Genomic DNA, 57671 nt, shown 5'->3' on the forward strand with positions numbered 1-57671 from the left:
TCGACATAGCCTCAAGAAGATAGAAGTTGTTGTACTATGGGACAACCGACTAAAAATGGGGGAACTGAAGGTGATCCCCAAAAAGGAATGAGATGTAAAAAAAGTAAATAAGTGGCGAATTATGGTTGAACAAATTCCATAGCATGCCATGTATACCATCTTTGTGTGAACTCATCACCCAAGTTGTATTGATTGGCAACATTACGTACTGTCTCCAAATTCAAATTATCAGGTAAACGGAGAAGTGCGTTTGCAGCACAAAGTGTTTTATATTCTTCATCAAGAATAATCCTTTTACGGAGAGACAGGTTATCATCTCCGATATAAGTTCTGTGACTTACCATGCATTCTGACACCAGTCTGCCAATCATGACACCTTGCTCTGATATAAAATAGTATGAATTATCAGGTTGCCTGACATAAAGAGTATTATTATTTTTCATGTTAAAATACTCAAATGCATTATAATTACCAGTTTCCAGATTATAATACCTGAGGTAACGTTCTCTGTATCTCTGCATAAAATGTGGAGTATACTCAAGAACAAGAGGATGTCTATTGCTCGATAATGCAATATATCCGCAAGTTTCCTGACCGATTATCGGAGCGTAAATAAGAAGTGCAACACCTTCATTGAGAGCAAGAAATGCAATGGTCCAAGAATTATTCCGCTTTGTCGTGACTACCATTCTTTTAATAAATCTTCCGATAAAGTGTTCTTGCCTGTGGCGCTTTCCACAACGATCCATAAATAAATCGATTTTGGTCTGCAATATTGAAAAATCTTTCATTGCTTCAGCACATAACTCTTCGGACGACATTGACGATACAAACATGTTTTTATCTTGTTTATGGTTAATGCGAACCAGAAATTGCATAAATACCTTTCTATAACGGTTATGAGTTAAATGACAAAAGAATTATTTTTAGACATAAGAATTAGCTCATGTCTGTACTATTATAAGTCTATTTCAACTCCTTGTTCGCAACATTAATGAATATGGGTACAAAGGTACGAAAAAACAATCCAACATAGTTAGCAGAGGCCTTTTTTCATGTTATAATAATATTATCCTTGAGTAGTTACTGATTTTTTGTCAAGAGCAGATTTATGCATTCTTAACTCCGGTAAGTTGTTTATCACTACTGTCCTTAGTAGCATACCTCTGAAACAGATGGTCTGAATCTCTCAAACGCATCATGTGTTTCATGCAAACAGATGATGCGTTTGCCACAAGTAGATGATGTGTTTTCCACAGTTGAATAAGGCAAATTCCACACCCTAACTGGGTAAATGCCACATTAATTGCCTGTTAGAGTGTGGAATTTCAGTTATTAAGATGTGGCATTCGGGAAGATCAAATGTGGCATTTCAGATGGGATAAAAAAAGAGAGGAGAAGCAACGCCCCTCCTCTTATGCTAATTTAAACTTGAATCTGAGTTAAAATTACGGTTACAAATATACTATATTGAAACACCAAAGTCAAGCTTTCGGGTCTTTATTTCTTCCTGCTTAAAGAAATTCCGCTCCTTATAGCGACAATAGATAACTTTTAAAATCAGCAAATTCCTTTGTCATCGATAGGCTTTGCTTTTCACCTTGCATGAAAGCTTTCAGTTTCGCAGGAATTTCTACGGTTTCGCCGATAATACCTTCCACGGTTTCGAGGAATTTTGCCGGATGCGCCGTCTCCAGGAAAACGCCAGTTTCACCTGATTTCAATCCTTCTTTCAGAGCACGGAAACCACAGGCTCCATGTGGGTCAAGCAGGTAATGACATTCCTTCCACGCTTCACGCATCGTTTCAGCAATCTGTTCATTAGTATAAGTAGTACCACTGATTTCAGTAGAAATGGCTGCATGGCTGCCTCCATAAAGTTCGAGCACACGAGCAAAGTTACTCGGATCGCCCACATCCATAGCATTGGCAATGGTGGCGATAGAGGGACGCGGACTATAAACACCGGTCTGTAAGTATTGATAAAAGATATCATTGCGGTTATTGGCAGCAATGAAACGCCTCACAGGCAGCCCCATACGTTTACCGAACAATCCGGCAGTGATGTTTCCGAAGTTACCACTCGGAACACAGATAACGGCATCGTTCGCCTTGTCTATCTTCTTCAGTTGAGCATAAGCATAGAAGTAATAGAAAGCCTGCGGTAAGAATCGTGCTACATTAATAGAATTGGCACTGGTAAGTTGCAGATGCTCATTCAGTTCCTTATCCATAAAAGCAGACTTCACCAACGCCTGGCAATCATCGAATGTACCGTCTATCTCAAGGGCTGTGATATTCTGTCCGAGAGTCGTAAATTGTTTCTCCTGTATTTCGCTGACTTTCCCTTTGGGATAAAGCACATATACATGAATACCCTCCACACCGAGAAAACCATTAGCTACCGCACTTCCCGTATCACCGGAGGTAGCAACCAACACATTGACTTGTTTCTTACCTTCTTTTCTGATGAAGTATCCTAAAAGACGGGCCATGAAACGTCCGCCCACATCTTTGAAAGCAAGCGTCGGGCCATGGAAAAGCTCGAGTGAATAAATATCTTCCGTCACCTTCACTAAAGGAACATCAAAATTCAATGTATCGTAAACGATTTGTTTCAATGTATCGGCAGGTACATCTTCCCCAAAAAAAGCATCGGCTACGCGATAAGCAATCTCCTGAAAAGAAAGAGTATCGATACTATCATAAAAATCTTGCGGCAAAGGTTTAATGCTATACGGCATGAAAAGTCCTTTGTCAGCAGCAAGTCCCTTCACTACGGCTTCTTCCAGACTGGCGTCGGGAGCTTGTTTGTTGGTACTGTAATATTTCATAATCAGCTTTTCATAAATTCATTAATAAACTCATCTTCCTTCAACAATCCGCAACTTCCTTCACAAACAGACACTTCATCAAAGGTCTGTACACTATCCGGTTCGATACCCGGATACCAGATGAAGAAAGGAATCGGTTCATTGGTATGTGTGCGAAGCTCACATGGAGTAGGGTGATCGGGCAATACGGCAATAGCTACCGGTTCCTCCCAATCTTTCACGGCTTCATATATAGGACCTACAGCACGGCTGTCCAAATTTTCGATCGTCAGAAGTTTCAATTCCACATTTCCTTCATGTCCCGCCTCATCGCTGGCTTCGATATGCAGATAGACGAAATCGTCCGTTTTCAAGGCTTCCAATGCGGCAGCCACTTTGTTCTCATAATTGGTATCGTACAATCCGGTAGCACCTTCCACTGTCAAGCGACGCAAGTCCGCATAATATCCGATACCATTGATCAAGTCTACAGCAGAAATTACTGCCCCCCGTTTCACTTGTGGGAACTTATCAGACAAACGTTCCATTTTAGGACGATAGCCGGGACTCCAGGGCCAAATACTATTAGCCGGATCTTTCCCTTCCACCATTCGCTTCTGATTCAACGGATGATTTTTCAAAAGCTCCTGCGAACGCAGGATAAGGTCATTAATCAAATCAGCAGTTTGTTGCGGAGTCAGTTCTGCACCGCCTTCGGGAACTGTTATATTCTCCGTACCCGGCATCGGTTTCACCAGTAACGGTCGGAAAGGTTTCAACGGCACATCGTGCGGTGGCGTACAATCGATACGCTTATCTCCACCTTTGATCACCAATAAATGACGATATTGCACGCCTGTATAGAAACACACCCGCTCATTGCCCAGATGTTCCTGCAAGTACTTCACCAATACATCGGCTTCTTCCGTTGTGATGTGTCCGGCAGAATGGTTTTTAATATGATCACCTTCAATGCAAATGATGTTACAACGCATTGCCATCTCGCCCGGCTTCAAATCTACACCGATGCTGGCAGCTTCCAAAGGTCCTCGTCCTTCATAAACTTTCGGCAGGTCGTAGCCCAGAACGGACATATTCGCTACCTCACTACCGGGATGGAAACCATCGGCAACAGTCTTCAACCGTCCTGTACGCCCCATGCTCGCCAGTTTATCCATATAAGGCGTCTTGGCATATTGCATCAGCGTCTTACCGCCCAATGACTCCACAGGCCAATCCGCCATTCCATCGCCTAATATGATTATATGTTTCATTTTATTAAACATTTGCAATACTCATGATATCCGCAAATACACCTGCCGCCGTTACTCCGGCACCGGCTCCGTATCCTTGTATCATCATCGGATATTCTTTATAACGTTCCGTAGTCAGCAGAATGATATTGTTGCTACCTTCCAGACCATAGAACGGATGGTTCACACCCACTTCCTGCAAGCCGACGGATGCCTTGCCGTTTTCCAGTTTAGCAACGAAACGCCAATGCTTGTTCTCTGCTTCCAACACCTTACGGCGGGCCTCGAAATCTGCATCCAGGCTTGGCACTTTCTTCCAGAAGTCATCCAACGTACCTTCAAAGAAATCATCGGGCACAAACAGGTTCTTTTCCACATCCGACTGTTCCAGTCTGTAGCCCGCTTCACGCGCCAGAATCACCAGTTTGCGGATCACGTCTTTGCCGCTAAGGTCGATACGCGGGTCCGGCTCGGAATAGCGTTCTTCCTGTGCCATCTTGATGGTCTTGCTGAAAGGAATATCCGCACTAATCTTGTTGAAGATATAGTTCAGCGTACCGCTCAGCACGGCTTCAATCTTCAATATTTTGTCACCACTATGGATAAGGTCATTGATTGTATTGATAATAGGAAGTCCCGCACCTACGTTCGTCTCAAAGAGATACTTCACACCACGCTGGCGGGCAATCTGTTTCAGTTCACGATAATTCTCGTATTCAGAAGAAGCGGCAATCTTATTGGCAGCCACTACGGAAACGTTGTGCAACAACAGGTCTTTGTATAAAGAAGCCACTGCCGCGCTTGCCGTACAATCCACAAATACGGAGTTGAAGATATTCATACCGATAATCTCGTCGCGCAAAGTTTCCAGCGTACTCGGTTTTCCCTTCTCTGCCAGTTCCTTGCGGAAGTCAGTCAGTTCAAAACCTTCGCGGCTGAACATGGCACGGTCTGCATCAGCAATACCTACAATGTGCAACTTCAATCCGTTCTCCACCATCAGCTTCTGTTGCTGGCAACGAATTTGCTCTACCAGACTACCGCCCACCGTACCTACACCACAGATAAACAGATTCAGTACCTGATATTCCGACAGGAAGAACGAGTCGTGGATAACGTTCAGTGACTTGCGCAATGATTTAGAATCCACAACGAATGAGATATTGGTCTCTGAAGCACCCTGCGCACAGGCAATCACATTGATACCGTTACGTCCCAGCGTGCCGAACAACTTTCCGGCAATACCCGGCGTATGCTTCATATTCTCACCTACGATAGCCACCGTAGCCAGGTTCTTTTCCGCCTGTATCGGAGAAATCTCTCCCATCTCGATTTCCTTGGCAAACTCTTCATTCAGCACTTCACAAGCCAGGTCGGCATCCGCATTGCGCACACCGATAGACGTGGAGTTCTCCGAAGAAGCCTGAGACACAAGGAATACGCTGATACCATTCTTCGCCAACGCCTTGAAGATGCGGTAGTTCACACCAATCACACCTACCATACCAAGACCTTGCACGGTAATCAGGCTCGTATCGTTAATGGAAGAAATACCCTTAATCGCTTTGGTTTGCGGGTCGGAAACTTCTTGTTTGATAATCGTTCCCGTTCCTTCGGGATTAAATGTATTCTTTATTAATATAGGAATATTCTTGTGGCAAACCGGGTAAATAGTCGGCGGATATACCACCTTGGCACCAAAGTTACAAAGCTCCGTTGCCTCCACATAACTCAGTTCGTTGATGGTGTAAGCCGTAGAAATCACACGCGGGTCGGCAGTCATAAAGCCATCCACATCCGTCCAGATTTCCAGTTGGTCGGCATCCAGTGCAGCCGCAATCACCGCAGCCGTATAATCGGAACCACCACGCCCCAGATTCGTTACATCTCCCGTCACCTTATCAGTAGAGATGAAACCCGGCACTAATGAACGTTTCGGCAGTTCGCTGAACGTTTCGCGGATCAGGTCATTCGTCAAATCCGTATCCAGCACATACTTAGAGTGTTTCTTCTCTGTCTTGATGAACTTGCGGGAATCGAACCATTTCGCTCCCGTCAGTTCTGCCACAATGATGGACGACAGGCGCTCACCATAGCTGACAATCGTGTCTGATGTCTTTTGCGAAAGGTCTTTTATCAGATAAATACCCTGGAAAATATCTTTCAGTTCATTGAGTAATTCACCTATCTGGCGTTGCAGTTCCACTTGCGCCGCACCAGCAGGAATCACTTCCTTAATCATTTCTACATGGCGGTAAACGATTTCACGGAACTCATTTTCATAGGCAGCGTCGCCGGTGGCAGCCATTTTCGACGTGTTTATCAGCTTGTCTGTGATGCCGCCCAGCGCGGATACCACCACAATAACCGGTTCTTCTACTGCTTCTACAATTCTCTTGACGCTCAAAATACTGTTCGCGGAACCTACGGACGTTCCACCGAATTTAATTACTTTCATTTCCTTTATAATTATTGATAAGGTTGATACAATGTGTCGAGAACAGGACATCGGTGCCTGTATTGACTTGAATTAAAATAAGAAAAGCTGCTAAAAATAGTGTAACACGTAGAAACACAAATACTATCCATTAACCCCTAAGGGTCATGGTCATGCACATGGATGTGACTGTATGTTGATAGTACTTGTTCATACTCTCTGTTTCTTTATTGATAAGTGTCGCAAAAGTAATAATAAAAACATTCAATCTATCACATTTTGTGGTTTTTTTGTAATAAAAATATAGAAAGCCGCAAAAAGAGGCAGAAATATGCAAAAAGACAAAGTGACATTTTCACACATTTCAGCACGGAATTCCTATAACACGGCCGCACTTTTCTTACATTTTGTTATCCAATTCAAGATATATCATTATATTTGCACTAAATTACCGTAAGAGAATGCGTATGAGCCCAAATATAACTTCCATTTTGCTAATCTATACCGGTGGAACCATCGGAATGATAGAAAACCCCGAAACAGGTGCTTTAGAGAATTTCAATCTCGAGCAACTGAAAAAGCACGTACCGGAGCTGCAAAACTTCACATTCCATATCGATACTTACCAGTTCGATCCTCCGATGGACTCCTCGGATATGGACCCGGAAGCCTGGCGCAAACTGGTACACATCATCAGTGACCATTATGACAAATATACCGGCTTCGTGATTCTGCACGGCACTGATACGATGGCTTACACCGCATCCGCCCTCAGCTTTATGCTGGAAGGTTTGAGCAAACCTGTCATTCTCACCGGCTCACAATTGCCCATCGGCGTGCTCCGTACGGACGGAAAAGAAAACCTTCTTACCAGTCTTGAAATAGCCAGTGCACGTGATGCAAAAGGCAATCCGCTTGTACCCGAGGTCTGCATTTTCTTTGAGAATCACCTGATGCGCGGCAATCGTACTATCAAGATGAATGCAGAGAACTTCAATGCATTCCGTTCATTCAATTATCCTGTATTGGCAGAAGCAGGTATCCATATTAAATACAACAATGTGCAAATCCGCTTTAAGGAAGTTGAACGGGAACTGAAGCCACATTATTTATTAGATACCAATGTAGCTATATTGAAACTCTTTCCGGGTATTCAGGAAAATGTAGTGTCAAGTATATTGGGTATTGAGGGATTGAAAGCTGTTGTGCTCGAAACGTACGGTTCGGGAAATGCTCCTCGCAAAGAGTGGTTCATCCGCCGTTTGCGAAATGCTTGCGAGCAAGGGATAGTTATTGTCAACGTCACCCAGTGCAGTGCCGGAACCGTAGAGATGGAACGTTATGAAACGGGCTATCAGTTAATGCAGGCGGGAGTGCTTTGCGGATATGACAGCACGACGGAGTCAGCCGTTACAAAACTCATGTTTCTACTGGGGCATGGCTACACGCCTGATGAGGTACGAAAGAGAATGCGTACTCCGATGGCAGGAGAAATCACCATCTAAATACGTCTCATAATTAGTTTGTCTAAATAACACATAAGGGTCGTCTATCAGTATTCCCGATAAGCGGCCCTTATACTACCATGTATCAAATCAGGTACTATTACCCCTCCGTCAACTTATACTCTATAACTGTTATTGAATACTTTTTCAAAGTTATATCTTTATCTTTCACATCTCTTTGTTGCCACACAGGAGCCAGATCCTTATCATCCTTACCGAAATACTCCCAGCATTGAACTACTTTAGCATCAACTTTACCAGGAATAACAATATTCACATTCTCCTCCCTGTCACCTTTATTAATAAGGTACACAAACAATTGATCCTTTTGAGGAGAATAACTCGCATAAGATATAATATATCCTTTTGATTCGGACTTTATCATTTTATCGCCCATAAACTGATTCCAGATCAGCAACGAATACCCCGTAGGGTTGATATTCCCATTTGAATCAATAGCGTCGTGATCTGTCTGAGGCTGTTCTTCATTATTCAGCCAACGGGTATTCCAGAAACACGAAAACTCTATCTGCGGCTCTAACAGTAATTGACCGGTCATATCAAAATTCACAATTGCATGCCCCATATCATTAGTTCCATGCCAAAGTCCGGCCCAATCAATTGTTCCATATTCAGCAACTATCAATTTCCACTTACCGAGTTGTTCCGGTGTGGCATACTTATTCATAGCATTGAGTGCTGTTTGTGCAGGCCATATCAGACAACGAGTAGTATCTTTATAGCTTTCATATCCGGCATTGAAATTAAAAACACCATAGTTACTCACACATAAACGATCAATATAATCCCCAGCCTTGGTTATAATCGCTTTAAAGAACTCATCACTATCGCCATTAGGAATAACTAAGATGGAGGGATCTACTGCCTTCATGGTTTTTGAAAAGTCTATGACATCTTGAGCATAGATATCAACAGTGGAGTTCTCATTATTCTTATTCCAACTCTCATTACCTATCATCCAATAACGCACATTGTACTTTTTCTTAATGTTAGCATACCTCACCCATTCAGCAGCATGTTTAATTAATGCCTCCCGACTGGAGACCCTTTCTCCTTTTTCAGGTTTACGTAAATAATTATCAGCAGCAATTACCAATACAGGTTCAGCTCCAGCATCCCGGCAAACTTTCATGAATTCATCGAAATCCAAAGGGTCATAAACAAACTCTCCATCTTTAAAAACTCCGGGATAATCATCCAACCCAATTGTTCTCGCCAATGAAGTATGCGATTCTTCATAAGGCGGTATGCTGAAAAGATATAAATCCGATTTCTCACCACCCGGATATCGCAAATATTTTGTTCCTAGTTCTTTTACTGCTTCTGTTACGTTCTTCTTTGCCTCAGGAAAACGCCCGCCATCCATTATAAAATTCAGATTAATTCCTACCGGATGCTTTGACACATCACTGACAATACTATCCGTATATACTGTAATAGCTATTGCATCACTCACTCTATGGCCACAAGAGTTAAATAAAAACAGAACTAAAGTTGCCGTTATCAGCAGATTCTTTTTCATGGTTTTATAGCTTAATTAATAGAATTGATTATTCAAATTCCCGATATGCTCCAAAACGCGCCAAGCGGTCTTCACCTAAATTATCCGGAATTATATATGAAGATTCTCCTAAAGCCTTGCATATTTGACGCCACATATCCGTACGATTATAAGTTTGATGTACTTTCTGAAATTTAATAGACAACAACAAGTCTTTAGCAGCTTTATATTGTTTTTTATCAATAAGTAGTTGTACCCGCCTTTCGGCAATCCATTCATCTGCAGAAGCATCAACTTTACTCAGCCATTCCTCGCGTTTAGCAAGAGTCCTACTCCCCAACTGACGCAACAATTTATCACGAGCTACAACCACCTGCGGATGCAGTGCCACCCATTCTTCGCTTATGGCATCATAAGTAGCTTCCGCTTTGGTATATTCTTTATTTATCTCATACAATCTTGCCAATAAAGCCTGCGCTAATCCCAAATTCACACTACTTAGACAAACAATAGCTTCTTTACTTCTTTCGCGTCCGGCCAACCATGCACCGTAATAGTACTTCCAATAGTCTTGCTGATCTTTATTGCATTTTATAATAGCCCACTGAAAAGCATCATCTAGATTTTCCATTCCGGAAGGTGCCCAAAAAGTGGTTGTCGGATCTATTTGAGGAATATCCGTTCCATACTCAAAAGCATTGAGCAATGCAATCCAAGGAGCGATCTCATTCTCTCTTGCCCAGCCGAATAACGGCACTTCCGTTATCGGACGCAATGCAACTTCCGGCACAGAAAGTTTATAAATATCCATTCGCTTATCAGCAGGTATCCAGAACTCAGTATGCTCCCTGTATTCACCCGGCTGCAATTCCAGTTTTATAGACTGGTCGCTGATAGGTCCCCCTTGTAGTTCTGCATAAGTCTGCCTATTATTTGTACTGAGCAATGACCATTCTTTATCTTCCTTCACTCCATAACTCCATAACTTTATTCCCGGTGCACTTTGTTCGTCCGCAATATGATAAAGGCCATACCCCAATGAAGGAGTATAAGCGCCAAAAGCGTTTACATCTTTCGTCTTCCAGAAATACCCGGTCATTTCTGATATATCTTTTTCTTTTTTAGGTCCCTGTTTTTTCCAGTTTATTGTATCTAATGCAGAAGCATGTACCAATACTTCTCCTTGCGGAAAACTATATTCAGTATCAGGCATGCAAGGAATAGCAGCATTTGTCCACGACATCCAGGGATAGGCATTCGTACCCGGATTATGCATTCTGACACGTTGTGTCAGAAAGTGTTCTCCTGTCCCCAAAGAATATTCAACAGAAAATTGCATACCGTAATGCATTTCCCGCTCACCACAAGTAACATAAATCCGGTCAGTAGTCCGATCTATCTTATAACAAACCGACTCATTCTGAGTAGGGGTATGTGAAATAGGGAAGCTGACCTCTATACCGCCCGCCACAAAATAGAAACGTGGCAAAATACGTGTGTGGCGTACAAGATGTGGATTATACAAGACTTCTTTACCACTCCCTTTATGTATCATCGACATCACCTTACCACATAAGTCCGGACAAATTACAACTTTAATAAGTTCATTTTCAAGTGAAATCATTCGATAAGTTTTAGGAACCGGCCGATTGGAAGTCTCACTATAACTAACATACGGATAAACACCATCAGCATCCATAGCAGTCGGGACAGGTCCTACAGGAGTTAGCACATGAGTCAGAATTATTTCATTATATTCCTTGCATGTCACGGGAAATACCTCTTGAGCTAAGCAGACAATAGAAGAAGTGCTTATGCCCAATATTAGAATTACAAACTTCAGGTAAAAATCTATTTGTTTCATTTTCTATTCTTTTTTAATTTCCAATAGTAAAAGTTGCATAATATTCAGGAATAACCTGTATCTTATTCAGCCGACATAGCCCTCCTTTTGAGAAATCCAACCTGAGCCCTTCAGGTAAATCTTGCAGGTAAGTAGCATTAGCAAACAATTGTTGCAAGTAGAAATAGATGCCATCGCCCTGAACAGCTTCGGCATATCGCTTCAATCCTATCCGCCACGGGTTTCCATGATAGAAATTATCCGCCACCATCTCTCCATTAATAAATGCAGCACCTGTATCTCCGATATAATCAATAGAAAGAATAAGATCACTCACATCTCTGAAAGCACCTTCCGGCAAATGAACCAGAAAACGCCTCTCACTCGCCATGTGAACCTCGGGGAAAATGTGTACTCCTTTCTTGGTAAATGATATCTCACTGCAATACTTCTTTTTACTGATCTTCGCAGAAGTTTCAGTTATAAAACGAACCGCAGGAAAAGCAACAGCCTTCAATATGGTATCCGTAGATTGAATCCGTACTTTAGCATCTTCCTGCAGCACATCTGCGGAAGTTATCAGTAATTTCTCCTCCTTTTCCACCGTCACTTTACAGGCTGCTAAGGCTTGTTCCCGAGTTAAAGTTGTAATAAGAATCTCTTTCCCTGTTATAGATTTTAGTCTTACCGTGCTGTTAAATCCAGGTACTGGAATCAACTTTTTAGTCCCTCCTTTCACCGTATTCTCTGCGAATATATACTCCGGCTTCATTCCTTCGGGTGCAAAAAAGAAATAATGTTTCTTTCCTCCGGAAGTAATTCTTGCCAACGGTTGCAGGGTAGCCGACTTCAATAAGATACCATCTAAATCCATATTAAAAGGAAGAATTATATTGGCATTCTTGGCTACCGTTACGGTTCCCTCCTGTGGAAAACGAACCGTTTCACCGGCCAATTTCAAAGTAAGACTGACATCTCTCAGATCTTCACGTTTACAATGATCCTGAAAATTCGTAATAAAAACAAATCCAGCATTTTCTTTTTTACGCACTGCATATCTAAGGGTATGAGTATTTGAAGGAGTGATCGTATCACTGTTTTCCGGTAACACCACTCCCATAGGTGCCAGCAAATGACCGAAATCATTCACAAAATGATGAATAATGCGCAATGAATGATAAGAAGCGCGCGTATGTCCGAATTCTCCGATAGGAGCCTGAAAATCGTAAGACATCTTTGGCACCCCTGAAGGTTCATCACTAAAGAAGCCCTTCTTTCCCTGAGGAGTAATTCCGCCATGATACATATAATAGCCTATGCCATTGGCGCCACTTCCTAACGAACGTACCATCAGTCCTTCACCTGCTTCGGCCGGAATGCGCGGCCTTCTACCATAAGTCATCTGAATACCAACTCCCATTTCCGCACAGAAAGAAGGATAGCGGTATCCTTCATATCGTACCGGAGAGTAATCGGGAGTAGCGTGAATATCTCTGAATAAATAGAATGGAGACATACCTATATCCGCCCATGTCGGATAAGTATAAGCCGCCGTTACAGGAATAACTTCTTGGGGAATGATCGCAGCATTTCCCCACCCCGTAGCCGTATACAACGGAACTTCCATCCCATGAGACAGTGCTATCTCTTTCAATGTTTTCATGTGCTGATTACCGGCTTCAGGGCTCTGGATATCCTGTTCTTGTACCGATACACCAAATTTGGTATTTTGCACATCATAATCAGCAACAGTATAGTCAATAGGCTGATCAGGATAGCGAGTAGCCCAGGGAGCGGCAGAGTGTTGCAACTCATTTTCCAATTGAATACCAATGATGCAACCACCATCTTTATAGAAAAATCCCTTCAGTTGAGAAGCAATGGCAGCATAAAGCCGATCTACATATTTCAAATATTCCCGATCATTGGTGCGGATCAGGAACGGGCGCCCATAAAGCCAATCCGGTATGCCCCCATTTCTGATTTCTCCGTGACAGAAAGGCCCTATACGAACAAGCGTTTTCATATTATGTTTCTGACAAAGAGAGATAAATTTCCGGAGATCCTTATCACCGTTCCAATCAAAAACACCTTCTGTTTCCTCGTGAATATTCCAGAAAACATAAGTGCAAATAACATTCACTCCTCCCGACTTAACCTTCAATATCTGTTCTTCCCACTGTTCATTTGGAATACGGGCATAATGTATCTCTCCCATAATAGGAATGAAAGGAGACTTATTTAATTCCATATAATAACTATTTACAGATATAGAACCTCCATCAGGAGCCACCCCACCCAAATCCAGATGACCGGTTTCTATTATTTTATCCGGTATATCCAGATTTATATGATATGCAGACTGTGCATTTACCTGGCAGTAATAACCACTTATACAACCAAGCAATGTCCACCAGAAAAGACTTTTTTTATTCATAGCCCTCATTTTGTTAAGGGTATCATATCAGTTATAATTTCTTTCAGCCGAAATATATCTACACTTACGGGAAGATTATATCCAACTGCCTCATAGTTTGCTGTTGCATCCTGAGGTACCCGAGGCTGTCGTTCTCCTTTTTGTCCGGCAGTTTCAGACCAAAATCGATTACCTTTATAAATCGCCATTCCTTTCGTTTCATCCCCATGCAAATGTTCTATTCCTCCATTAGTCAGAATAAACGTATTATTCGCAAATTCCAATCCCGAAGAAAATCCGGTATTAAAAGAGATAGAATACCCCTGATTACTGATAATTAAATTATCGTGTACCTTAGTTTCACATAAAGGAACATCTTTATTATACGGATCACACCAAACATAAATACCCGCATGAGAATTCTTAATCCCGTCATTAATACTCACATTATAACGTACGATATTATTATTCCATTCTGTTGCGCCGCCAAACTGAAACAAGCCATACCCAGCCCCCTCATTATTCATAGCAAGATTATACTGCATTAACGAATTCGTTATTCCTCCGTCAAAATCAAATCCGCCTCCATCTAATCCTTCCGGAGAAGTCTTGTTGTCATGCGAAAAACAATATTGAATAGTTAAACGATCTGATTCGTATCCCCAAATTCCAACCGGTCCATTTCCGGACCTCGGCATATCCCAACCATTCCCCATAGCCTCACAATACTCTATTGTTGCATTGGTTGCATGGCCTACCAATATCCCGCTTCCGCTATGATTGTCCAGAATAGCAGGATTTCCGGCATTATTTTCGGCTACACAATGGCCTATATAAATATTATGCACAGATTTTGTTCCCCATTTACCAGTCACTTCAATACCGTTATAACCATTATCATGTACGTACGAATGAGTTATACGTACATCTCCTCCGCCAGTTACCCCAATGCCATTCATTTGATACCCGGAAGCTTCCACTCTATCAACCTCTATCAACCTCGAATTAACCACCTCTATGCCTGTCCCCGTATTGCCCTTTTTACGCCCCGAACCTTTCACCACTACATTCTTTACATGAATATTCTCACAGGCATCTATTACAATGGCAGAACTATGGACAGAATAAATATGTGAAACTCCCGTCCCGTATGAAGTGATAGTAAGCGGATTCTCAGATGTTGCCTTTACTCCCTTAACATGAATAGTTCCGGTTAATATCTGATTCCCTGCCAGATGAATACAATCACCCGGCAGGAATTTAACACCTTTCAAAGCATCCAAACTTTTAAATGGGGATTCCATACTACCATCAGCAACTTGACTATCGCTAAAAGAATCCACATAAAAATTTCGTATGCCGTTAGCCCAACCCGTTACACAGGTCAATAGCAATATAGAAAAAAATAACAATTTATTCATAACCACACTTCTTATTAGAAAACTTCTATTTCATCTAATGCAATCGAAGGCAAAGCATTCGGATAAGGGTAATCTTCGGGTAATTCAGTTTGCCCGTTTATCACAAGCTTCAAGTATCGTCCGTCTTTCTTGTCCGTCTTCACATAATTATGATAGATCTCTTTCTCTCCTTTGTATACAGGATATGAGAAGGTACTTTCTCCTATCTGCCGGAATTCCTTGCCATCTTTTGAAAGATAACATATCATAGACTTAGCCGGAAGTGTACTGTTTATAGGAGCAACCATAGTGCCGAAGCGAACTCCGGATACTGTTGTATTCTTCTTCAGATCAATCACAATTTCTACACCGGAAGCGATAGCCGCCCATTCGTAATTTGAGGGAGTAAAACCTTGCACACCATCCGTAAACAGAGTAGGCTTCACCGGATACCAATCCAGACTCCAGGCATCGGTGGAAAGTGTATAAGTACATCCCGTTGCTTTATTCACCAGAAAGTTCTTCACCGTCGGAGCTTCTAATATCTGATTATCTTTATCTGTCACCACAGCTTTCACACAAGTATTCTCTGTCAAATAAACCGGGCCTTCATAGATATCCGATTCCACCGTAGGTTCCGAACCATCCAATGTGTAGCGAATATCAGCATCAGGGCATATAGTCTCAAGTGTAACCGCATACATTCCTTTCTCACTATCCCAACCTCCCTGAATACGAGGTCTGAAATATTCACGGCATGTATTGACATTCCTTTTCCGGAAAAAAGAAAACTCTTTCTTCAGATGAGAAATAAAAAGTTCCCGGTTTTTATTTCCAGGCTGGCTCCAAGCCACTTCTGCAATGGCAAGCAGGCGGGGAAATGCCATATATTCAAATTTCTCAATAGTAGCAACATATTCTCCCCATATATTTCCCTGAATCCCCATAATATGTTTAGCTTCTTCCGCAGTAAGTGCCTCTGGAATAGGTTCGTAATCATATACCTGTTCCAATGATATAAATCCACCGATAGCTAAAGGAGCAAATTCCGGATTCTCCTGATAATAATCCAGATAACAATAAGTATTAGGAGTCATAATCACATTATTACCCAATTGAGCAGCCTTTATGCCTCCCGCTTCCCCTCTCCACGACATTACCGTAGCTTTCAGAGGAAGTCCTCCTTCCAGAACCTCATCCCAACCAATCAGCTTTCGTCCAAGACCTTCCGCAATCTTCTCAACCTGCTGAATAAAATAAGCATGAAGTTCAAACTCGTCTTTCAGACTTTCTTTCCTTATCAAAGCCTGGCAATCCTCACATTGCTCCCAGGATGTTTTAGGGCATTCATCACCGCCAATATGAATATATTCTCCGGGAAACAAGCTTGCAACTTCTGTAAGAATATCCTTTATAAACCGAAATGTCTGAGGTTTGGGACAATACACCTGATCGGAAATGCCGGCTCCTGCCATCAAATCAAGTGAAGAATGAAAACTGCATGCATATTCCGGATAAACGCTCAAAGCCGCCAAGGCGTGCCCCGGCATTTCAATCTCAGGAACAATTGTAATTTGCCTGTCAGCTGCATATCTCACAATATCACGAATTTCATCTTGCGTATAGTATCCTGAATGTTCTTTTCCATCATAATGACGAGGATAATATTGATCCCAGGTGCCAATAGTCGAATTAGAACGTACAGAGCCTTTTTCGGTAAGACGCGGATATTTTTTTATCTCCAACCGCCATCCCTGATCATCGGTCAGATGCCAGTGAAAACGATTCAACTTATAATTAGCAGCCAGGTCAATAGCTTTTTTCACATCTTTCAAAGGTAAATAATAGCGCCCCGCATCAATCAAGAATCCCCGGTAAGAAAAACGAGGTGCATCTTTCACAAGGATGCAAGGAAGTGAAGTATGATTTTCATCCGCCAGAATCAACTGATTAACAGTGCGGAGAGCATAAAAAAAACCGGCAGGTGCAGATGCCTTAATTACCACTTTATTGGCAGCAACAGAAAGTTCATATGCTTCTTCATCCAAGGATTTTTTATCTTGCAGTAATATGCCGGCCTTTTTAGACTTGTTTGCTTGCAAACTCAAACCATAGTCTCCCAACACTTGCTCCATAAAGTTATCAATTATCTGATTTACTTCCGGATGTTTACCGGCATATAGAATATTGTTGTTATGAGCTAAATCGAACGTACCTTGCTTCTCTTGTACATAAGAAGGTTGAGGTATAATATTGGCACCCATGACAGCAGGAACTACCACCCAGAATAATGCCACTAGATTTGCTACACATAATTTGAATAAACTCATATCTAAAGTATTTTAATGATTTAAGATTCTATTTCAATTAGCTCCGATTATATCAAGTACTTTCAGTTCTTTACCATTAACAGGTACAGTTTTATCCTTCAAAAAATCAAGAAGAATATCCCAATTCTTATCTTCCGCATTATACCAAAGTGATTTATTGAAAGTTCCTTCCTGCTTTGTAAAACCGGTGGCAGGGGTTTTCAAACTACCGATATATACATTTCCGAAATATTGGTTACCCACTGCCTTTTCCTCTTTTACAGCTACAGTCACCTCCGGAGCATAAATATAATTGTTCTTAAAGACATCTCCTTTCCCATAAGATGAATCATGCTTAGTGAAATGGAAAAGCGTACGGTCTATCTGTGGCTCCGGTTTTGGAAACAGGTAAAACAGATTATTCTCTACCAATGTGTTCTGAGTATATCCAGTGAAATGCATTGCAGGACTAAAATAGGCGTCTTTATGGCTGGCATTAGTCAGATAATTGCGTAGTCCATCATTTATACTGACATTGTAACGCACCTTGGTTTCAATATTCCCATTCACACACCAGGCTTCCGGCCAACCATCCGTACCAATTACCAACATGAAGCCGCCATCATTATTATAACTCAGATTATACTGGAATACCGAGTTCCGACATCCCCAGTCCGAATCATAAGCATACCCGTCTATGATAGATTTGTGATCACTTACTACATTAAACTGTACCAATGTATTATCGCTGCACCAAGGCCATATTCCATCGCAAGCTTCCGATTCGGGCAGTGTTTTCGGGCAATTCTTCATCACGTTATATTCTATCAATCCACCATCGCAACCAGCCAGAACAATACCGTCACCCGGCACTCCATCCAATACATTCTTCCTGACGACTACTCCCAAATTAGGATTCCACTGCTTCCTGATCCAGTACCCCCTAAACTTAATTCCATCTCTTTGGCAATCTTTCAGATAGCAATTCTCAATAGTCATTCCAACAAATCGATTCAGAATACTGTCATTATCCCGGCCATTCTGAATGCAAATTCCTATACCGCCACCTTTCTCTATCACCGTACTTCCATATACATCGTGCACGTACAAGTCATCAATGACCATATTATGTGATTCTCCAAACTTATCCAACTCTACCCACAAGCCCAGTAAACCAGCTTTCGGAACATCGCCTTTATTAGAAATTTCAAGATCGCGTATCACCAGATTCTCTGAGTTCAATATATGAACAGCAGCTGTATCAGCTCCATTTCCTTTTATATGCGGTTTTTCCAATCCTCCATATTTGCCCAGTACGACAGGATTATTCTCCTCTCCACAACAGGAAAGCAAAAGTTTCTCCGTAAATACAGCACCGGATTTCAACAAAATACTGTCTCCACCTTTTAGAGTTAAAGACTGAAGCTTTGCCAAAGACTTAAAAGGAGTCCCTACAGAGGTTCCATTATTAGCATCGTCACCATTTACAGAATCAAAATAATAATTAGTCGTTGTCATCTGCGAAGAGCAGGAAACTAACATTGCAACCAAACCTCCACAAAGTATTGTCTTTATATTTTTCATATACATATTATTTTAAAGTTTATTATTACCAATTGTCTGTCCGAAAAGAAGATACCGGAAGCCCGCTAAGACTGAATAGTTCCGGTTCTACATAATTTTTAAAGGCATATCTAACTGCTTTCGGATTCCTCACATATTTAGAAGACACTATTACAACATCTCTTTCTTCATCTACATACGCTTCAGCCGGATGAAAAACTTTACTCTCATCTGCTATTTCAAATAAATGCAGGGGCTTTCCATAACTCGTTAGTCCATAATATAAATCTTTAAAAAAAATCACAGCTTTATCCCCATCGACTTCCATTCTTTCAAAAACCGGACTCTTATATTCAAATCCCTTCGTATCATACACTTCAGCTAATGCCATCAATCCTAAACGTTCGCCAACTTTCTCTTTGCGTACCGGATGAATTTGTTCTACTTCTCCCACATCCAAAATGACCGCCATACCACTATTCTCAATTCGATCCATGCTTTTTCTCTGTTCATCACGCAGATAAGCACCTACATGCTCACCTACCTCACTTGGAACATTCCATGTAGTATAATCAAAAGGAGCTATTTGCGTGAAATAGAACGGAAAATTTCTTCCCCACTTCCGTCTCCATTCAGCTACCATAGCAACCAGCCGATCCGAATATTGAGAAACATTATATACATTTGATTCTCCCTGATACCAGATACAACCCTGTATGCCATAACCGACAATGGGGTTCAACATTCCATTATACATGGTAGTAGGTATATTGGCCTCCCACCCTGTAGTACCATCACTCACTTCCGGAACAGAAATATCACCCAGTGTCTGACAAGTTTCACGGCTCATCCAGGTTTCAACAACGGAACCACCAAAGCTTGCATTAATAATACCAACCGGAACCCCAAGATTCTCCTGAATAAAATGAGCAAAATACCATGCAACCGCACTACAATCTCCTACATTTTCCGGAGCAGCCACCACCCAATCCGCTTTTATATCCGTAAGTGGTTTATAACTGCCAAGTGGAGGCACATTTATAAAACGAATATTACTTTTTTGAGAAGTCAGAATAGCTTTGGTAGATTCATAACATTCTTTCAGCTGCATAGCCATATTTGATTGCCCACTTGCTAACCAAACCTCGCCTATATATATATCACTGAAAGTTATAGTCTTACCTCCCGTTATGGTTAATGCATAGGGACCTCCTGCTTCCGGTGTATGAAGCATAATTCTCCACGTACCATCTCTCCCTGCTTTGGCGGAATAACTCTTGTCGTTCCACGATGAAGTCACTGTGACTGTCGTCCCGGTATCTGCCCATCCCCATATCGGTGTGACCGTCTTTTGCTGTAGCACCATATTATCGCCGAAAATACCGGCAACCTTCAAATCCTTTGCCTCAACTGTTAAAACAGCCAAAGCCAGGAGAAACAAGATAACATTGAGTCGTTTCATTTTATCAGTCTATCTTTTGTAAACATTCAAAATCAAATTCAACCTTTTTCACATCAGCCTGCTCATCAGTTCCGTTTGCCGGTAAGTCAAAAAAGATTTTCTCGTCTTTATCCAGTTTATAAATCACAAGCGTCAACTCTTTCCCCTCTACAGAATGTTCCTGCCGGTTCAAACCTACCGTCCAGGTGGCATGACTGTTATAATCATCATCCGAAAGCATATATCCGTTATAGATTTCCGCCTTATCACCGGAATAACTGATACGCATATAAATATTATTCAGTTTCTCCAATGCATCTGTCGGCACTTGTAGCCTCCACTCTTTGAATGTATTATAAGCAATACCGTCGGCATATCCCGGTTTATCCACCACCATCGGCATCATCGGTTGCGGAAATTCCCGTGTAAGTGAAGGATTGGAGTAATAGTCCGTCGACAGCCAGGAAGAGTCGGTACTAAATTCAATCCTGTCATAATTATAGTATTCCACAATAACACGTGCAGCAAATTGCTTCTTCCCCTCAACAAATGGAAAACTTGCAAACAACAAATTGACACCCTTCCTGGCATATCCTGTAAGGTCTATTTCATTTAACTGGTTTGGTTTTATTTCCTGATTTACCCAAGTATCATTCAGATTGAGTATACATTTCGACTCCGGATACATAAACAAAGTGACTTTCTTGATCTTCGAAGGATTATCCAGATTGAATTCCTTAAAGAAGAAACGGCGATAACGCTGCTGATAAGGTTCAATCCCATGAAAGTTTGCTGTTTCCAACCATTTTGCCTCTTCCAGGATGCCCTTAGGCTGAATACGAATATCCATTTGCGGCTGATTGAAAATAACCGCTTTCTGTTCAAATCGCGGATTCATACCCGTCTTCAACTTATAATAAGCAGCCTTCTTATCAGTAGAGAAAATATAAACATCTCCAAGTGAACTGTATAAATCCGCATCAGAAATATAGCATACCTTCTTTCCATCTTGTTCCAATAACCAGCAGTTATCAGCCTCTTTTTCTGTCAGAATGACAACATACTTTTCTTCTCCATTCTGCAATTGTACCTTAAGTACACAATCTTTTCCCGAATTCAGTCCGTTAACAATCCAACTATCACTTTCCTCTTTTATCTTAGCCCGATTTGCCTCCACTCCTTTCACAGTCGATTTATCAAAAGATAGCTCCACGGGAATTTGCCTGTTCTGGAAAAACAGATAGCAATTATCAACGCTTCCCATCAATTGTGCCGTGGCATAATTCAGGCGCATAGCATCAAGTTCCACATTCAAGGGCCAGATAAAGACCGTACTATCCTGCATTTCAATACCTTTCTGAGGAAAACGAAGCATTTTATCTTTCAGTTTCACCTCAAACTTCACACTCTTCTGTGCCTTCTTCGGATGATAACGGGAATAATTGATTCCAAACATATAGCCGGTTTCATTATTAGAGCGTACAGACACCTGTAACCCATCTTCTTCCCATTTCGGGATAACAGGCATCATGGGAGCCAGGTCTTTCTCAAACTCATTGACAAAGTAATGCAGTTTTTTCACCTTCTTATAAGATTCCGCTATTTCTCCTGATTCGCGGATAGCAGCCTGAAAATCATAAGACTTCACCGGCAACCGACTCCAATACCCAGTTTTCAATTGTTCTTCCTCAGTAGACCATAGTTTACCCGTAAACTGAGTGGCACCGGCAAAAATATAATATCCCAGCAGATTAGACCCCGAACCAAGTTTGGCAATCATCATACCCATCCCGTCCAAAGGATCGATGCTGAGCCTCCTGTGATAGGTATTTTGTACCCCCACTCCCATTTCACAAGTAAAGAAGGGATACTTTTCGTACGTCATATACACATCTTGCCGTTTTATCTGATCGTTGCCGATATTCTCATTATCACGGAACGAATCGAACAGGAAGTTTCCCGGCTGGTATTCTTTTCCTACATGTTCCACCCATGGAGCATCTGCATATCCTCCCCATAAAGGAATCACCTCAAAAGGAGGAACAGAACCGTCTCCCCAGCCCGTAACCGTATACATCGGGACATCAATGCCATTTTCCAGAGCTGTATCTTTCAGCCACTGGATATGCGGTTCACCCTCCTTTCCATACCAATATTCGTTTTCCAACTGGATGCCTATGATATTCCCGCCATCTTTATAGTAAAGCCCTTTCAGTTGATAAGCTATCTGGGCAAAATAACGTTTCACATAATTCTGATAAACCACATCATTTGAACGGTCTTTCAGATATTTTTTCTGTAAGATCCAGTCGGGTGTCCCTCCATTACGCGCTTCTCCATGCGACCAGGGTCCCAGTCTCGGAACTACAAACAATCCATGTTTCCGGCATAACTTAATAAAACTGCGCAAATCCTTCTCATTCTCCCACTCAAACTGACCTTCTATCTCTTCGTGATGATTCCAGAACAGATAAGTAGAGATAATATTGATACCGCAAGCTTTCATTTTCAAGATACGGTCTTCCCACAAATCCTTACGAATACGCGAGAAATGCAATTCTCCCATAACAGGCAGGATCGGTTTCCCACCCAGAGTCATATACAGACTGTTGATTTCTATTGCCTTCTCCTTAGGCCCCGAATTTCCCATCTTCAGATGACCGCACAAAGGTGCTTCCATGACATCCGAAGCATCCAGCTTATAAACTTTCTGTGCCGATAAGTTTGTAAGCAGGCAAAATCCGATAAATAAGAAGCCTATTTTTTTCATTTGTATTACATTATTAGGTTAATAAACTGCTTCCATTGTTTGAGTACTCCACTGATCCGTCCAGCGAATAAGTGGTCTGTCTCCATCGAATTCAACCGGTAACCAGACATACCGTGAATTTATTAAATCCGTTTTATTCCACCTGTCAAACATAGCGACAAATTGATCCTGCATCCCTTCAATGGGGAGTACATAGGTACTTTGGGCATAAAATGTCTTATCGGCATCACGCCCCAAACAGGGGGTATCTTTCAGTTCCCAAACTCCCATCATTGAATCGGATACAGCCCATTTAGCTTTATTCGGGTCCCAACCGGTGCAACCGGATGAGAGCATATAATAGTGACCGTTTCGCTTAAAGACCGCAGGAGCTTCCCGGGATTGTCCGATAAATCTCCGGACATAAGTTCCTGAAGGTTTTGTATAATCATCAGTCAACAAACTGATATATAAGGTACTGTTCCATTCTGACGAGCAGATATGATAAGCCTTTCCATCATCATCCTTGAAAATAGTCTGATCACGGCTGTCTGCCCCATTCGGTTTAAAAGAGCCCAGATAAGTGAAAGTTCCTGTCGGTGAGTCACAGACCGCTACCCCGGCATGTGCCTTTTCATAATCAGGACTTTCAATATGCATCCACATTACAAACTTACCGGTTTTCTCATTATAGATGACCTTCGGGCGCTCTATCACTTGCGAAGGGTGAAGATCTGAAGTTGGATCGTCATCTACCGTAGGCAGAACCTTACCCTCAAATTTCCAGTCTGTCAGATTCTTGGATGAATAGCAAGCCACCCCTCCGGCTTCAGCCCGCCAACACTCCCAGGTTTTAACCCAGTCCAGGCGATAGGTAGAATCACCTTTAAATTCACCATACCAATAGTAAGTACCTTCATGGTAGAGAATACCTCCCCCATGTGCATTTATCGGATTTCCATCCGTATCTTTCCAAATACTGCCGGGAGTTACGATATCTTTTCCCTGTTGCTTAGCCGACATCCGATCCACCGTCTTAATTGTAACCGATGCCCCTTTCATCCCCTTTGCTGAAACATTCAAGGTTATTTCACCTGCATTTCCATCCGGCTGCAATATAGCCATTGCCTTACCTTTATAGGTTTTAGGTGATAAGGAGCGGAAACTTTCCATATCTGTAGGACATGCATTTCCCGATCCCCTGATAATACCATTACCCACAACACTTAAAGCCACTTTCATGTCAGCATCAGATACTACCCTGCCCTCTTTATCAATCAATTCAACAGTAACATACGCCAGATCGTCCCTATCCGCTTTAATCACCTTGCGGTCTGCGATTAAACGTATCTGCACCGGAGCACCGGTTGTTCTTAGAATAGCGCATGAAGATTCACTGCTGGCATAGGTAGCCACTGCTTTCAGTTCACCCGGCTGATAGTTGACTATAAACGTAGCCGTATAGTCTTTCTTTGAAACTTCTTGCTCACCCAGCAATTCATTATTAAGATAGAGTCTTACCTTAGGTGCACGACTATAAACATTCACTTTTACAGGTTTGCCTTCCAGCCCTTTCCAGTTCCAGCTAAGCGATTCGTTCTTCCACCCCCAATAGCTCACATCTTCTGTTTTCCCGGCAGCCGGCAAAGGCTGTACCGCCATTGTAATTTCCCTTTCCTTCCAGATAATATCCCGGTAATAGGATTGCGGTTTCTTTTCTCCACAGATATCAATATCTCCACACCATGCGTTATACCAGGGCCAACCCATAAACTGGGGATTCTTCTCGCCTTTACTCAGTTCCAGTGTATGGCCTATTCCTGCTTCACCCAGATAATCAAGGGCAGTCCATACAAAATCACCAATGATATACGGATGCTTTTCCACCAGATTCCAGTTTACAGCAGCTTCCTGCGCAACAGTCTCACTACCATATATGATACGTGAGGGATCTTTCTGATGATCATTCTCATATTCGTACCACATATAATTGTATCCTGCCACATCCAAATGTTGCATGGCCTTTGCAGCATCTTCCTTCCACTTCAGTTGCGGATTATCCCAATAATCGTTGATAGCAGCAGTTACCGGACGTGAAGGGTCTAATTTTTTCACTATATTTCTCAATCTTTCAGCAATCTCCATACCGGCATCATCCGAACGTTCCTGAATTTCATTTCCGATACTCCACATGATGACAGACGGATGGTTCCGGTCTCTCAGCACCATTGCCGAAATATCTTTTTCGTTCCATTCATCGAAGAAACGATGATAGTCCTGAGGATTCTTTTCTTTTTGCCAATGGTCAAAAGCCTCATCAATCACCAACATACCTTGTTCGTCGCAAGCTCTGAGAAAAGCTTCCGCCGGAGGATTGTGAGCACATCTGACCGCATTATATCCATTTGCCTTCAACAATTCTATTTTGCGTGCCTCTGCCCTATCCAACGAAGCAGCCCCCAACAAACCATTATCATGGTGTATACAGCCACCTTTCAGTTTCAGGGGCAAATTATTCAACTTAAATCCTTCCTTTGCACTGAAGGAAATAGTACGGATGCCAAAAGGAACAGATATTTGATCCAACACCTCATGCCCGGAACGGATCAAAATTTTCGCTTCATACAAATGCGGAGTATCAACCGACCATAGCTTCGCCTGTTTCACCGGCAAAGAGAAAGCAACCGTCTGCTTACCAGCCGCGTCGACACTCACTGTTTGCTCTTTCATTCCTACCTCTTCACCATCAGGAGAAATAATCGTAACCATCATATTTATTCCTGTATTCTCCGCCTTTTCATTAAGCACATCCGCCTCTATAGCTAATGTAGCCTCATCACCGGTCACCTTTGCAGTACGTACGGCAACCGCCCATTCATCCAAATGAACAGAATCGGTCTTTATTAACCATACATGCCGATAGATACCTGAACCGGCATACCAACGGGAATTTTTTCCCTCATTCGTTACCTTCACAGCAATAGTGTTCACTTCACCTGCCGGATGGCAATACGAAGTAATATCACATTTGAAGGACGAATATCCATACGCATTGAAATTCACTTTTTGTCCGTTCACCCACACTTCGGACTGCGCATAGACTCCTTCAAAATAAAGAGAATGAAGTTTGTGAGTATCTTTACGGTCAATAGTAAATGATTTTCTATACCATCCTTCACCACCTACGGTTTGTCCGGTAGCAAAACCTCCGGCACTTTCTTTGGAGAAAGGGCCTACCGATAAGCCATCCGAACCGGAAAAAGGTTCTACGCTCCAGTCATGTGGCAGATTTAATACCCGCCATTCCGAATCATCGTAAGATTCTTTTGCCGCATCTTCCATTTGACCGAGATAGAATTTCCAATCCTGATCAAACTTAATCTTTCGTACGGAACAATCCGTGCCCTGACTGCATGCTGAGACAATCAACGAGCTTACAATGACAAATACATATCGTTTTACTAATACTTTCAACTTCATATTATCTCCTATTTTCGTCAGACCTACTCCTTACATTCTCCTTACCTACTCCCTACCTACTCCTTACATGCTCCTTCTATATAACAAGGAGAAGGTAGGTAAAAGGTAAGTTTTACATCCGGTTTTGATATAATCCGGGAATATTCTTCATTACCCGCCAAAATCCACTTTCCTATTGTAAACGTCTTTATTTACTTCTCTGATTTATAGTAATATCAGCCACCGGAAGCCCTTGTACCTTTGCCGTTACAATAACCTTACCAGACGTTTTACCGGAACGTACCACCAACAGGTTGCTTCCGCGCCACGTCTTCCGGCTGCTGGCTACGAAACTTTCTATGCTCATAGGGTTGGCATTGCCCACTCCTTCAATCGTAGCATCTCCTTCTATTGAAAACTCGACCAATTCTTCAGCCAACTGATTTCTAATGCCTTTACTATCTACCAATTCTAATGTGATATAACTTAGATCATTACCATCAGCTACGATTTCCGTTCTGTCCGCAGATAATCTGATCTTTTCAATCTTACCGGCACTTTCCAATGTTGCAGCACCCACTTCTTTGCCTTTATTATAACTTACGGCCCTCAATATACCATGAGCATAAGGGACTTCCCAGGTAAGCGTATTTTTCTTATCGGCAGTATTTTCTTGCTTTCCTAAAGATTCCCCATTCAGGAACAGTTCAACCTGTTCACAATTGGAGTATACAGATACTGTCATCTTTTTCCCTTCATATCCCGGGAAATTCCAATAATCTACAACATCCGGGAAATCCCATACACTCCAATCCGCCTTATCCGGATTCAAAGGGAAAGAAGGAACAGGAGGCGTCACTACAATATGGGATACCGGTGTCTCACTCCATAACGTTTCACGCAAATAGGATTGGGGACGACGTTCGCCCGAAAGATTCAAATCGCCGCAATTGGCATGATTCCAAGGAAAAATACGTTTATCAAGCGGATACCCACACCAGCCGATACTTGCCTCACCAATATAATCAAAAGCAGTCCAGATAAAATCACCGATCACCCATGAATGGTTTTCTACTCCTTTCCAATAATCATAAGCCTGGGATGCGTAGGACTCCGAAGCATAAATAATGCGGTCCGGGTGACGTTTAGCATCCGATTCATAACGGTTTAAACAGTAATTATAACCACAAACATCCAGGGTGTCCAGAAAATCATCCGTCGCATCAACAATAGAGTTAACTCCCGCCGTAACGGGACGCGTTATATCAAGTGCCTTCACAAAACCTGTCAACTCCCTGCATACCTCTACCACTTCAGCAGTTTCTTTGTTTTTGATTTCATTACCGATACTCCACATAATAACACAAGGGTGATTTCTATCACGTGCAACCATGCTATGCAGATCTTCTTTCCATAACTTATCAAAGTACTGTCCGTAATCATCCTTGTAATGACCTTGTCGCCACATATCAAAAGCCTCATCTATCACCAACATACCTAAACGGTCGCAGGCATTGAGCAAAGCAGTTGAGGGAGGATTGTGGGATAAGCGTAGCGCATTGAAACCAGCCGCCTTCAATAATTCAATTTTCCTTTCCTCTGCCCGGTCAAAAGCCTTTGCACCCAAAAGGCCATTGTCATGATGAATACATCCGCCTTTTAATTTCATGGATTTACCATTCAGTTGAAAACCATTCTCTGCACTAAATGCAATACTGCGTATACCTATTGAAATACATTCCTCATCTATTATTTTATTGTCTTGCAGAAGACGGTTTACAACTTTATATAAGTAGGGATTGTCTGTAGACCATAATTGCGGAGAAACCACTTCCAACGTATGTCCAACCTCTATTTTTCCTTCGTTATCCAATGTTACCTGTTGTTCTTTCCGAGCTACAGTACGGTTCTCCTTATCTACAATCTGTGTTTCCAGAATCACTTTCCCGGTTGACTTTTCTGTATTTGCCAGAATACTTTGTACACATACCTCCGCTTTATTTGCTGTGGCAACAGGTGTAGTTACAAACGTCCCCCAAGTTTCAAAATGCAACGGATTGGTTATCTTCAGGAAAGTATGCCTGTATATCCCCGAACCTGTATACCAACGACAGTTCAGACCTTCATTCTTTACGCGAACAGCTATCAGATTTTTTTCTCCAAATCGCACATAGTCTGTTATATCCAGTTCGAATGCAGTATATCCATAAACATGATTGGCTACATGGCGATCATTCACCCAAATGTCTGCATTCATATAAACTCCATCGAAAGCGACAGCAATACATCTTCCTTTCTCAGCTGCATCCACATAGAAATGCTTTCTATACCAGCCAGTTCCACCTACAGTAAAACCTCCCGAAACCTCGGTGACAGCATCGGCAGTAAAAGGAGAGTTTGTTCCAGGAATATTTTCAATGCTCCAATCGTGCGGGAGGTTCACCAGACGCCATTGTGAATCGTCTAAATCTGAACTCTCACCTTCAACAATATCTCCACGATGGAACAACCACTCCTCATCGAAAGATTGTTCCCGAAGGGTAGGTTTCTTCTCACTGCAACTACTCAATCCCAACGTTATTAGCAAAAACAATAGGCTGTATATACTTCTCATATCATTACATTTAGCAGAGCAAAGGCCGGCCTTCAGACAGGATTTTCATCCGGCCAGCCTCTATCTGGAATTTATTTCAATTATTTACCACCCCATTCCGGTGCCTGGACCAAAGCTCTGTTATTATCTAACTCTGATTGAGGAATAGGCCATACATATCCTTTTGACGAATCGAAGATATGAGAACCTGCCCCACCGTCTGCCCGGCATCTTTCGTATGCTTTATCCATTTCTTTCCAGCGCATAAGGTCAAAATAACGGGTACCTTCCAAAGCTAGCTCCACTCTTCTTTCATGCTTCACCACATCGAGCAATTGGTCATAAGAGAGATTGGAGCCTTCGGCATCTTCCACCTTCGGCATCATCACATCGGCACGCTGACGCACCTGGTTCACCATTGACATAATTTCGTCTTTACCCGTATTTTGCTTAGCCAAGGCTTCAGCGCGCATCAACAGTACATCGGCATAGCGAATGACATACATATCCTGATTATCGGCAGCCCATGTAGTAGGCTGGTTTTGATATTTACGCATGAACAATTGGAATGGACTGTTCCAGGACCACCATGCATCACTGACTTTGCCGTCATACGTATCACCATTCTTCGTCATCAGTGTATATGTCAAACGTGGGTCGCGAGTTGAATCATCATCCGGATCATAGATTCCCGAAGAAGTAATAGGCTTGCCATCCTTGCAATAAAAATCGTTTGCCAAATTCGGATAAGGCAACTGCCACTCCATCGGATAACCGTAGTTATAAGCTAAGAAACCACCCTCACCATTTTGTTGGTCGGTATTTTTAAAGCGAATGGCAAATACTATTTCTTTGCTGGCACCACCAGCTTCTGTAAACAGGGTACTGTAATTCGGATCTATCTCATATTGACTCAGGTTAATAACCTGTAAGGCAGCATCGGCAGCCTCCTTATACATCTCGTTGTACAGGTATACACGGGCCAGTAAGCCCAATGCGGCACCTCTGGTAGCACGGCCTCTATCAGCTGTAACGGGTAGCATACCTTCGGCAGTAATGTCTTTCAAGTCTTTGATTATGTCGGCTACAATTTCTGATTTCTGCGACTTAGGTACCTGGCTCGTTTCAGTAGTCAACACATTAAACACCTTTGGAACATCACGGTACAAACTGGTCAGGTGATTATAAAACAAAGCTCTGATGAACTTAGCCTCACAAACGATTCTTGTACCTGCTTCTTCACCTATTTTACCGTTCTCCAGCATTTGCGGTACTTTTTCAATAACATTGTTGCATCGTGCAATACCTGCATAAGAAGCATTCCATACAGCCTTAGTAACAGCTGCTGTGGGACTCATGGTATTGGTAGTAATCACATCAGGTCCCACCCACGGAATCCAAGCAAAATAGCCGTTATCCGTAGCAAATTCCAGTTCACGCAAACTACAAGTATTTCCACCCGGCCAGCAGAATCCTAAGCTACCTTCACTTTGCAAAGCATCGTAGCAACCTACCAACGCTTTAGTTGCATCAGCCTCTGTATTCCAAAAGTTACCGTTAGACAACTCTGACAAAGATTCACGATCCAGGAAGTCTGAACAGGAAAAGAGAGAAAAGGCTAATGACAAAATAACTGAATAATATATTTTTTTCATGATCTTCTTTATTTAAAATTATAATGTAATGTTTAAACCTACAGAGAATGTCTTGGCATTAGGATAAGCATGACCGCGAGTATCGGTTCCATACTTTTCAGGATCATAATCGTCAATGCCGGTAATAGTCAGGATATTCTGTGCAGAAACATATATTCTCAAGCGTTCCAGTTTCGCCTTACGAATCCATTCTTGTTTGAAGGAGTATCCCAGTTCAATGTTCTTCAGACGCAGGTAAGAAGCATCTTTCAACCAGAATGAAGAGGGTTGGCTGTTATAGTCACCATTGCCCAGACGCGGGAAGTTTCCGTTAGGGTTAGCACTTTCAGAATAACGATCCAGAAATGCCGTCGTAACGTTACCCGAAACAGTAGGATAATCCATCACAATACGGTCCACACCGGCTACACCCTGGAAGAAAGCAGAGAAATCAAATCCTTTGTAAGCAGCATTCAAACCAAAGCCGTAAGTAAAATCAGGGAATGGATTACCGATCACTGTACGGTCGTAAGTATCCACCACTCCATCCGGTTTGCCTTCCGGACCGCTGACATCCTTGTAACGGACATCACCCAACTTCAGAGCACCACCGCCAACAGAATTCTTTTCATTGGCTTCATCCACTTCAGCCTGTGTACGGTACAATCCATCGGCTACATAACCATAATAAGAATTGATAGGATGTCCTTCCAGATTGATAGACCAGTCTGTAATCCATGAGTCTTTGCCGTGCAGGTCGAGAATCTCATTCTTCACTTTACTGAAGTTGACATTTGCACCAAATTTCCAGTCACCCCATTGATCATTATAACCTAAAGCAAATTCCCAGCCTTCATTCTTTACCGATGCAGCATTCACATAAGGTTCAGTAGAGATACCCACAATTCCGGGGATGGGCAATTGCAGCAAAATATCAGAAGTCTTCTTGTAGAAATAGTCAGCAGTAAGGGTAATCTTGTTGTTCAGGAAAGCGGCATCTATACCTATATCCGTAGTAGCGGTTGTTTCCCATTTAATGTCAGGATTAGCCAATGAAGAAATAGCCACACCCGAAACTTTGTTATCACCCCATACATAGTTATTACCCAAACCGATATACTGTGCAAACGGATAGTAACCAATCTCCTGGTTACCCAGTTCACCCCAGCTACCTCTTAGTTTCAACTGGCTGATAAAGCTATATTTCTCCATGAAAGCCTCTTGAGCAATATTCCAGCCTACAGATACAGAAGGGAAATAACCGGTACGGTTCTTTTTAGGTATTCTGGAAGACTCATCACGACGAAGGTTGAATTCAGCCAAATAACGATCCTTGTAATTGTAGTTCACACGGCCAAAGAATGATCTCAAGGCAGCTTCGGCAGCATCTCCCTTGGCTGAAGTACTTAAAGCACCGTTCAATACGGTAATATTGTCGCTCGGAAGATCTTCACCTGTTGCCGTGGTAGAACGGAAATTATTATATTGGTTAGACTGTCCCAGCAAGAAGTTGAAAGCATGGCCGTTCACATCAAAGTGATAAGTAATAAGGTTTTCGTTGATCCACTGAGTCTCGGAATAATAAGCATCGGTCAGATAATTCTTACCACTACCTCCCACAGGGTTACCATACGAATCCTGAGGAATATAAGCAGGGTCAGCACCAATACTGTTCCATTGGTTATATTGATAAGCAAAGCTGGTCTTGATAGACAGGTTCTTGATCGGTTCTATTTCCAGGAAAGCCTTACCGTCGAAACGGCTGTATTTCTTCTTTGAGGTTATGGTAGTGGCATAAGCCGGATTCTTAATAGCCTGCATTTTATCGTTACCATCCACAAATCCCCATTCACCATTGCTGTATTTATAAGGTACCGAAGGACGGGAATGCCATTTCATCTGTTCGAATACATAGTAAGTACCAATGGTAGGTTCCTCTACTTCTTCATGGTTACCAGAAACATTCAGTCCTAAAGTGATTATGTCAATGAACTTGCTGTCAGCATTCAGGCGGAAGTTAAAACGGTCAGTACTTGTACCTTCCATGATACCATCCTGTCCCATATATCCTACCGACCCCATATAATGAGAAGTTGCATTACCACCCGACATAGACAAATGATGGGTCTGGATAGGAGCAGAACGGAATATTTTGTCCGACCAGCGGGTATTGGCAAACAAATCAGGTCTCGATCCATCCTTCATTTGCTGAATCATTTCAGGAGTAAAATTCGTAGTTACATCTCCCATAGCCTCATTCTGCTCATTATAAAGAGTAGCCCAATCCCATGAATTAATATATGTAGGCAGAACCGTAGCTTTCTGTACACCATAAGATCCGCTGTAAGACAGTGTCTTCTTGTCTGTATTTCCTCGTTTCGTTGTAACCAAGACTACACCGTTGGCAGCACGTACACCATATATAGAAGCGGAAGCTGCATCCTTCAATACCGATATATTTTCAATATCATTCGGAGAAACACTGTTGAGGCTTCCTTCCACACCGTCAATCAGCACCATAGGATTACTGTTACCAAAAGTGTTTATACCGCGGATACGGATTTCCACATCTCCCTCAGCACCGGGTTGCGCAGAGAAAGAACTCACGGTAACACCACTCATTCGTCCTTGCAGCAAACTGGAAGTATTGGATACCGGAATGTCTTTAATATCATTGACTTTTACAGAAGATACTGCTCCCGTCAGATTGGCTTTTTTCTGCGTACCATAGGCCACAACCACAACTTCATCGATCAACTCCGAGCTTTCTTTTAATACAATATTAATTTGCTGGTTTGCCCGGGCAATTTTCACGACTTGCGTTTCATAACCTATATAAGAAATTACGAGATTTTGTCCTACTGATGCCTGAATAGAGAAATGTCCGTCTACATCTGTAATCAGACCATTCGTAGTACCTTCTACTACTACAGAGGCTCCAATTATCGCTTCACCGGCAGCATCCTTCACAGAACCTTTTACAGTTACAGCCTGTTGTGTAATGGCTGATGTTGAAGAACCGAGATCTTTTTCCGTTGATGCATAGGAGAGAGTTACTCCACCAAGGAATAGCAATCCGAAGATGATTCGTCTTTGCAAAACATGTTGTTTATTCATAATATTTTAAATTAAAAAGTTACTGATGCAAAAGTCTCTGTTTCTTTATAAACAGGATAACAGAAAAGCACAAAAGAATAACAAATTCCTGTATCCACTATCAAAAACAGGAATTTGTTATCAATCGGCACGATTCTTTTATTTTTAAGCGTCTTCAAAAAGAAGGGGATCGCTTATTTTTTCCTACTTTTGAATATTGAATTTTAATCAGTATGCTATGACTAAAATAAGATTTATTTTATACTCTTTCTTATTGCTTCTCCTTTGTGGATGTAGCCTTTCAAATATAACTAATGCTGATAAGGTCCGATTGATTTTAGATACGGACTTGGGACCTGACTACGATGACGTGGGTGCCATGGCAGTGATGCATGCATTAGCAGACAGTGGATATGTAGATATACTGGCTACTATATCGTCTAATAAGTCCGAATTAACAATTCCTTGTATTGAAATCATTAATACATACTTCAAACGACCTGATATTCCTCTTGGCGTTGCTAAAGGAGAAAGTGCTGTCACATTGGAATGCCCGCACAACAAGAAATGGACTGAAGTTTTGCCTCAGAAATATACCCACCGAATAGCAAAATCATCAGATGCCCCCGATGCTGTTAAGGTATATCGATCTATTTTATGCACGCAACCAGATAATAGTGTCACAATCTGCACCATCGGAGCTTTCTCCAACCTAAAAGAACTGCTACAATCAAAAGGAGACGAATTTTCACCGGAAACAGGAGTAGAACTTGTACGCAGAAAGGTTAAACAGTTGGTTTCCATGGCAGGAATATTCCCCGAAGGACGAGAATATAATGTATATTGTGACGCTTCCTCCTCTTCTTTCGTTGTGAGCCATTGGCCTACAGACATTATCTTCTGTGGATTCGAGATTGGCTACAACATAATAACTGGTCGCCGGGTTAGCCGGATGCCTGTAGAAAATCACCCTATAAAAGATGTGTTTTTACTAAGCATGTCGCAGGGAGAGCCACAAGGTAGATGGAGTTGGGATCAGGCAACCGTTTGGGTAGCCATAAAAGGCTATACACCTTATTATATCAGTGAACGGGGAGTTATATCTGTAGACTCTGAAGGTAATAATACATGGAGAGCTACAAGAACAGGAAAGCATATCCGTTTAATAGAGTCTTTACCTGCAAAAGAAATGGAGGATTTACTCGAACAATATATGATGCATTGTCCTAAACATTAAAATTATGAGAAAGCTATTATTTATATTCGCACTCTTTTTAGCTTCCACTGCCGGAGCACAGAAGCTATTGCATTATGATTTAGCAGATGGATTATCAAGTTCTGAAATCACTTCCATCTGTGAAAATGACTATTATATGTGGATTGCTACAGAAGATGGACTCAACCGTTTTGACGGACATCGGTTTAAAGTCTATAAATCGGGGAAATCAGCAAATAACAGTCTTAAGAATAACAATATAGAAACCTTGTTCCTTGATTCCAAAGGCTTGTTATGGATTGGCTTTAAGACCGGAGGAGTAGATATATACAATCCGCGGACCGACCAGTTCACCCACCTCAATGAACAAGTTTCCGAACCCATCCCTAACCGGATTGTTTCCATATTCGAAGACTCTGATCATAACATCTGGCTGGGAAGCTGGGAAGAAGGTATATGCAAATTAACTCCCAAGAATACAGAACGTACCAGTTTTACTGCCGAACGCAGCCATTCAGGAGCCATTGTTTCCAGTTTTGTGGAAAAACCTAAAGGATATATATGGATCAGCACCTATACAGGACTTGTGATGTACAATTCCCGAAAACAAACATGGGCAGACATTACCCCCAAGAACCAAACCATCACACAAATACACGACACCGGAGAAGAAAATACACTGTATTACTCTTCATGGGATAATGCACTCTATGAATTAACATGGAGTCAACAACCCGAACAAGCCAGGACCATCCATCTGCATAACAGCAATACCCCCATATACCGCATAGAAGGAGAAGCAAATAAACTTTTAATCGGCACCTGGGGAGAAGGAATAAAAGTATATGATAAAGAACAAGAACGTATTTATCCATTGCCCGGCACAGAACATCTGGGCACTACTTTTATCAATACTATTTATAAAGATAGTCTTGATAACATCTGGATAGGTTCATACGGAAAAGGACTCTATAAATACTCCTCCTCAGACAGGGGAATCAATCAGTTACTCTCAATTCGTAAAACACATTCTCCTATCACTTCTATCGCCCTTTTACAAGATAAAATATTGTTGGGAACTTTAGGAGACGGCATGTATCATTTCGATATGCGTACCTCGACTGAAAAGGAAAACTACAAAAGCAGAGATAAATTCAAGGACCATATCTTATCTATCGGGCAAAATAAGGATATTACATTAGTGGGACACGATGGCATAGGATTATTATATTCTTTCCAGAATAATAATTCGCAGGAAATTCAATGGAAAGAATTTACGGCAAGCACTGAATTAGAAAAGATTACAACTTTCTATATAAAAGATAATAAGGTGTGGATAGGCACCAAACAAAACGGCCTGATGTCCGTATATCTGGACAAGAAGAACCGACAAATAAAAGATTATATCCATTATGACTATTTCAGTCGGGACAGGATAAACGCTATCATACCTTATCGTGACAATCAATTGTTCATAGCTTCGCATAATGGGCTCTCTATCTTCAATGCATCGGACCAGGTCACTCTAAAAGATAAAATCATCGACCAGGAGATTGTCTACTCTATCATAGAAGATAAGAGTAATAAATGCTGGTGGATAGGAACATCAAACAATCTGTTAAAGATGGAAGTATCCAATGATTCACTGCAAGTTTCTACAGCATTTCCTACATACCCATTGCCGCAAGGGGCCATCAAGTCATTGTTGCTCGATGATAACCAGAATTTATGGTTCTTTATCGGTGAGAAGATATTCTGCTACATAAACAATGAACAGCGCATCTGCGAACCGAATATCAGCTATTGGGGCAATTCTTCTATCCTTTCAGCCGAAAAAATAACTTATGAAAACAAAGAATATATCCTGTTCGGCAATACCGAGCAGCTCATGGTCGTGGATGTGGAAAAGGCACTGCATCAATATGATAAAACCAAACTCATATTGACCGACCTGGAGATCAACCACCAAAAGATACAGGTAGGTGACACGATAAACAACCGGGTGATTTTAAAAGAGAATACCGAATATATTCCTTCCATCACCCTGTCTTATGCCTCCAAATGGATATCCCTGTCCTTTACTGAAATAGGGGAAGCCAACTACTGCAATAAATATCTATACAGGATGATCGGTTTTACCGACAGCTGGCAATATCTTGATATGTCCGTACCTCTGACCTTCTCACAACTCAACCCAGGTACATACACTCTGGAAATTATGAAATATAACGAAGAGTCAGGTACCAAGCCATGCTGGTCCATGAGTATTATTGTCGCTCCACCCTGGTGGAAAACACCTTTGTTCTATTTCATTTCCTGCCTGATTATCCTGTTGAGCATCGCACTCATAATATATATGATTATCAGACACTACAGAAGAAAGAGCATACAAAAGATACAGGAGATGGAGACATTGAAGAAAGAAGAACTATTAAAGGAAAAGGAAAGTTTTTTCGAAAGTCTCGGGCACGACCTGATTACACCTTTATCTTTAATACTGGCACCTGCCAATGATATGTTGCGTGAAACCAAAGAAGATGATATTCAGTATGAAAGACTATCCATTATCACTAAGAATGCTGCATTCTTATCCGATCTGTTTTCTACAATCCTTGATTTCAAGCGAGTGGAATTCTCTGAAGTAAAGATAAACAATAGAACCATAGAAATCGTATCATTCTGCCGCATCATAGTGAATGCATTCAATTATCTGGCAAGCTCTAAAAAGATCCAGCTATCTTACCAGGCCAATATCCCCTCCATACATATATGGATTGACAGTGTGAAATTTGAAAGGATTTTATATAACTTGCTGAGTAACGCCATCAAGTACACCCCCGATCAAGGCAGTGTATCGGTGGCACTGGAATATATAGATGGGCAATTAAGTGTATTCATAAAAGATACGGGACCGGGTATCAATCAGCTATACCAGGCAACGGTATTCAATAAATTCTACCGTGAGCCCCAATACAATAAGGAAAATACTCCCAACGGATTGGGCATAGGATTATATGTCGTGAAGAAATTCGTATCAGTAATGAACGGCACAGTTTCTATTGACTCACAACCCGGACAAGGCACCACACTGTGCATCAAACTACCAGTAGAGAATTCAGAAAAATATCAGGAAACAACTGATATTACCGAATTTAAAGCACAGGCAACCAATATGGAGAACAGTGCCACCATACTGCTGGTAGAAGATAACGAACAGATACTTAAATACCTTACGGGCAAATTGGCGGAGCACTTCAACGTAGTGACAGCCACCCATGGAGAAGAGGCCTTGAAATTAGTAGGTGAGTATCTTCCTGAAATCGTAATATCGGACATCATGATGCCCGGTATGGACGGCCTGACACTGTGCCGCCACATAAAGGAAAACTCCCTTTATGCCGATATATTCGTTATATTACTGACTGCCAAAACTTCATCTGAAGATGAACTGAGGGGCTATAAAGAAGGCGCTGACATCTATATCAAGAAACCTTTTGATACGGAAGCATTGATTAATCAAATAATGAATATCCTGAATACGCGCCAGAAACGAAAAGAACAACTCCTGAAGAACCTGATAGCCAAAGACAGTGATACCATTGAGTTTAATTCCAAGGAAGTATTCCTGCAACAGGCCATGAAGGTGATAGAAGAGAATCTGGATAAGGCGGACTTCAACATTGAGGAATTCTCAATAGCCATGAATATCAGTAAGACAGTGCTTCATAAGAAGTTCAGAATGCTTATCGGGCAGACACCCAATCAGTTTATCCGGGCTATCCGGCTTCGAAAAGCATCCGAGCTATTGATAAACAGTGATTTGTCAATAGCGGAAATAGCCTACCTGACCGGTTTTAACCAAGCACATTATTTCATCAAGTGCTTTAAGGAAGTATATAATGAAACACCCAAGAGTTTCAGGGATCTGAAAAAAGGAGACCGATAACCTCAAGAAAGGGATGACTGTGAAACTGTTCCAGTCATCCCTTTTCCAATCTTATTTCTTATCAGCAGAATATTCAACCTCGTAAACTTCCAATAAGCAGTGTTCGCTATTCCCATCTATAGTGGTACAACTTATTTCCAATGGGCGTCCTTCTTTTATATCGTCAGCAGAAACCTCCCCTACCGCCCATGACAAACCGCACCAGATCATCTTATCATGCGATTTCTTTACCGGAACAGCACGCTTGCCCTGCTTTACTTCTATATTGAAGAAATGATCCATTTTAATCCCGGTGGGAGGAGCACCGCCCCACGAACGGAATGCTTTTCCACGCTCATCCAATTGCTGAAAGAGAATCCGTACAGTTTTCCCTTTCGAAGGAATGTAATGTGCCTGCAAGATATGCTCATTTTTCTTTTGCACATCTATTTTTACCTTTTGAATTGTTGCAGGGATAACGATATCTTTCTCAATACCTAAATCATACTCCCGGGTACTGAACTTGCCGTATCCGACAACAACCATCTGTTCCGGACCCAATTCCACAATATTCTTTTCTAAAACAGGCATAAAACCACTGTCCGTAAAAAGCACCCTCCCCGTTCCTGTCGCTTCAGGCAACGTTACTTTGGCTTTCTCTTGTGATGCGTTTACCACAGTATAAAGGTTTCCTCCTTCAGCGGAAGCCATATATCCGTATGGCAGAGCCTTACCGGGGATAGAACCGAATGCCGAAATATTTCCATACTGCTGTACCTTCATATACAATTGCTGCGTTTTAGCCATCCAGCGGGCATCATCATCACTTAGCAAATCAATATTTCCATGACAGACATTCAGCCAACCTCCGCGTGCCATCGTCAGAATCATCATGCCTTTCCAGGCATTTAAAGCCCTGTTATAACAAGTACCCGTGGTACCAATCATAAAAGCACAGTTGTCAATGCGCTGGACCGGTACTCCATTAAACAAGTATTGAAAGGTCATATGATCCGAATACAAATCCTGTGAGCGCCAGAAATTCATCATCGGCACATCGGATAAACGGGGATCACCACAATACATCGTATCAAATATTTCCAGCCAACGCAGGTCTACCGTTTTTCGAAACGGGGTAACCGTATTTTCCATATCACCCCCGAAACCATTGTAGCCAATAAAAAGTACATCCGGATTCTTATAACGGAATTCTTTTATGGCAGAAATAAAGGCATTTTTATTCTGTTCCTCAATGTCAGCAGGTAGCATCGTACATTTAGCATCAGGAGTTGCTGCATCAAAATAAGCAAAATCAAATTTGAACATCTTAATACCCATATCCGCGTACATTTGCAGGGTCTGCATAAGATGGTGCAAATATCCTCCCCTGAACAAACAAAGAGTTGTTCCATCTTCCGCCACAGAGTTTTCCCATTCCGGAATAACCTTCATCGTATTTGCCTCTCCACCTATGCGCAGCAAGTTCGTAGAAAACCACAAACCGGGCTTTATTCCTTCTCTTTTACACGCATCCAGCCAACGTTTGGGACCTTCCGGCCAGCAGTCCGGCCTCCACTTACGATATCCTTCATTCACATCAAACCAGAATGCATCCATCATATAATAATCCACCTGTACACCCGATTTTTTCAAACGTACAATGTGATCCAATTCTTTCATTGCCAATGCTTCATTCAGAGGAATGTTATCAGACAATTCATCGTAGGCGGACCAATTGTTATAGACAAATACAGGTTTGGTCAATCTTGCCGTTCTATTTTTATTCCATCCGTCAGATACATTCTGCGCCACTCCCGGAAGAAATATGCACAACAACAGTAACAAAGCATTTATTCTTATTCTATTCATAAATCATATCTATTTTTATCAAAGACTGATTATTCGCCGGAAAACTCAGTCCACAACTTCAAAAGTCAGTTTCCGACCACCTACCGACACTATAAATTCACCCGCCTCTAAAAAGCGCTTGCCCGTTGCATCCGTATAGCTCAAATCTCTCATAGGATCAATCTCAAACCGAAAGACTCTGCTTTCACCGGCATTCAACGAGTGTTTCTCGAAGAATTTCAGCTCTTTCATAGGACGGGAAATAGAACAGAACGGATCAGACACATACCATAACACAGTTTCTTTTCCTTCCATCTTACCCGCGTTAGTCACTGTAACCTCGGCTGTTATCTTCTGATTCTTCCTGATTTTCAAGGAAGAAAGTTTCGCATCAGAGTAAACAAAGGTAGTATAACTCAATCCATGCCCGAACGGATACAAAGGTTTGGTAGGAATATCCTGATAATCCCCCATCGCATCGAACGGACGGGCAGACTGCCGCATATTATAGTAGACCGGTATCTGACCTGTAGACAGTGGGAATGTCACTGACAACTTTCCGGAAGGATTCACCCTGCCCGATAAAATGCCTGCTAAGGGAGTTCCTCCCGCAACACCGGGCTGCCACATCTCAATGATAGCTTCTACCTGAGGTTCCAATCTGATCAATTCAAGAGGGCGACCACTGGAAAGCACAAGTACAATAGGCTTATTCGCCTGCTTCAGATGCAAAAGCAACTTTTCCTGAATATCGGGCAAAGCAATTGTAGAGCGTGAAGCATTTTCTCCACTCCACTGTTTGGACTCACCTAAACATACCACTACTACATCGGATGCTTCAGCCGTTTTTAAGGCAGCAGAGAAACCCGATTCATCATTTCCATCCAATGCACACCCCTGCTCGTAATCCAACTGTACTTTATCGCCAAATTCTTTCTGCATTCCTTCATAAATGGTCTCCACATCTTCGGCGTGACCTTTAAAAGCCCAAGCACCTAACAAATTGGCACTATCCTTTGCCATAGGTCCTATCAACGCAACTCTTTTAACCGTTGAAGAAAGAGGCAACAGGTTGTTTTCATTCTTCAACAAAACCATTGATTCTTCTGCCAGACGCGCTGCCAAAGCAATATCCTCTTTCTGCAAATAACGTTCCTGCTCGGTCAGCTCTTTCGTATAAGGTTCATCAAATAAGCCCAGGCGAAATTTGACTCGAAGTATACGGGCAACCGCATCATCTATCTGCGACATTTGTATCTTCTTTTCAGCAACCAACTGCTCTAAATATTCATAATAAATATTATCACGCATATCCATCTCCACACCGGCATGGAAAGCCTTATACGCAGCTTCTTTGCGATCCTTGGCAACACCCTGATAAATCAGCTGCTCTATTGCATTCCAGTCGGATACGACAAAACCGTCATGCCGCCACTTATTCTTCAGAATTTCAGTTAAGATGTAATGGTTTGAGGTAGCCGGTACTCCGCTAATGTCATTAAAACTGCTCATAAGCGTAGCGGCACCTGCTTTCACACAGGCCTCATAAGGAGGCAGATAAGTTTCCCACAAGGCTTGGGGTGATATATCCGTATATCTGTAATCCCGTCCGCCTTCGGATGCTCCATAACCTACATAATGTTTCAGGCAAGCTGCGATAGAATACGGATCAGACAGTTTCTCGCCCTGGTAACCTTGTACCGATGCTACACCAAATACTGTATTCAGGTAAGGATCTTCTCCATAACATTCGGAAATACGCCCCCAACGGGGATCTCTCGCCACATCAATCATAGGAGAAAATGTCCAGTCAATACCCGACAGAACGGATTCCTTAGCAGCCATCCCGCAAGCCTGAGTCACCAAATCCGGATTAAAACTGCAAGCCTGTGCCAATGAAATCGGATACACCGTACGTAACCCGTGAATCACATCAAATCCAAAGAGAATGGGTATTCCCAAGCGAGACTCTTCCATTGCCTTACGCTGAATCTGATTACGCAACTTCGGATCGGTATGGAGATAAATCAACGAACCAATCTCCGCCGGAAGATTTTTCACCTCCGTGCCTATATTATTGGGATTATCATTCTCCCCAAATGTATATTGATTCAGCTGAAGCACCTTTTCATGCAATGTCATCCGCTTCAGCAAATCTTTCACTCTGGTTTCAACAGGCTGTCCCGCATCTTTATAAACCGGCTTCTGTGACCGGACAGATAACCATGGGAGCAAAGCCGATACGAATAAAATCAATAGTTTTCGCATAGTATCATATTATTAATTAATCCCAATCATCAGTGCGGAAGGAGGATACCGGCAGACCACCCGTACCAAATAATTCCGCTTTTACAAAATCCTTAAATGCATATCTCACAGCTTTAGGCTCCGCCACATACTTGCATGTGACTACCACAGTACCTTTCTCTTCGTCAATATAGGCGTCCGCTTTATGGAATACCTTATTGTCTCCGGATATCTCAAACAGTTCCAAAGTCTTCCCATAGCTGGTAAGCCCGTTAAATTGATTGTCAAAATGAATAATAGCCTTATTTCCCTCAACTTCCATTTTGCTGTAAGTCGGACTTTCCGCCTCAAATCCTTTCATTCCATAGGTTTTAGAGAGTGCCAGCATGCCCAAGCGGTCGCCCACTTCTTTTTTCCTCCTCGGATGGATCAGATATCGCTCCCCTACATCCAGCAGTACTGCCATCGCAGAGTTTGGAATCAGCGTCAGACACTGTCTTTGCGCTTCCCGCTGATAAGCCGAAACTTCCGGCCATTGAGGTGTGAAGAAGTTCCACTCTTTATAATCGTAAGGGGCAATCTGTGCATAATAGAAAGGTATTTCTCCCAATCCCCAGGCTTCGCGCCATTTACTTACCATGGCAGCAACCGAGGGAGCATAACGAGGCACATTGAAAATGTTGGATTCACCCTGATACCAGATAATACCTTTTATGCCATATCCCACCAGTGGGTGAATCATGCCATTGTACAGAACCGTAGGCACATTACTAATCCACGGAGAAGTTTCATCACTCAATGGCGGTACGGGGATATCATCAAATTGTTTACAAGCTTCCGCATTCATCCATGCTTCGATGTTGGAGCCTCCATAACTGGCATTAATAATACCGACTGGCACATCCATATTGCGCTGTAAGAAATCTGCAAAGAACCATCCCACAGCCGTACATTCCGCTACATTCTCCGGAGATGCCTTCACCCATTCGGCCTCAAAATGTTCCAATGGTTTATAGGCCGCTAAAGTAGGTATATTAATGAAATGTATTTGCTTTTTTGCTGAAGACAATATGGCCTCTGTAGCCCCCAGCACCGGCTGGCAATAATATCCTTTCAACGGCATACTCATGTTGGACTGTCCGCTTGCCAGCCATACTTCTCCCACAAACACATTCTGGAAGACTTTTTTCTTATTGGCAGTGACTGTCACCTCATAAGGTCCTCCGGCAGCAGGCGTAGGTACAGCTATCTTCCAGGTTCCTTTAGAATTAATAACCCCTGTATATTCTTTATCAGGATTCCATGAAGTGGAAATAGTCACTTTCGTTCCCGGTTTTCCCCATCCCCAGAACGGATTATTTATTTTTTGTTGCAACACCATATTGTCACTGAAAATATCAGCAACCTTAAACTCCTGCGCTTCAGCAAAACATGCCAAAGCAAAAAGGAATACCAAATTTAATAATACTTTTTTCATCTATCAGATTTCTATTTATTTATGAATATAATTCTTTCGTAAGTTCACGCAAATATAGCGCTATAGGGTAAGAAGCGATAACATAAAACCACCCAATAATAACACAATACTCCACGATATACTTCATCTCTGTTCTAATCAGCTATAATCCACTATCTAAGCTCTGCAAATACTCTGTCAGCCTGAAAGCTTTTCAGACTATTCATGAAACTTGATGCCTGAACAGTTCTGGTCAAAAGCTCTTTTCAGTCGTACCCGGTTCGCATTTCCTTCGCTTCTATAGAAGGATGAAAATAGCGAAGCAGATACGAAGAGGGTACGAAGGAGGTATAAAGAGGCTACGAGGTGGAATAAATTGTTCTGTTTTTCTGCCTCGTAAACAGCTAAATTCGTATCTTTGACCAATCATTCAGCAAGACATTTTCTTATATGGCAAAAGAAAAAACAGTTTATGTATGCACTAACTGCGGTCAAGACTCTCCGAAATGGATAGGCAAATGTCCGTCATGCGGAGAGTGGAATACGTATGTAGAGGAGATTGTGCGAAAAGAGGTAGTGAACAAACGTCCGGTATCCGGAATAGAAACAGAAAAGCCAAAGCCTGTCATTCTCAGCGAAATAGAAGCGGATGACGAACCACGTATCAACTTGCACGACGAAGAGCTGAACCGAGTGTTGGGAGGTGGATTGGTTCCCGGCTCTTTGGTACTCATCGGCGGTGAACCGGGTATCGGTAAATCAACGCTGGTGCTGCAAACCGTGCTGCATATCCCTGAGAAACGTGTTCTCTATGTTTCCGGTGAAGAAAGTGCCCGCCAGTTAAAGCTGCGTGCCGACCGTTTGTCACAGAACCCCACCGATTGCCTCATTGTTTGCGAAACGTCATTGGAGCAGATTTTTGTTCATATAAAAAACACACGCCCAGATTTGGTTATCATCGACTCCATACAGACCATATCAACAGAAAGCATCGAATCGTCACCAGGCAGCATTGCACAGGTACGGGAATGTTCGGCAAGCATCCTTCGCTTTGCCAAGGAGACGCACACGCCGGTGTTGCTTATCGGGCATATCAACAAGGAAGGCAGCATTGCCGGGCCGAAGGTGTTGGAACATATCGTAGATACGGTATTGCAGTTTGAGGGTGACCAACATTATATGTACCGCATCCTGCGCAGTATCAAGAACCGTTTCGGAAGTACGGCGGAGCTGGGCATTTACGAGATGCGGCAGGATGGTTTACGGCAAGTCAGCAATCCGTCGGAACTGCTGCTGAGCCAGGACCACGAAGGAATGAGCGGCGTAGCCATCGCCTCGGCTATAGAAGGGATACGCCCATTCCTGATTGAGACACAGGCATTGGTGAGCAGTGCGGTATACGGTAATCCGCAACGTTCTGCTACCGGATTCGACCTGCGGAGAATGAATATGCTGCTGGCTGTGTTGGAAAAGCGGGTCGGTTTCAAGTTGGCGCAGAAAGATGTATTCCTCAATATCGCAGGAGGATTGAAGGTGAACGACCCGGCAATAGACCTGGCAGTTATCAGCGCTATTCTTTCCAGCAATATGGATACGGCTATTGAACAGGAGGTTTGTATGGCGGGGGAAATCGGTTTGTCCGGGGAGATACGTCCGGTGAATAGAATTGAGCAACGCATAGGAGAAGCGGAGAAGTTAGGGTTCAAACGGTTTGTACTGCCTAAGTATAATCTGCAGGGCATTGACACGAAGAAGATTAAGATAGAGCTAATACCGGTGCGGAAGGTGGAGGAGGCGTTCCGGGCACTGTTCGGATAACACATTATAAATGTAATACATGAAATATGAGAAAACATGTCCACATTTTAGGCCTGATATTCCTTGCGACAGCATGTGAATGTCCCATTAACGAAAACTATATTGAAATAAAAGAACCGGACAAAGAAATATCTGTCAGTATGGATTTGAATGCTTTCACGAATGGGGAAGCTATTCTTATCAATAAAGCTACTCAGTTGGAGTATTCCCTGAACCTATCCGGCAAAACCGCGAGTAAAATCATCTTCACCTTGGGAAGCCAGATTTGGGAGACAACTTCGCCCAACGGTTCACTGCTCATTGACGAAACCAGCTTTCCCAACGGAAATTACACACTAAAAGCACAGTTTTATGCTCCTACCGGAAGCGGCAGTATTGCCGACCAATTGGAAGCAGAAGCATATTCAGGTGAGATGAGCTGGCCCGTCATCATCGACTACCAAATGGCACTTTTTGATATCGTTACTTACCGAACGAATGAAAACCGATCGTTGGAATTGAGTTGGCAAGCCCCGATATTATCACATCTTACCATATCTTCATATACCATCCAGGCCACGAATAAGTATGCGGGTTACTACAGCGAAACGGTTCCCGCAAACCAAACTTATTTCATAGATACCCGCCATATAGGTATTGAGACTACCTATATGGTATATGCCAATGTGAAGTATGAAGGAAAAGAAAATCTGACTTGGCATATAGGAGAAACCAAAGTGCCGGAAAACTTGCCACGCCTGTACACATCGGAATGGGATATGGAGCACATCCAACTTTGCTGGGAACTGCCGTACAATTGCCTGCTGAGTTTTACTATTAATAGAGAACCCACTTTCTCTCCCGCCAAAGAAGCAACATCGATGAAGCTTCCTGTTATCAATTTTGGTACGAATTCATGGTATGATGCAAACCAAATCCTTATGACATTGTCACGTATCGACCATCCTTCGGAAAATATCTTCCAAAAGGAAATAGCTGTAGGCTCTCCCGGATATTTTTACGAAAACGAGCGGTCAAATTCATGGTGCTACAACCCTGTTACCAAGATGCTGTATGCCAACAGTGATTTCCTGAATGCCTATCAGTATCTGCAACTCACCCCCGAAACAACTCTCAGCATATCAAGGGGCAGCACCGTATTCACCTCATACACAGAACCATTATTAGCCATAGCCACAACAGACAACCTGGAAATCAGAGATGCCCGGACGTTGAATCTGAAACATACACTCACCATTCCCAACCTCAATTCGACCAAAGGGGATATTATATTCACTTCCGATGGAAAATTAATCTATAAAACCACCGATCCTGATTGGGTACATCACAACATTGTCGTCAGTAAACTTGATGGAAGCATAATTTCTTCTACGCGCGTAGGAGGAAACCCCATACTCATCTCCCCCGACGGTAAACGCATCGGTGCTTCTGACTTTTCTGGAATGAAAATTATCGAATTGGAAAATGATCTGTTTTCTCGTGAATATATTTTACCCATTCCTATCGAGAAACAGGGAAGAACGATCTTTAATCCTATTAATCCTTCCCAGCTCATTATCTCCGACCAAGAGAACCACTGTATAGAAATACGCAATTGCCAGACCTATGAGTTGATAGAAAACATACGGCTGAAAGATGAAATGCAATATCTGTCGACCGACCCTGTCACCGGCAATCTATTGGTAGGAAATGACCACAAGTTATCTGTACTGTCAGCCGTCGATTATCAGGAGATTTTCACAGTGAATGCTCCTTATCACATTTGGCCTACATTGACAGGCGATTACTTAACTTCCTATGACGGCTATATTCTTAACATCAAAAACACATCATCCAAATGAAACAGAAATATATCTTTATCATAGCATTGCTACTTTGTACCCTCCCAATCAGCGCACAACAATTGACCCTGGAATACAATTGCGGATATGCCACTTACAACATGAATGATTTGAAAGACTTTATGGCAAATCCCCCTACTCCGGTACAAAATACCAAAACAACGGATAACTTCCCCGGATATATCACCCACGAAGGGAAGTTCGGCATAGCATGGCATCGCTTGCACCAGGCAGGTATCCTGATTAGTTATATGAACACAGTAGGCAGTCGCGGAGTGGCAGATTATTCCGGTAGCTATCGATTAGACTTCCGGGTTAAAGGCATACGTACAGGATTGTTCTATCGCTTTTTCTTACCTGAAGCGGCTGAAAAGATCATATCACCTTACTTGCAAATTTCCACCGGAGCTATATTCAACAAAGGGAAACTAAAGGAAGCAGCAACTGTGGGCAATTACACAGAAAGCGAGTCCAGTTCTTTAGGAGGAATCAATCTTTATCTGGAACCAGCACTGGGGTGCAAAATAAAGTTATCGCCACGGATAGCGCTCAATGTCAGTGCAGGTTATGAATGGGACTTTGTCAAGAAATTTACTTACGACGGAGAAAAGGCTAACTTAAGCCCAAACTGGAGCGGCTTCAGGCTGCAAGGAGGAATAATTTACTATATTCCCTTGTAATATTCATATTTTCATTTCTAATAACAGAGTTTTATGATACAAGAATACCAACTACGTGTGCTCCCCGAAGTGGCAGCCAACGAACAACGACTGAAAGAATACCTCGTACAGGAAAAAGGATTGAATGTACGTGACATCACCGCTACGCGGATATTAAAACGCAGCATCGACGCCCGGCAACGGACTATCTTTGTCAACCTGACCGTACGGGTTTATCAAAATGAAACGCCCAAAGATGACGAGTTTCAGCACACTACCTATAATAATGTGGAAGGAAAACCGCAGGTCATCGTAGTAGGTGCAGGCCCCGGCGGATTATTCGCAGCATTAAAGCTTATAGAACTTGGGCTACGCCCCATCATCGTGGAACGCGGCAAAGACGTGCGCGAGCGTAAGAAAGACCTGGCACTCATCAGCCGGGAACACACGGTTAACCCGGAATCCAATTATAGCTTCGGTGAAGGAGGTGCGGGAGCTTACTCGGACGGCAAGCTCTACACCCGCAGCAAAAAGCGCGGAAATGTGGATAAAATACTTAATGTATTTTGCCAGCACGGAGCATCTACAGCTATTCTTGTTGACGCCCATCCCCATATCGGTACAGACAAACTGCCGAGAGTCATAGAAAACATGCGGAACACCATCATTGAATGTGGCGGTGAGGTACATTTCGAAACACGCATGGATGCACTTATCATTGAAGGCGAAAAAGTGAAAGGCATTGAGACGAATACCGGAAAGACTTTCCTCGGCCCTGTGATTCTGGCAACCGGACATTCTGCACGGGATGTATACCGCTGGCTGGCGGACAATAATGTAGAAATTGAGGCAAAAGGCATTGCCGTAGGCGTACGTCTGGAACATCCTTCGGAATTGATCGACCAGATACAATATCATAACAAGAACGGACGGGGAAAATATCTGCCTGCTGCAGAATATAGTTTTGTGACACAGGTAGACGGACGAGGAGTATATAGTTTCTGTATGTGCCCGGGTGGTTTCGTTGTCCCCGCTGCCAGTGGTCCGCAACAGATTGTAGTAAACGGGATGAGTCCCAGTAATCGCGGTTCACGCTGGAGCAATTCGGGGATGGTGGTAGAACTGAGACCGGAAGACCTGGAACATGAGAAATCAGGAATGCAGAATAACTCTACTGAGGATTCTTCATCCTCTATTCTTCATTCTTCATTAAACATGATGTATTTTCAGGAATCCTTAGAATCTACCTGCTGGCAGCAAGGCAATATGCGGCAAACAGCACCCGCACAACGTATGCTGGACTTTACACGTAAAAAGCTGAGTTATGACCTTCCCGAAAGTTCATACGCCCCGGGGCTAATATCTTCTCCACTTCACTTCTGGATGCCCCTATTTCTGACTGAAAGACTAAGCAAAGGTTTGCAGCAATTCGGACAATACAGTCGCGGATTCCTTACGAATGAAGCTGTCATGATTGGCGTAGAAACGCGCACATCAGCTCCCGTACGAATCATAAGAGACAGAGATACGTTGCAGCACGTCCGAATAAAAGGACTGTTTCCTTGCGGAGAAGGAGCCGGGTATGCAGGCGGAATCGTATCGGCAGGCATCGATGGAGAACGATGCGCAGAAGCAGCGGCCAATGCCGTTTACCTCAAACGGTAACTTCATTTACACACTGTTTATTGCTAACTTTGCTATACCTTTTTAATGTACATAATGAAAAGCACAACTGACATATCAATGAGCAATGTTATCGTAAATTCTTTTAATGAGATATACACTTCTTATTACAAGAAGTCATTCTTCTTTGCCAAATCATATGTTCATGATGATTTGGCAGCAGAAGATATTGCTTCCGAATCGTTGATTAAATTATGGGAAAAATTAAAAACAGAGAAAATAGATTATATAGAACCGCTCCTACTTACCATATTAAAGAATAAAGCTTTGGACTACCTGAAGCACGAAGAAGTCAAACGCACGGCTTTTGAATCTATGGCCGATTGGCAGCAACAGGAACTTTCTATTCGTATTTCAACTTTAGAATCATGTGATCCCAATGAAATATTCTCGGATGAAGTAGAAAGTATCATCCGGGAAACATTGAAATCACTATCCGACCAAACCCGACAGGCATTTCTACTGAGCCGGTTCGAAAACAAGTCCAATAAAGAAATTGCCGAACAGATGGGAATTTCCGTAAAAGGAGTGGAATATCATATATCAAAAGCATTAAAGGCATTACGGATAACTTTAAAAGATTATCTTCCTCTATTTTATTTCTTCTTCTATTATTAAATTCAGTCATGTATCTCTACCTTTTTGAGAGCAGGAATCTTTTTTTCCAATTTTCTTTTAGGGTTGTTTTCACTTCAATCGTTAATATATAAAACACAATAAAGAAAATGAATTCCGAATTACTTCAAAAATATATATCCGGCAATGCCACTGAAACCGAAAAGCAACGTGTTACTGAGTGGATGCAAGAAAGTCCGGAAAACATGCGCGAATATATGGCACTGCGCAAGCTACATAATATTGCCCTATGGCGCACAGAACCTGTGAAAACAGAAAATAAGCAGTTTAAAAAGCATTTTACATTGCGTACACTTTGGATAGAGACTGCAAAAATTGCAGCAATATTCGCAGTTATTTTATTAGGTACATACTATTGGTCCGAAAAGCACCAGACAGAACAAAGTGAATCACTACAGTCCATACATGTACCCGCCGGACAGCGAGCCGAACTAATGTTGGCAGACGGTACTAAAGTATGGCTGAATTCGCTTAGTACGTTAACCTTCCCAGGACATTTTACCGGTAATATCCGGAATGTAAAGCTGGACGGTGAAGGCTACTTCGCAGTAACTAAAAATGCAAAACAACCTTTTATTGTAGAAACAAATAAATGTAATGTCAAAGTATTGGGTACAGAATTCAATGTCATGGCTTATGCAGCGGACAGTATCTGGGAAACAGCTTTACTGGAAGGAGCAGTAGAAATCTTAAGTCCCGGTACTACAATAAACGGGATGAAACTAGAACCCAATACAATGGCTAGTCTAAAAGGAAACAAACTGATAAAAAGACGAATTAAAGAACCTGATCACTTTTTATGGCGTGAAGGTTTGATTTGCTTCAATAACATATCAGTCAAAGACATGCTGGAAAAGCTAAAGTTATTCTACGGAGTAGACATTATTGTAAACAATACTAAAATATTAAACAATCGTTATACAGGTAAGTTCAGGACGAGAGATGGGATAGAACATGTACTAAGAGTTCTCAGACTGAATAACAAATTTACCTACAAAAAGGATGACGAAAAGAATGTAATCACCATTAATTAATCTTTTAAAATCGTTTTGCCTATGAAGTAACACACTCGAATAAAAAAGAAATGGGACAGTGCTGCAACACCATCCCATGGATAGTCAATTACGCATTGACAGTTTTCTCTAATAATCTTAAGTAAAAACCTAAAATTAGTAATGCAAATATATGAAAAATATTTTGTATCAGGAATCTATTGTAGAAATTAAACATTTATTCCACATTATGAAAATCACAGCCTTAGCCCTGTTTATATTTGCCGGGACGGCTTTTGCCACGGAGTCTTATTCCCAGGTGATGAAAGTGACAATTATGGCAGATAACATTTCAGCAGGCAAAGTTATCAATGAAATTGAAAAGCAGACAGATTACCTGTTTGTATACAATGTAAATGAGGTGAATCTGAAACGCACTGTAAAAGTAAATGCAAAGAAAAAGCCGGTAGCGGAAGTTCTGAATAAAGTATTCGCAGGTACTGATATTTATTATGCTATGGAAGGCAAAAATATCATGCTGATGAGTAAAGGGGAAAAAGAAGAAATAACACAACAAGAAAACAAGATAACAGGTATCGTAAAAGATGCAAATGGTGAACCGATTATCGGAGCCAATGTAACAGTAAAAGGTCAGTCAATAGGTACAATTACAGATATAGATGGGCGTTTTGTATTAAATGCCCCGGCAAATGCCGTTTTACAAATTACTTATATCGGATATATCCCTCAAGAAACGAATGTAGGAAACAAAAAAGAATTATATATCACTCTGAGAGAAGACTCCAAAATGCTGGATGAAGTAGTGGTGGTAGGTTATGGTAGTATGAAAAAATCAGATTTGACCGGTGCTGTAGTCAGTGCTAATCTGAAAGATTTTGAGAAATCTCCCAATACCAATGTGGTTCAATCGTTGCAAGGTACAGTACCAGGCTTAAACGTGGGACAAGTTACTTCAGCCGGTGCTACACCCTCCATTTCAATTCGTGGTACCAACACGCTTTCTGGCAACAAGGATGTGCTGATTATTTTGGACGGCATTATCTATACCAGCTCCCTTTCTTCCATAAATCCGAATGACATTGCTTCAATCGACGTTTTGAAAGATGCCAGTGCAACCGCAGTCTATGGTGCGCAAGCTGCCAACGGCGTATTGCTGATTACTACTAAGAAAGGCAAAGCAGGGCAGACCAGAATCAACTTCTCCACGGCTTATACGATGTCTAATCCTACCAAAAATCTCCGTCCGATGAACCGTGAGGAGTTTATTGAATTCACTAAAGATTATTGGTATGACAAAGCTTACACAGGTCCCGACTATACCACGCCCAATCCCGATTTTCGCGTGGCAGACTACATGGTAGATGCTCCGATGCTGGACAACACTCAGCCCGATGGACTTTCCGTCTACGACTGGGACTGGTGGAATGAAGGCACACAGACGGCTTCTATCTTTGAGAACAAGCTGAGTATCACCGGAGGTACGGAGCTGGTTTCTTACCTGATTTCCTATGCCAACACCAACCAAAAGGGCTTTATGGTGAATGACGACTTTAAGCGAAACAGTGTCCGCATCAATCTGGATACCAAGCCCTACAAGTGGCTGAATCTGGGTATGCAGACCTTCGCCTCTTTCGTCAATCAAGATGGAGCACAGCCAGGAGTATGGGATATCATCACTTCCAATCCGTTGACACCTGCCTTTGACGAGGAAGGTAAGTTAATTCCCTATCCGTTCCAAGGAATCGGCTTGACGCCCCTTGCCACCCTGTTCACGGACGACAAGGAACGCCATAACTACTTCTTCGCTAACTTCTATGCGGAAATTAAACTGCCTGTCAAGGGATTAACCTACCGTCTAAATTACGGTAACAACTACCGCACAGACGAGCACTTCCAAGCCAACCCCTACGGCGCCAGCTTGACAGGCGAAGCCTACAAGCAGCATACCTCCTATTACGACTATACGGTGGACAATATCGTAAACTATGCCGGCACGTTCGGCAAGCACGACATAGCCGCCACTTTCCTCTACGGTGCCAGTGAGCGAAAGCAAAATTATACGGAAGCAAAGGCACAGAATTTCTCCCGTATGACATTGGGTTATAACAATCTGCAATTAGGAAAGGAACAGTTTACAAAGTCTGAGGCATGGGATGAGGCATTACTTTATCAGATGCTACGTATCAACTATAAGTATCTCGATCGCTACTTATTGACGGCTACTGCCCGCCGTGACGGCTTTTCTGGATTTGCAGAAAACAATAAATTTGCAATTTTCCCCTCTGTAGCAGTGGGATGGATTGTTTCAGAAGAAAAATTCTTCAAACTACCCTGGGTAGACCAACTGAAACTGCGTGCCGGATGGGGTATCAGCGGTAACCAGACTTCACGTTATAAATCGCTGGCACGTATGGAGAGTAATTCCGGCTATGTGTTTGGGGATGGAGGTACTACAGAAATTTTACAGAAAGTGAACTCTATGGGAAATCCAGACCTGAAATGGGAAAAGACAGAAGGATTCAACTTTGGTTTGGATTTCAATCTCTTCAACAATCGTTTGACCGGTTCTTTAGAGGCATATCGCACTATTACCCGTGATCTGCTGTATGATATGACCATTCCCTCTATGACAGGCTTTTCGTCTATCAGTACCAATATCGGAAAGATACGAAACCGGGGTGTGGAACTGACCTTGACCTCTCGTAACTTTGTACAGAAAGATTTTGAATGGAGTACAACTTTCAATATATCTTCCAACTCCAATAAAATTCTTTCTCTGCTTGGCAGAGACCAGGACGGAGACGGTCGAGAAGACGACTTGATAGCGAGCAATTTGTTTATCGGAGAGTCTACATCAGCAATTTACGGATATATCATCGATGGTATCTATCAACTGCACGATGACATTCCAGCAGGCTACAATCCGGGAAACTACAAAATTCGAGATGTAACAGGCGAAGGAAAGATTACAGTAGACGATCGCGTCATTTTGGGTAAGGAAGACCCTGCCTATCGCTTCAGTTTATTAAATACTTTCCGTTGGAAGGATTTGACTTTCAGTTTCTTTATCAACTCTGTACAAGGTGGGAAGTATGGCTATTTAGGCAAGAATACGGAAACACTCGTACGTGGTGATGCCAACAGCCGCCGCTGGAACCGTATTAGCGAGCTAGCCAAAGACTATTGGTCACCCAACAATCCTAATGGCACTTATTCGCGTTCCATCAACGCCGGCGCCATTTCTCCTACCGCCTATCAGGACCGTAGTTTCGTTCGGCTACAAGACGTCACGTTGGGGTACAATCTACCCCAGAAGTGGGTACGTACCATCGGGTTGCAGAACCTTAACCTATATGTCAACGGTAAGAACCTGCTCACTTTCACTGATTGGAAAGGGTGGGATCCGGAGACGAATGGCGGATATTTCAGTACACCTGTAATGCGTAGTTTCACATTTGGTTTAAACATAACACTTTAATTAAAATGAAATGATTATGAAAAAGAAATATATCATAGGATACATGTTGGCAGGATTACTCTTGGTATCGTGCAATGAAAGCAGTTTTTTGAAGGAGAATCCAAAAGATTTCAACAGTACAGGCAACTCTTTCACAACAGAAACGGATTTCAACATGTCACTCAATAATCTGTATAATCTGACTCGTCTAGAATATTATGGTGTGGACGAGAATACCCCTTTCGATTATATTTATGGTACAGACCTGATTTATGACGGAGAACCTGGCACCACCAATCGTAGTGCCAACATGAATGCTGCCTTTAATCCTACAGCTAATATCCCCAAAGTGCACTGGAATAATTTATATAAGATCATATCGGAAGCAAATACCGTTTTGTCACGTTTGGCTACTGCTGATATAACCGACGATACCAAACGGACTATCGAGGCAAAGGCGCTGTTCTTCAGAGGTATGTCTTATCGTACATTAGCCTATTTATATGGAGGTGTCCCCATTGTGTTAGAAGAACTGGAAACACCCAAAACTGACTTTGTGAGAAATACACGTGAAGAGACACTTCAGCAGGCTATTGATGATGTTAAAAGAGCAGCAGAAAACTTACCGGACATTGCAACAGTGAAGGATGGTGAAATATCTTCTCCAGCTGCTTATCATCTACTAAGTGAAATATATATTGCTGCCGGAAAAAATCAGGAAGCAGTTGATGCAGCTAGTAAAGTTATCAATAACCCGGCACTTGGTTTAATGAGGCAACGATTCGGTTCACGTATCAAAGAGACTCCCGGAGACGTTTATTGGGATCTCTATCAGGTTAATAATCAAAACCGAACAACGGGAAACACAGAAGGTTTGTGGGTCATTCAGTATGAAACAAACTTACCGGGTGGGGGAAGTTCTACTGCCGATTTGAAGAATGGCGGAAATTACATGCTTGAAAGACATTGTGCTCCTATGGTAAGAGATGTAAAATTGCGCGTCAAGGAAGTTGTTGATGGAAAAGAAGTGACTAAGGATTATACTCCTTTCCGCTGGCCCGTGAGTGACTATACAGGTGGAAGAGGTATTGGTTGGGGAATTTCCACAACGTACTTTACAAACACCATTTGGGAGGATGATTTTACGGGCGACATCCGTAATGCTAATCATAATTTTGTGCGGAAGTTTGCCGTAACCCAAGAAGAGTTCAAACGGAAGTTCGGGATTGATACGATTGATGTAGACAATCCGCCAGCAAACTTGATAGTGGGACAAGGTGGAAGCATGACCATACCAGGACGCTATCTCTATGCCTATCAGAGCAAAGTGACCACACCTTATAATCATCCAGAAGAGTTGTATGCTAACAAAGCAACTTTTGAATTGAAGGCCATTGCTGGTACTACTTATACCGACCAGTATATGTTCCGTTTAGCAGAAACTTATCTGCTGCGTGCCGAAGCTTATCTTAATCTGAATAACAAGGAGCTGGCTGCGGCAGACATCAACGAAGTGCGAGGACGTGCACATGCCAAACCCGTGGAAGCATCGCGCATAGATCTTGAATACATCTTAGACGAACGTATGCGTGAGCTGGGAGTAGAGGAAAAGCGAAGAATCACTTTGATGCGTACCGGCAAACTGTATGAACGCGTAATGAAATGTAATCCCTTCTACGCCAATCCGGAAACATGTGGAGACGGCATCGGTATGTTGAAGAAATACAATTTATGGCCCATTCCCCAGTCTGCCATTGAGGCGAACATCGGTGCCAAACTGGAACAAAATCCCGAATATAACTAAAAAAACAAGACCGGTCGGGCAATTAGCCTGACCGG

31 protein-coding genes (1 of these 31 running past the window's edge) are annotated in these 57671 nt (G+C 42.3%); 12 read left to right on the top strand and 19 right to left on the bottom strand.

The features are described 5' to 3' along the window. Positions 1-91, top strand: partial view of a type II toxin-antitoxin system RelE/ParE family toxin gene (locus HMPREF9447_RS22005; protein ID WP_009131995.1) — the end only. It extends 221 nt beyond the left edge of the window; the window shows 91 of its 312 coding nt (coding positions 222-312); the start codon falls outside the window, past its left edge; its stop codon occupies positions 89-91. 28 nt (positions 92-119) lie between these two features. Here HMPREF9447_RS22005 and HMPREF9447_RS22010 read toward each other — a convergent pair whose 3' ends face one another. From HMPREF9447_RS22010 to thrA, 4 genes are all read right to left on the bottom strand, one after another. Beyond that, positions 120-878 carry a hypothetical protein gene (locus tag HMPREF9447_RS22010; protein ID WP_244267657.1) on the bottom strand — a complete coding sequence of 253 codons (759 nt, stop codon included), beginning with the start codon at positions 876-878 and terminating at the stop codon, positions 120-122. 654 nt (positions 879-1532) lie between these two features. Beyond that, positions 1533-2834, bottom strand: coding sequence for a threonine synthase (gene thrC / locus HMPREF9447_RS22015; protein WP_009131997.1), 1302 nt, complete (start codon positions 2832-2834; stop codon positions 1533-1535). Positions 2835-2836: 2 nt separating this feature from the next. Continuing rightward, positions 2837-4087 (bottom strand): cofactor-independent phosphoglycerate mutase, encoded by a 1251-nt coding sequence (locus tag HMPREF9447_RS22020; protein WP_009131998.1) that lies wholly within the window; start codon positions 4085-4087, stop codon positions 2837-2839. 4 nt (positions 4088-4091) lie between these two features. Beyond that, positions 4092-6524, bottom strand: a complete 2433-nt coding sequence (thrA, locus tag HMPREF9447_RS22025) for a bifunctional aspartate kinase/homoserine dehydrogenase I (protein WP_009131999.1) — start codon at positions 6522-6524, stop codon at positions 4092-4094. Between the two features lie 446 nt (positions 6525-6970). Between thrA and HMPREF9447_RS22030 the strand changes: the two genes are divergently transcribed. Beyond that, a complete protein-coding gene (locus HMPREF9447_RS22030; RefSeq protein ID WP_044138591.1) occupies positions 6971-8008 on the top strand; it encodes an asparaginase in 1038 nt (345 codons plus the stop codon). A 100-nt stretch (positions 8009-8108) separates the two neighbouring features. Here HMPREF9447_RS22030 and HMPREF9447_RS22035 read toward each other — a convergent pair whose 3' ends face one another. From HMPREF9447_RS22035 to HMPREF9447_RS22090, 12 genes are all read right to left on the bottom strand, one after another. Further along, the gene (locus tag HMPREF9447_RS22035) at positions 8109-9551 is read right to left on the bottom strand and encodes a hypothetical protein (RefSeq protein ID WP_009132001.1); all 1443 of its coding nucleotides are present in this window, start codon (positions 9549-9551) and stop codon (positions 8109-8111) included. Positions 9552-9579: 28 nt separating this feature from the next. After that, positions 9580-11394, bottom strand: a complete 1815-nt coding sequence (locus tag HMPREF9447_RS22040) for a DUF5107 domain-containing protein (RefSeq protein ID WP_009132002.1) — start codon at positions 11392-11394, stop codon at positions 9580-9582. A gap of 13 nt (positions 11395-11407) precedes the next feature. After that, positions 11408-13810 (bottom strand): beta-galactosidase, encoded by a 2403-nt coding sequence (locus HMPREF9447_RS22045; RefSeq protein WP_009132003.1) that lies wholly within the window; start codon positions 13808-13810, stop codon positions 11408-11410. A 5-nt stretch (positions 13811-13815) separates the two neighbouring features. Then, the gene (locus HMPREF9447_RS22050; RefSeq protein WP_009132004.1) at positions 13816-15210 is read right to left on the bottom strand and encodes a right-handed parallel beta-helix repeat-containing protein; all 1395 of its coding nucleotides are present in this window, start codon (positions 15208-15210) and stop codon (positions 13816-13818) included. 14 nt (positions 15211-15224) lie between these two features. Continuing rightward, a complete protein-coding gene (locus tag HMPREF9447_RS22055) occupies positions 15225-17519 on the bottom strand; it encodes a beta-N-acetylhexosaminidase (RefSeq protein ID WP_009132005.1) in 2295 nt (764 codons plus the stop codon). A gap of 33 nt (positions 17520-17552) precedes the next feature. Beyond that, a complete protein-coding gene (locus HMPREF9447_RS22060) occupies positions 17553-19082 on the bottom strand; it encodes a right-handed parallel beta-helix repeat-containing protein (protein WP_244267658.1) in 1530 nt (509 codons plus the stop codon). Between the two features lie 25 nt (positions 19083-19107). Next, positions 19108-20523, bottom strand: coding sequence for a sialate O-acetylesterase (locus HMPREF9447_RS22065; RefSeq protein ID WP_009132007.1), 1416 nt, complete (start codon positions 20521-20523; stop codon positions 19108-19110). Between the two features lie 4 nt (positions 20524-20527). Next, positions 20528-23272 carry a beta-galactosidase gene (locus HMPREF9447_RS22070; protein ID WP_009132008.1) on the bottom strand — a complete coding sequence of 915 codons (2745 nt, stop codon included), beginning with the start codon at positions 23270-23272 and terminating at the stop codon, positions 20528-20530. A gap of 18 nt (positions 23273-23290) precedes the next feature. Next, positions 23291-26731: a glycoside hydrolase family 2 TIM barrel-domain containing protein gene (locus HMPREF9447_RS22075; RefSeq protein WP_009132009.1), complete on the bottom strand. Its 3441-nt coding sequence runs from the start codon at positions 26729-26731 to the stop codon at positions 23291-23293. A gap of 187 nt (positions 26732-26918) precedes the next feature. Next, complete coding sequence (locus HMPREF9447_RS22080) at positions 26919-29324, bottom strand: glycoside hydrolase family 2 TIM barrel-domain containing protein (protein WP_009132010.1); 2406 nt, start codon at positions 29322-29324, stop codon at positions 26919-26921. Positions 29325-29404: 80 nt separating this feature from the next. Continuing rightward, the gene (locus HMPREF9447_RS22085) at positions 29405-30958 is read right to left on the bottom strand and encodes a RagB/SusD family nutrient uptake outer membrane protein (protein ID WP_009132011.1); all 1554 of its coding nucleotides are present in this window, start codon (positions 30956-30958) and stop codon (positions 29405-29407) included. An 18-nt stretch (positions 30959-30976) separates the two neighbouring features. Continuing rightward, positions 30977-34054, bottom strand: coding sequence for a SusC/RagA family TonB-linked outer membrane protein (locus HMPREF9447_RS22090; RefSeq protein ID WP_009132012.1), 3078 nt, complete (start codon positions 34052-34054; stop codon positions 30977-30979). 217 nt (positions 34055-34271) lie between these two features. Between HMPREF9447_RS22090 and HMPREF9447_RS22095 the strand changes: the two genes are divergently transcribed. Both HMPREF9447_RS22095 and HMPREF9447_RS22100 read left to right on the top strand, forming a co-directional pair. Next, positions 34272-35270 carry a nucleoside hydrolase gene (locus HMPREF9447_RS22095; RefSeq protein ID WP_009132014.1) on the top strand — a complete coding sequence of 333 codons (999 nt, stop codon included), beginning with the start codon at positions 34272-34274 and terminating at the stop codon, positions 35268-35270. A gap of 4 nt (positions 35271-35274) precedes the next feature. Next, complete coding sequence (locus HMPREF9447_RS22100; RefSeq protein WP_009132015.1) at positions 35275-39195, top strand: hybrid sensor histidine kinase/response regulator transcription factor; 3921 nt, start codon at positions 35275-35277, stop codon at positions 39193-39195. Between the two features lie 51 nt (positions 39196-39246). Here the strand turns inward: HMPREF9447_RS22100 and HMPREF9447_RS22105 are convergent, their stop codons facing one another. Genes HMPREF9447_RS22105 through HMPREF9447_RS22115 form a run of 3 tightly spaced genes read right to left on the bottom strand, consistent with a single transcriptional unit; the run spans position 39247 to position 44746 of the window. Continuing rightward, positions 39247-41043 (bottom strand): alpha-galactosidase, encoded by a 1797-nt coding sequence (locus HMPREF9447_RS22105; RefSeq protein WP_009132016.1) that lies wholly within the window; start codon positions 41041-41043, stop codon positions 39247-39249. 45 nt (positions 41044-41088) lie between these two features. Next, positions 41089-43290, bottom strand: a complete 2202-nt coding sequence (locus HMPREF9447_RS22110; RefSeq protein WP_009132017.1) for a glycoside hydrolase family 3 N-terminal domain-containing protein — start codon at positions 43288-43290, stop codon at positions 41089-41091. A 16-nt stretch (positions 43291-43306) separates the two neighbouring features. Then, positions 43307-44746 (bottom strand): sialate O-acetylesterase, encoded by a 1440-nt coding sequence (locus HMPREF9447_RS22115; RefSeq protein WP_009132018.1) that lies wholly within the window; start codon positions 44744-44746, stop codon positions 43307-43309. Between the two features lie 429 nt (positions 44747-45175). On the opposite strand from HMPREF9447_RS22115, the gene radA reads away from it, so the two are divergent. The 8 genes from radA (at position 45176) to HMPREF9447_RS22155 (ending at position 57636) form a co-directional block, all read left to right on the top strand. Beyond that, positions 45176-46543 (top strand): DNA repair protein RadA, encoded by a 1368-nt coding sequence (radA, locus tag HMPREF9447_RS22120; RefSeq protein ID WP_009132019.1) that lies wholly within the window; start codon positions 45176-45178, stop codon positions 46541-46543. Between the two features lie 26 nt (positions 46544-46569). Further along, the gene (locus tag HMPREF9447_RS22125) at positions 46570-48384 is read left to right on the top strand and encodes a YncE family protein (protein WP_009132020.1); all 1815 of its coding nucleotides are present in this window, start codon (positions 46570-46572) and stop codon (positions 48382-48384) included. Then, the gene (locus tag HMPREF9447_RS22130; protein WP_009132021.1) at positions 48381-49064 is read left to right on the top strand and encodes a hypothetical protein; all 684 of its coding nucleotides are present in this window, start codon (positions 48381-48383) and stop codon (positions 49062-49064) included. The genes HMPREF9447_RS22125 and HMPREF9447_RS22130 overlap by 4 nt, the downstream gene beginning before the upstream one ends. A gap of 33 nt (positions 49065-49097) precedes the next feature. Continuing rightward, the gene (locus tag HMPREF9447_RS22135; protein WP_009132022.1) at positions 49098-50708 is read left to right on the top strand and encodes an NAD(P)/FAD-dependent oxidoreductase; all 1611 of its coding nucleotides are present in this window, start codon (positions 49098-49100) and stop codon (positions 50706-50708) included. A 54-nt stretch (positions 50709-50762) separates the two neighbouring features. Continuing rightward, on the top strand, positions 50763-51344 hold the full coding sequence (locus tag HMPREF9447_RS22140) for an RNA polymerase sigma-70 factor (RefSeq protein ID WP_009132023.1): 582 nt from the start codon (positions 50763-50765) through the stop codon (positions 51342-51344). 107 nt (positions 51345-51451) lie between these two features. Continuing rightward, positions 51452-52396, top strand: coding sequence for a FecR family protein (locus HMPREF9447_RS22145; RefSeq protein ID WP_009132024.1), 945 nt, complete (start codon positions 51452-51454; stop codon positions 52394-52396). A 151-nt stretch (positions 52397-52547) separates the two neighbouring features. Beyond that, positions 52548-55853 (top strand): TonB-dependent receptor, encoded by a 3306-nt coding sequence (locus HMPREF9447_RS22150; RefSeq protein WP_009132025.1) that lies wholly within the window; start codon positions 52548-52550, stop codon positions 55851-55853. Between the two features lie 16 nt (positions 55854-55869). Further along, a complete protein-coding gene (locus tag HMPREF9447_RS22155) occupies positions 55870-57636 on the top strand; it encodes a RagB/SusD family nutrient uptake outer membrane protein (protein WP_009132026.1) in 1767 nt (588 codons plus the stop codon). Positions 57637-57671: the final 35 nt, after the last annotated feature.

The sequence above is a fragment of the Bacteroides oleiciplenus YIT 12058 genome, assembly GCF_000315485.1.
Lineage (GTDB): Bacteria > Bacteroidota > Bacteroidia > Bacteroidales > Bacteroidaceae > Bacteroides > Bacteroides oleiciplenus.

Excerpts from the sequence above, each read along its gene's own strand:
- HMPREF9447_RS22010 (WP_244267657.1), bottom strand. The coding sequence starts at position 878 with ATGCAATTTCTGGTTCGCATTAACCATAAACAAGATAAAAACATGTTT.
- thrC (WP_009131997.1), bottom strand. The coding sequence starts at position 2,834 with ATGAAATATTACAGTACCAACAAACAAGCTCCCGACGCCAGTCTGGAA.
- HMPREF9447_RS22020 (WP_009131998.1), bottom strand. The coding sequence starts at position 4,087 with ATGAAACATATAATCATATTAGGCGATGGAATGGCGGATTGGCCTGTG.
- thrA (WP_009131999.1), bottom strand. The coding sequence starts at position 6,524 with ATGAAAGTAATTAAATTCGGTGGAACGTCCGTAGGTTCCGCGAACAGT.
- HMPREF9447_RS22030 (WP_044138591.1), top strand. The coding sequence starts at position 6,971 with ATGAGCCCAAATATAACTTCCATTTTGCTAATCTATACCGGTGGAACC.
- HMPREF9447_RS22035 (WP_009132001.1), bottom strand. The coding sequence starts at position 9,551 with ATGAAAAAGAATCTGCTGATAACGGCAACTTTAGTTCTGTTTTTATTT.
- HMPREF9447_RS22040 (WP_009132002.1), bottom strand. The coding sequence starts at position 11,394 with ATGAAACAAATAGATTTTTACCTGAAGTTTGTAATTCTAATATTGGGC.
- HMPREF9447_RS22045 (WP_009132003.1), bottom strand. The coding sequence starts at position 13,810 with ATGAATAAAAAAAGTCTTTTCTGGTGGACATTGCTTGGTTGTATAAGT.
- HMPREF9447_RS22050 (WP_009132004.1), bottom strand. The coding sequence starts at position 15,210 with ATGAATAAATTGTTATTTTTTTCTATATTGCTATTGACCTGTGTAACG.
- HMPREF9447_RS22055 (WP_009132005.1), bottom strand. The coding sequence starts at position 17,519 with ATGAGTTTATTCAAATTATGTGTAGCAAATCTAGTGGCATTATTCTGG.
- HMPREF9447_RS22060 (WP_244267658.1), bottom strand. The coding sequence starts at position 19,082 with ATGAAAAATATAAAGACAATACTTTGTGGAGGTTTGGTTGCAATGTTA.
- HMPREF9447_RS22065 (WP_009132007.1), bottom strand. The coding sequence starts at position 20,523 with ATGAAACGACTCAATGTTATCTTGTTTCTCCTGGCTTTGGCTGTTTTA.
- HMPREF9447_RS22070 (WP_009132008.1), bottom strand. The coding sequence starts at position 23,272 with ATGAAAAAAATAGGCTTCTTATTTATCGGATTTTGCCTGCTTACAAAC.
- HMPREF9447_RS22075 (WP_009132009.1), bottom strand. The coding sequence starts at position 26,731 with ATGAAGTTGAAAGTATTAGTAAAACGATATGTATTTGTCATTGTAAGC.
- HMPREF9447_RS22080 (WP_009132010.1), bottom strand. The coding sequence starts at position 29,324 with ATGAGAAGTATATACAGCCTATTGTTTTTGCTAATAACGTTGGGATTG.
- HMPREF9447_RS22085 (WP_009132011.1), bottom strand. The coding sequence starts at position 30,958 with ATGAAAAAAATATATTATTCAGTTATTTTGTCATTAGCCTTTTCTCTC.
- HMPREF9447_RS22090 (WP_009132012.1), bottom strand. The coding sequence starts at position 34,054 with ATGAATAAACAACATGTTTTGCAAAGACGAATCATCTTCGGATTGCTA.
- HMPREF9447_RS22095 (WP_009132014.1), top strand. The coding sequence starts at position 34,272 with ATGACTAAAATAAGATTTATTTTATACTCTTTCTTATTGCTTCTCCTT.
- HMPREF9447_RS22100 (WP_009132015.1), top strand. The coding sequence starts at position 35,275 with ATGAGAAAGCTATTATTTATATTCGCACTCTTTTTAGCTTCCACTGCC.
- HMPREF9447_RS22105 (WP_009132016.1), bottom strand. The coding sequence starts at position 41,043 with ATGAATAGAATAAGAATAAATGCTTTGTTACTGTTGTTGTGCATATTT.
- HMPREF9447_RS22110 (WP_009132017.1), bottom strand. The coding sequence starts at position 43,290 with ATGCGAAAACTATTGATTTTATTCGTATCGGCTTTGCTCCCATGGTTA.
- HMPREF9447_RS22115 (WP_009132018.1), bottom strand. The coding sequence starts at position 44,746 with ATGAAAAAAGTATTATTAAATTTGGTATTCCTTTTTGCTTTGGCATGT.
- radA (WP_009132019.1), top strand. The coding sequence starts at position 45,176 with ATGGCAAAAGAAAAAACAGTTTATGTATGCACTAACTGCGGTCAAGAC.
- HMPREF9447_RS22125 (WP_009132020.1), top strand. The coding sequence starts at position 46,570 with ATGAGAAAACATGTCCACATTTTAGGCCTGATATTCCTTGCGACAGCA.
- HMPREF9447_RS22130 (WP_009132021.1), top strand. The coding sequence starts at position 48,381 with ATGAAACAGAAATATATCTTTATCATAGCATTGCTACTTTGTACCCTC.
- HMPREF9447_RS22135 (WP_009132022.1), top strand. The coding sequence starts at position 49,098 with ATGATACAAGAATACCAACTACGTGTGCTCCCCGAAGTGGCAGCCAAC.
- HMPREF9447_RS22140 (WP_009132023.1), top strand. The coding sequence starts at position 50,763 with ATGAAAAGCACAACTGACATATCAATGAGCAATGTTATCGTAAATTCT.
- HMPREF9447_RS22145 (WP_009132024.1), top strand. The coding sequence starts at position 51,452 with ATGAATTCCGAATTACTTCAAAAATATATATCCGGCAATGCCACTGAA.
- HMPREF9447_RS22150 (WP_009132025.1), top strand. The coding sequence starts at position 52,548 with ATGAAAAATATTTTGTATCAGGAATCTATTGTAGAAATTAAACATTTA.
- HMPREF9447_RS22155 (WP_009132026.1), top strand. The coding sequence starts at position 55,870 with ATGAAAAAGAAATATATCATAGGATACATGTTGGCAGGATTACTCTTG.